Here is a 54,535-nt window from a genome sequence, read left to right as displayed (position 1 = left end):
CCCCTGTGAGAGCAGGACGCCGCCTGGCAAGTTAAGACAACTTAAATCATTAAGTTGTCTCAGAGTGTAGACAAACCCCTCTCACGAAAAAAACGTTTACGAAAACGGGGTTTTTGTCTTTTTGTATTAGCTTATTTAGTTGCTTCCTGACTGAAGCAGCACAATATCTTGATTTCTAATTCGGTATTAAAAATGGCTGTCGACTTTGTCGACAGCCTGAGACAACTTAAATCATTAAGTTGTCTTTTTTGTATATAAAAAAGCAAATAAATTGCAATGACCAATCAATTTCCTTTATAATTATCGTCAAATATAGTCAAAGTCAAGGTGGGGAACAGAATGAGAAACGTTTCTGATATTATTGAACAGTATTTGAAACAAGTACTCGAACATAGCGGAAGCGAAATCGTTGAAATTAAAAGAAACGAAATTGCAGAAAAGTTCCAGTGTGTTCCTTCTCAAATCAATTATGTCATTAATACCCGATTCACCATAGAACGAGGTTATCTTGTTGAAAGTAAACGTGGTGGCGGTGGATATATTCGTATTATAAAAGTGACAGTGAGAGAGCAAAGTGATTTAATTGATCAACTTTTGGCGCTAGTCGGAACACGATTGTCTCAATCTAATGGAGAAGATTTTATTTATCGTCTTCTAGAAGAGAAGGTAATTTCTACACGTGAGGCGAAATTAATGATAAGCGTTATGAGCCGCTCGGTGTTGTACATTGAATTACCGGATCGTGATGAGCTGCGAGCACGCATGATGAAATCATTTCTTTTATCTCTTAAATTCCAGTAGGATGGTGAATAATTTGATCTGTCAAGAGTGTCAAGAACGACCAGCAGCGCTTCATTTTACGAAAACAGTAAATGGAGAAAAAACAGAAGTCTATTTTTGTGAAAAGTGTGCCCATGAAAAGGGAGAATATTTATTTGGTGGACATCCGGCACTTTCTCTTAACAATTTACTTAGTGGATTGTTTAATTCAGAATCTCTTTTTTCATCTAATACTACGCCACATGCGGAAGATGAACATTGCGAGAAATGCCATATGACGTTTCAACAATTTTTACAAACAGGCAAGTTTGGTTGTACACATTGTTATACAGCGTTTGATTCCAAGCTTACACCTATTTTAAAACGCCTTCATGGTGGTAATACTAGACATCAAGGGAAAATACCAAAGAGAATGGGCGGTGCGCTTCATTTGCAGAAAGAATTGCAATTGCTGCGTGAACAGCTTAATGAAATGATTGCTAATGAGCATTTTGAGAGAGCGGCAGAAGTTCGTGATCAAATAAGAGATGTAGAGCATAAGTTGTCAGACGAAGGGGGCGGGTCGTAATATGTCATTAGAACGCTTTATTAATCAGCAGACGAGTTCTTGGATGAGTGGGGCGGGTCCGTATTCCGACGTCGTACTTAGTACACGTGTAAGGCTTGCCCGTAATTTTAGTGATGTATGCTTTCCAACCGTTTTTCAGTTAGATGATGGAAAACAGATTGTGGAGCAAATAAATACAGCTACTTCAGAAAAATTGCCTCTTGCATTACTCAAGATGGAGGACCTTTCGCCGCTTCAAAAAAGAGTATTGGTTGAGAAGCATTTAATTAGTCCTCTTTTAGCAGAATCTTCATTGTACGGTGCAGCGCTCATTTCAGAGCAGGAAGACATCAGTATTATGATAAACGAGGAAGATCATCTTCGGATTCAGTGCCTTTCATCTGGTCTGCAGCTACAGGAGACACTGAATGAAGCAAATCGTATTGATGATATGATTGAAGAAAGTGTTCAATACGCATTTGATGAAAAACGAGGTTATTTAACAGCCTGTCCGACAAACGCTGGAACAGGTCTTCGAGCATCGGTAATGATTCATTTGCCGGGACTTGTGCTGACTCGACAAATGAACCGGATTATCCCGGCGATCAGCCAGCTTGGTTTAGTGGTTAGAGGAATTTATGGGGAAGGCAGCGAAGCTTTAGGAAACATCTTTCAAATTTCAAATCAGTTAACACTAGGCAAATCGGAAGCGGATATTATTAACGATTTAGGCAGTGTTGTACATGAGTTGATGACGAGAGAGCAATCAGCACGTGATGCGTTGGTGAAGACTTCTCATATTCAACTTGAAGATCGTATATTCAGAGCATTTGGTGTTTTATCGAACTGCCGCATGATTGAAACGAATGAAGCATTTCAATGTTTATCAGATGTTAGGTTAGGTATCGATATAGGGTATATTGAACATATATCTAAAAGTATTTTAAATGAATTAATGATATTAATGCAGCCCGGTTTTTTACAGCAATATGCGGGTGGACCGCTGCGAGCAGAAGAGCGCGATGTCAGGCGGGCAACACTCATTCGAGAACGTTTAACGATGGAAGTAACTAATTAATATAAGGGGGAAATGAATATGATGTTTGGTCGTTTTACGGAGAGAGCTCAGAAAGTATTGGCACTGGCACAGGAAGAAGCCATCCGGCTGGGTCACAGCAACATTGGTACGGAACATATTTTGCTAGGTCTCGTTCGTGAAGGAGAAGGCATTGCTGCGAAAGCCCTTTATGGTTTAGGTCTTAGTGCTGAAAAAATTCAGGAAGAAGTAGAAGAGTTAATCGGAAAAGGCGACGGAGCTTCGAAAACCGTTCATTATACGCCGCGTGCGAAAAAAGTAATTGAGCTATCAATGGATGAAGCACGTAAATTAGGCCATTCTTACGTAGGTACAGAGCATATTTTGCTTGGTTTGATCCGTGAAGGAGAGGGTGTAGCCGCACGTGTACTTGGAAACCTTGGTGTGAGCTTAAATAAGGCACGCCAGCAAGTACTTCAATTACTCGGAAGCAGTGAGGCTGGTGGAACACAGGGCGGTCAGGCATCGAATGTAAGCACTCCAACACTTGATGGTTTGGCACGAGATTTAACCGTTATTGCTCGTGAGGGAAGCCTTGATCCAGTCATTGGGCGAGGCAAAGAAATTCAACGCGTCATTGAAGTGCTGAGCCGCCGAACGAAAAATAATCCGGTCTTGATCGGTGAACCAGGCGTTGGTAAAACAGCGATTGCAGAGGGTCTTGCTCAGCAAATCATTAATAATGAAGTGCCAGAAACGCTGCGTGGTAAACGTGTGATGACACTTGACATGGGAACGGTTGTTGCCGGAACAAAATATCGTGGGGAATTTGAAGATCGTTTGAAAAAAGTAATGGATGAAATCCGTCAGGCGGGCAATATTATTTTGTTCATTGATGAGCTGCATACATTAATTGGTGCAGGTGGTGCAGAAGGTGCAATTGATGCATCAAACATTTTGAAACCATCTCTAGCACGCGGAGAGCTACAGTGTATTGGTGCAACAACGCTTGATGAATACCGGAAGTATATCGAGAAAGATGCAGCACTTGAGCGCCGATTCCAGCCGATTCAAGTAGACGAGCCGACACTTGATGAATCTATTCAAATTTTAAATGGATTACGTGACCGCTATGAAGCGCATCATCGTGTTGCGATTCTGGATGAAGCGATTGAAGCAGCTGTGAAAATGTCAGATCGGTACATTTCTGACCGTTTCTTACCGGACAAAGCAATTGATTTAATTGATGAAGCAGGTTCAAAGGTACGTCTTCGTTCCTTTACGACACCTCCTAACTTGAAAGAGCTCGAGGTAAAACTTGAGGCACTCAAAAATGAAAAGGATTCGGCTGTTCAAGGTCAGGAATTTGAAAAAGCTGCTTCTTTACGCGATGCAGAGCAAAAATTGCGTGAAGAGCTCGAGCAGACAAAAAACAGTTGGAAAGAAAAACAGGGAACGGAAAACAGTGAAGTAACGATGGAAGATATCGCAATGGTCGTATCGAGCTGGACAGGGATTCCTGTTTCTAAACTGGCGCAGACAGAAACAGATCGTTTGTTGAATTTGGAAGACATTCTTCATTCTCGTTTGATTGGTCAGGAAGAAGCGGTCACGTCGATTTCGAAAGCCGTTCGCCGTGCGCGTGCAGGTTTGAAAGATCCGAAGCGCCCGATTGGTTCGTTTATTTTTCTCGGTCCGACAGGTGTCGGGAAAACAGAACTTGCTAAAGCTCTTGCTGAATCGATGTTTGGCGATGAAGATGCAATGATCCGTATTGATATGTCAGAATACATGGAGAAGCATTCGACGTCGCGCCTTGTTGGCTCGCCTCCAGGTTATGTAGGATATGAAGAGGGCGGTCAGTTAACCGAGAAAATTCGCCGTAAACCGTATTCAGTTATCTTGCTTGATGAAATTGAAAAAGCACATCCGGATGTGTTTAATATTTTACTTCAAGTTCTTGAAGATGGCCGCTTAACTGATTCAAAAGGTCGCACAGTTGATTTCCGTAATACGGTCATTATTATGACATCTAACGTTGGCGCACAGTCATTGCAAAAAAATAAATACGTCGGTTTTAACATTCAAGATACAGCACAAGATTTTAAAGATATGAAAGGGAAAGTGATGGATGAATTGAAACGGGCTTTCCGTCCCGAGTTCCTAAACCGTATCGATGAGATTATTGTTTTCCACGCACTTGAAAAGAAACATTTGAAAGAAATTGTGACATTGATGGCAAATCAATTGACGAAGCGACTGAAAGAGCAGGATATTATTGTTGAATTGACAGAGAAGGCAAAAGAAAAAATTGCTGATGAAGGGTATGATCCAGATTATGGTGCACGCCCGTTGCGCCGCGCCCTACAAAAACAAGTAGAAGACCGGCTTTCAGAGGAGTTACTAAAAGGCAATGTCTTAACAGGCCAGCAAGTGACAGTTGATGTTGATGAAAAAGGCGAGTTTATGGTTCGCACAGCAGCTGGATCCTTGTCGTAAATTTTATGCAGCGGGTCTATGTAGACCCGCTGTTTTTCATTTGAAAGGAGAACATGATTTTGGCTAAAAAGAAAACAAAATTCGTTTGTGGTTCATGTGGCTATGAATCTGCAAAATGGATGGGGAAATGCCCTGGGTGTGGTGAGTGGAATCAGATGGTGGAGGAAACGGCCATTACCGGGACGCCGAAACGGACATTTATGCACACAGAGACAATGATGGCTAAACCATCACGTCTCATTGATGTGGAGACTGCACAAGAGCCTCGCGTTGAAACAGGGTTAAAAGAATTTAACCGTGTGCTCGGGGGTGGTGTCGTTCCAGGTTCACTTGTCTTAATTGGCGGTGATCCAGGTATAGGAAAATCGACGCTTCTTTTGCAAGTATCCTCTCAACTTTCATCAAAAGGAAGCAGTGTATTGTATATCTCAGGGGAAGAGTCTGTGAAACAGACGAAAATGCGGGCATCTCGAATGAATATAAATAATGAAAGTCTTTATATATATGCAGAAACCAACTTACAGCTTATTCATTCAGCGATTGAAGAAATGAAGCCGGAGTTTGTCATTATCGATTCCATTCAAACGATTCATCATCCAGAAGTGACATCGGCACCCGGAAGCGTCTCCCAAGTGCGTGAATGTACAGCTGAGCTGATGCGAATTGCAAAAATGAACGGCATTGCCATTTTTATCGTCGGTCACGTGACGAAAGAAGGCTCGATTGCCGGACCCCGTTTACTTGAGCATATGGTGGATACGGTGTTGTATTTTGAAGGAGAACGTCATCATACATACCGTATTTTGCGCGCGGTAAAAAACCGGTTTGGTTCCACGAATGAGATGGGTATTTTTGAAATGAAAGAGATCGGTCTAGAAGAAGTCGCAAATCCATCGGAAATTTTTCTCGAAGAACGAACGCAGGGGACATCTGGTTCTACGGTCGTCGCATCAATGGAAGGGACAAGACCGGTACTTGTTGAGATACAAGCACTTATTGCCCCAACTGTATTTGGCAATCCGAGGCGAATGGCGACGGGAATGGATCATAATCGGGTAACGCTCATTATGGCTGTTCTGGAAAAGCGGGTCGGACTGTTGTTGCAAAATCAAGATGCGTACTTAAAAGTAGCGGGTGGTGTAAAATTGGATGAGCCGGCGATTGACTTAGCCATTGCTGTCAGTATTGCCTCAAGTTTCCGTGACGAACCGACTGGCGCAGCTGATTGTTTAATCGGTGAGGTTGGGCTGACGGGTGAAGTGCGGCGTGTGTCGCGTATTGAACAGCGTGTAAACGAAGCGGCAAAACTAGGTTTTACGCGCCTTGTCATACCTGCAAATAATATCGGTGGATGGAAAGCTCCAACTGGTTTGGAAATTGTGGGTGTGTCGACTGTTAATGAAGCATTAAAAATCATTTTTGGAAAATAAAAAATGGAACTAAATGCGTTTCAGTTGCGTAATAATAGCGCGGTGCCCAAAACGTGTTTATAATAAAAAGAATAGGGAGGTGAAATAAACATGTTAAAGCGCCTTGTACAGGGTGGATTCATTATTTTAGGTGGTACGCTTGGCGTATTTCTTATTTCGGACTTATTCCATTATTTTCATATTAATTATCCGCTTATTAATAATCCATACATCACTGCATTATTAGGTGCACTGTTTTTTTATTTACTGACGTTTTGGGCAGTGGATTATATTGTGGAATTTATTAAATGGATTGAAGACCGCATCGTTAATGCACCGCTTACGGATATTTTAATGGGCGGTCTCGGTTTAGTACTCGGACTGCTTGTCGCTATTTTAGTCGGTATTCCGCTTGCACAGCTTCAATTGCCAATCGTCAATACTGTTGTACCGATCCTTCTAACAATTGCTCTTGGCTATCTCGGTATTCAATTCGGTTTTAAACGTCGCGATGAATTAACCTCATTTTTTTCATCCAATAAAGGACTAAAGCGAAAAGACATCCAGTCTGAAGAAGTATTGCCTTTACTACCTGCTAAGTCCTTCAAAATTTTGGATACGAGTGTGATTATTGATGGTCGAATTGCTGACATTTGTGACACGGGGTTTCTAGATGGTACGATTGTCATTCCTCAATTCGTTCTCGAAGAATTACAGCATATTGCTGATTCGTCTGATACGCTAAAGAGAACGAAAGGACGTCGCGGGCTTGATATTTTGAACCGGATGCAAAAAGAAATCCCAATTGACGTGGAAATGACTGAAAAGGATTATGAAGACGTTCACGAAGTAGATTCGAAACTCGTTAAACTTGCGAAAGACATTGGCGGTATTGTAGTTACAAATGATTTTAACTTAAACAAAGTTTGTGAATTTCAAAAAGTACCAGTTTTGAATATTAACGATCTTGCAAACGCAGTAAAACCAGTCGTTATTCCCGGGGAAGAAATGCATGTGCTCGTTATTAAAGACGGAAAAGAACAGCGCCAGGGCGTTGCTTATCTCGATGATGGTACGATGATTGTTGTAGAAGACGGCCGCGATTTAATTGGAAAACAAATCGATGTTGTCGTCACAAGCGTATTGCAAACATCAGCCGGACGGATGATTTTTGCAAAACCAAAACACGCATGATGGAAAAAGGAAAGGGTTTGAACGAATGAATTACTTTGTCGTGATTCCAGCTGCCGGAAAAGGAAAACGCATGAGAGCGGACCGCAATAAATTGTTGCTTGAACTCGAAGGAAAGCCTGTGATTATTCATACGCTTGCTGTGTTTGAAGCAGATCCTTCATGCGAAGGAATTGTGTTATCTATTCATCCAGACGAGCGATTCGAATTTGAACAGCTTCTTTTGACGTACAACATACAAAAAGTATATGCATTTGCGACAGGTGGTAAGGAACGCCAGCATAGTGTATACAGTGGCTTAAAAATGCTCCCACCGGAAATAGACATTGTGCTCGTTCACGACGGCGCTAGACCATTTATCACGCCAGAAACGATTGCAAGACTCACCAAAAGTGCAAGCAGTACAGGAGCAGCCATTGCAGCAGTTCAGGTGAAAGATACAATTAAACAAGTGGAAGGCGACACTGTGTCACAGACGGTTGATCGGTCTAATCTATGGTCGGTTCAGACACCGCAGGCATTTCAGACGGCTGTTTTAGTATCCGCTCAGCAAAAAGCGGAAGAAGAGCAGTTTCTAGGCACAGATGAGTCATCGCTTGTCGAACGAACCGGTCACCCGGTTCAAATTGTTGAAAGTGATTATGATAATATTAAATTGACGACACCGGAAGACTTATATTTTGCCCGGGCGATCATTGCGAAAAGAAACGAAAGTCAGGTGTAATTATTTATGTTTCGAATTGGACAAGGATTTGATGTTCATCAGCTAACAGAAGGACGCCCGCTTATTATAGGCGGTATTAAGATTCCATATGAAAAGGGGCTGATCGGTCATTCAGATGCAGACGTGCTTTTGCATACAGTGGCAGATGCGTGCCTTGGCGCCGTAGGAGAGGGCGATATTGGCCGTCATTTTCCAGACACAGATGAAGCATTTAAAGATGCAGATTCAGCGAAGTTGCTTGAACACGTATGGGTGATGGTAAAAGAAAAAGGCTATAAACTCGGTAACATTGACTGTACCATTATTGCAGAAAAGCCAAAAATGGCTCCATACATTGGCGATATGCAGATGCGCATCGCAGAACTGTTAGAAGCGGATGTAAGTCAGGTCAATGTGAAAGCAACGACCACTGAAAAACTTGGATTTCCGGGACGTGGAGAAGGCATTGCATCACAAGCTGCAATCCTTTTAGTAAAAAAATAAGCATAAAACAACATGGGAGGGTACATAATTATGGCAAATGAAGTACGAGTTCGTTATGCGCCAAGTCCAACCGGACATCTTCATATTGGCAACGCACGAACAGCACTTTTTAATTACTTATATGCACGTAACCTGGGCGGAAAATTTATTATCCGCATCGAGGATACAGATCAAAAGCGAAATATTGAAGGCGGCGAAGAAAGTCAGCTTCAATACTTAAAGTGGCTCGGCATCGATTGGGATGAAGGGCCGGATGAAGGTGGCGATTACGGTCCATATCGCCAATCAGAACGTAATGATTTGTACAAAAAATATTACGAGCAGCTTCTAGAAGAAGGAAAAGCATATAAATGCTACTGCACAACGGAAGAACTTGAAGCGGAACGGGAAGCGCAGCAAGAGCGCAATGAAATTGCCGGATATTCTGGGAAATGCCGTAACTTGACGCAAGAAGAGCAGGCGGTACTCGAAGTCGAGGGACGACGTCCAAGCATCCGATTCCTTGTTCTTGAAGGTGAAACGATAGCCTTTGACGATATGGTGAAAGGAAACGTATCATTTGATTCAGACGGCATTGGCGGCGACTTTGTCATCGTCAAGCAAGATGGAACACCAACTTACAATTTTGCCGTTGCCATCGACGATCATTTAATGAAAATGACGCACGTTCTTCGTGGAGATGATCACATTTCAAATACGCCAAAGCAGCTTTTAATTTACAAAGCACTCGGCTTTGAATCACCTGTTTTTGGCCATATGACATTAATAGTCAACGAAAACCGGAAAAAATTGAGCAAGCGTGACGAATCGATCATTCAGTTTATTGAACAATACAAAGAGCTTGGATATTTACCGGAAGCCCTTTTGAATTTTATTACCTTGCTGGGCTGGTCACCGAAAGAGGAAGAAGAGATCTTTACGAAAGAACAAATTATTGAAGGTTTTGATGCGAATCGACTATCGAAATCGCCAGCCTTTTTCGATAAGCAAAAGCTTCTTTGGATGAACAATCAGTATATGAAGGAACAATCGATTGAGCGTGTAGTAGAACTAGCGCGGCCTCATCTTATCAAAGAGGGATTGATTGAAAAGGTGCTTTCTCCAAAACGAGAAGAATGGGTGACAAGTCTAATCGCGTTATATCAAGAAAAAATGAGCTTCGGTGCGGAAATTGTTCAACTGTCGGATATGTTTTTCAAAGAGGACGTTTTATATGAAGGGGAAGCGAAAGAAGTACTTTCTGAAGAGCAGGTTCCAGAAGTACTTCGTTCATTTGCTGAAAGGGTATTAGTCCTTGAACCATTTGAAGCAGATGGTGTGAAAAAAGCAATGAAAGACGTTCAAAAAGAAACAGGCTATAAAGGAAAAAAACTTTTTATGCCGATTCGCGCAGCGGTGACCGGTCAAACACATGGTCCGGATTTACCAAAGGCAATTGAACTGCTTGGAAAAGAAAAAATTTTGAAAAGGCTAAATGCCGTTCTTGATTAAAAGGATGGTCGGTATATAATAGAGTATATATACAAAAAACGTTGAAGAGGAAAAGTATGCAACAGATGCCTTTCAGAGAGAACCGTCACCCGGCTGAGAGCGGTTTAGGCCTTTCTGTTTGCAGAAGTGCCCCTCTGAGTCCGCCGCTGAACATACAAGTAAGCGGAGGCGGGTCTAACCCGTTAACAAGTCAAGTTGGAAAAATAGCTATGCTGTTTTTCAAACAGAGTGGAACCGCGTTTTAATACGTCTCTGTCTTTCAGAGGCGTTTTTTGTATGTCTGAATTTAGTATTTGAGAGGAGGAGCAACATTGTTTAAAGTGCTAAAAGAAGACATTGATATCATATTTGAACAGGATCCTGCTGCACGAAGCTACTTGGAAGTTATTTTAACGTATTCGGGTCTGCATGCAATATGGTCTCATCGTCTTGCACATGGTTTTTATAAGCGTAAATTTTATTTTATTGCACGAGTTATTTCACAAATTAGCCGCTTTTTTACAGGTATTGAAATTCATCCGGGTGCTCGTATTGGGCGTCGACTGTTTATTGATCATGGCATGGGTGTTGTCATCGGTGAAACGTGTGAAATCGGGAACAATGTGACACTCTATCAGGGGGTCACGCTCGGTGGGACTGGAAAAGAAAAAGGGAAACGTCATCCAACGCTGAAGGATGGTGCCTTGGTCGCCACAGGTGCAAAAGTACTCGGTTCGATTACCGTTGGAGAAGATGCGAGAATTGGTGCTGGTTCTGTTGTTTTGAAAGATGTGCCGCAAAATTCGACAGTTGTAGGTATTCCAGGGCGGATTGTTGTTCAAAATGGCCGGAAAGTCGAAAAGGATTTAAATCACCGCAATCTCCCGGATCCAGTGGCAGACCGGCTGAATAGTATAGAAATGGAAATTGTCCGTTTGAAAAAGGAATTGGATGAAACGAAGAAAGGGGATCAGAAGCAATGCCCATAATGATGTATAACACACTTACACGGAAAAAAGAAGAATTTATCCCAATTGATGAGGGAAAAGTGAAAATGTACGTATGTGGTCCGACCGTATACAATTATATTCATATTGGTAACGCCCGCCCGGCCATCGTATTTGATACAGTGCGCCGTCATCTGCAATATCGTGGATACGATGTGAACTATGTTTCTAACTTTACAGACGTAGATGATAAATTAATTCGCGCTGCTAATGAACTTGGTGAAGAAGTGCCGGTTATTGCAGAGCGTTTTATTAACGCATACTTTGAAGATACACAAGCGCTCGGGTGCCAAAAAGCAGATGTTCACCCACGTGTGACTGAAAATATTGAATTAATTGTTGAATTTATCAAACAGCTCGTTGAAAAGGGATTCGCCTATGAATCAGGCGGTGATGTATATTACCGTACCCGTCAATTTAACGGCTATGGAAAGCTGTCTCATCAGTCAATTGATGAGCTGAAAGTCGGCGCCCGTATTGGTGCTGGTGAAAAGAAAGATGATGCACTTGATTTTGTTTTATGGAAAACAGCTAAGAACGGCGAGGTTTCATGGGAAAGTCCGTGGGGAGCGGGACGGCCAGGCTGGCATATTGAATGTTCAGCAATGGCACGTAAATACTTAGGGGATTCAATCGATATTCACGCTGGAGGACAGGACTTAGCCTTCCCGCATCATGAAAATGAAATTGCCCAGTCAGAAGCACTGACTGGCAAACCATTTGCCCGCTACTGGCTTCATAACGGTTATATCAATATCGATAATGAAAAAATGTCAAAATCACTTGGCAATTTCGTACTCGTTCACGACATTATTAAAGTAATTGATCCACAAGTACTGCGTTTTTTCATGCTATCGGTTCATTATCGTCATCCGATTAACTACAATAAAGAATTACTTGACAGTGCAGCCGCTTCACTTGAACGTATAAAAACGGCGTATGAAAATGTAAAGCACCGTAAGCAGTCCAGCACCAATTTGGCAGAAAACAACGATCAATGGCTTGAAAAAATCAATGTCCATCATGCCCGCTTCCTCGCTGAAATGGATGACGACTTTAATACAGCGAACGCGATCTCCATTTTATTTGATTTATCGAAAGATGCGAATGTGTACTTACTTGAGCCACATACATCTACAGCAGTCATCGATTCATTTTTGTCGAAATATGATGATATGCTCTTTGTGCTCGGACTTTCAATTCAAAGCGAGCAACTGCTCGATGAAGAGGTTGAAGACTTGATTGAACAGCGCACTCAGGCGCGAAAAGACCGTGATTTTGCCCGTGCCGATGAAATACGCGACCATCTAAAAGAGTTAAACATTATTTTGGAAGATACAGCGCAGGGCATTCGCTGGAGACGTGGATGATGAAAAATTTGATGGAACCATTCAAGGAGGCGCAGCAGCTAAACGGATTGGCACTTGCATATATGGGTGATGCGGTGTATGAAGTATATATAAGGAAATTTTTGCTGGAATCGGGCCGTGTGAAGCCAAATGATCTTCACCGTGCCTCGACGCGCTATGTCTCTGCCAAAGCACAATCGGCACAGCTTCATCGTTTGCTTGAAAGTGATTTTTTAACAGAAACAGAAGTAAATGTTGCGAAACGAGGCCGTAATGCAAAGTCCGGTCACGTACCGAAAAATACAGATGTACAGACGTACAATCATAGCACCGCGTTTGAAGCGCTAATCGGATTTTTATTTTTAACCGGTCAGCTCGAGCGAATGGAAGAAGTGATTTACAATATTTTAAACGACAGCGATGAAAAAGGGAGTGTAAATGCATGACGCAGGAACAAGAATGGATCGCCGGACGAAACCCTGTACTAGAAGCATTAAGGTCCGGCCGTGATATTAATAAGTTATGGGTGCAAGAAGGATCTCAAAAAGGGTCGATGCAGCAAATTTTAAACAAAGCAAAAGAAGCAGGTATCCCAGTGCAGTTTGTGCCGAAAAGAAAAATTGAACAAGTTGTTCCAGAAAATCATCAAGGTGTAGCAGCTTCTGTTGCAGCATATCAATATGCAGAAATTGACGATTTGTTTGTCAAAGCAAAAGAAAGCGATGAACCACCTTTTTTCCTGCTGCTTGACGAATTAGAAGACCCGCATAATCTGGGCTCGATTATGAGAACAGCTGATGCAGTCGGTGTACACGGTATTATTATTCCAAAACGCCGGTCGGTCGGCTTAACTGCGACAGCGGCGAAAGCATCAACGGGCGCGATTGAGTACATTCCGGTTGTCCGCGTGACGAATTTGGTCCGAACGATGGAAGAGCTGAAAGAGCGGGGAATATGGATTGCAGGAACGGATGCATCCGGTGCGGAAGATTACCGACGGCTTGATGGCACGATGCCGCTCTGTCTCGTCATCGGCAGTGAAGGGCGTGGTGTGAGCCGCCTTGTAAAAGAAAATTGCGATTTTTTAATTCAACTGCCGATGAGCGGACATGTTACATCGCTGAATGCGTCTGTTGCCGCTTCTCTCCTCATGTATGAAGTATACCGGAAGCGTCATCCACTGGGACAATAACGATGGACATCTTACTCGTAGACGGCTATAACATGATCGGTGCTTGGCCGGAACTGCGCCAGTTAAAAGATACGGATTTTGCCGGTGCCCGCGACCGCCTTATTGAATTGATGGCAGAATACCAGGGGGTACATGGCTGCCGTGTTATCGTTGTCTTCGATGCCCATTTTGTCAAAGGGACAGAAAAAAAGTACCGGGATTCAAAAGTGGAAGTTATTTTTACAAGGGAAAATGAAACTGCAGATGAACGAATTGAAAAGTTGGCGATTGAGCTTAACAGTATTCGTGATCAAGTGAGTGTTGCAACGTCCGACTACACGGAGCAGTGGGCTGTATTCGGACAGGGTGCTCTCCGCATATCAGCGCGGGAACTTTTAACAGAGCTGAATATGATGCAAAAATCGATTGAAAAAAATCTGGATAAGATCAGCTATTACAAACCGCAGGCGCGAATACCGCTTAGTGAAGAACAAATAGAAATTTTTGAGAAGTGGCGCCGCGGCGGCAAAATGAGTAATTGACGTACAAAAAAAACGTACTGTATAATACTCCTAACTATGCTTTGCAAGCGGAGGGGGATGTATAAGCTTGAACCGTTCGATAAGTATAAGTATGAAGATGGATTCGCTGAATGATGAGCAGCTAGTAGAACTTGTACACAACGGCAACAGCGATGCCCTCGATTATTTAATTCATAAGTATCGCAACTTTGTTAGAGCAAAAGCGCGCTCTTATTTTTTAATTGGTGCGGATAAAGAAGATATTGTGCAAGAAGGAATGATTGGTTTGTATAAAGCAGTCCGCGATTACAAAGGGGACAAGCTTAGTACATTCAAAGCGTTTGCGGAATTATGTATCACCCGTCAGATTATTACAGCGATTAAAACGGCTACGAGGCAAAAACACATTCCGCTCAATTCTTATATTTCGCTCGATAAGCCTATTTACGATGAAGAATCAGACCGGACGTTAATGGATGTGCTAACTGGGGTTAAGATAACAGATCCGGAAGAATTAATGATTAACCGCGAGCTATTTATCAGCATTGAAGGAAAAGTGAATGAATTGTTAAGCGATCTCGAAAGGCAAGTGCTTGCCTTGTATTTGGATGGCCGTTCGTATCAAGAAATAGCAGAAGAATTAAACCGTCACGTGAAATCGATTGATAACGCATTACAGCGCGTCAAACGGAAATTAGAGCGTTATCTTGAATTTAAAGAGATGACCAATTAATGAAAACTTGACGGAAAATAGCTTTTAATGATACGTTTTAAGCATTGAAATGGTAAGGTGATTAAAATGGCGGAAAAAGTGTCGCTTGAATGTCAAGACTGCGGATCACGCAATTATTCGACGACTGTTACTAACATTGCCAAACGCCTAAAGATAAAAAAATTTTGCGGTGTCTGTAAGAAGCATACTGTTCATAAACAGACGAAGTGACACCGGCGTATTTCATTTTGGAGGTTTTCAGTACATGTCACGCATTACACAATTTTTCCGTAACGTGCGCTCTGAAATGAGCAAGGTCAGCTGGCCGAAAAAGAAAGAATTAACGACGTATACAATCACCGTTATTGCAACCGTTGTATTTCTTGCCCTCTTTTTTACTGTGGTTGATCTAGGTATTTCATGGATCATCCGGCTAATTTAATAAGACGATCAGCTTTCTGGAAAATTAGTTGAATACACATTGTTTTTCCGTGCTATAATGGATTTTGATAAGGATCAAAGGCTAAGTCGCAACGCCTTTGTGACCCGCGCCATGCGGACCTAAAGAAACAAAAACCCGTTGAACGGGTTTTTTCATTTGGTTTAAATGAAAAGGAGGGAAGGACAAAAGTCCCTTTCTATGGAGAAAAATTGGTATGTCGTGCACACATATTCCGGGTATGAGAATAAAGTGAAAGCAAATCTTGAAAAACGTGTTGAGTCTATGGGTATGCAAGATAAAATCTTCCGTGTGATCGTACCAGAAGAAGAACAAACAGATATTAAAAACGGCAAAACGAAAGTGACGAAGCGGAAGGTATTCCCTGGCTATGTACTCGTTGAAATCGTGATGACAGATGATTCATGGTATGTTGTGCGGAACACGCCTGGAGTAACGGGATTTGTCGGATCATCTGGCCACGGTTCTAAGCCGACAGCTCTTCTGCCGGATGAAGTAACGTCGATCCTGAAACAAATGGGTATGGATGAACGCCGCCGGGATGCTGAATTTGAAACTGGTGAAACAGTAGTTGTAAAAGAAGGTCCGTTTGCCGATTTTGAAGGAACAGTTGAAGAGATCGATCAGGATAAAGGAAAGTTAAAAGTACACGTTAATATGTTTGGTCGTGAAACACCGGTTGAACTTGAATTTGATCAAGTAAACAAATTAACCTAAAAAACGGCTTGAAATCTTACGTGAAAAGTGATAATATTTTTTAGGTCAGTATATCTAGTACTGTTAAGACTCATTTTATAATCATCTTTATTTAAATAAAGATAGACAGAGTGGGAGGGGCAAAGCCCCATGTACCACATCACGGACTTAAGGAGGTGTGTCTCGTGGCTAAAAAAGTTATTAAAGTTGTAAAACTGCAAATTCCTGCAGGTAAGGCAAACCCTGCGCCGCCGGTCGGTCCGGCACTCGGTCAAGCTGGTGTTAACATTATGGGATTCTGTAAAGAATTCAATGCACGCACAGCAGATCAAGCAGGATTGATCATTCCGGTTGAAATTTCGGTTTTTGAAGACCGTTCATTTACATTCATCACAAAAACTCCGCCTGCAGCTGTTCTGCTTAAAAAAGCAGCCGGTATTGAATCAGGATCTGGAGAACCGAACCGTAACAAAGTTGCAACGGTTAAACGTGATAAAGTGCGTGAAATTGCTGAAACAAAAATGCCTGACTTAAATGCTGCTAACGTTGAATCAGCTATGCGTATGGTTGAAGGTACTGCCCGCAGCATGGGTATTGTGATTGAAGATTAATTAGTTGTCTGTTTTTGGGGTTGCGATGTGAAGAAGATATCACTTCACACGCAACCTTTATTCGTGGGAGGTAAATCCGTTAAAACCACATAAGGAGGAAATAAATCATGACTAAACATGGTAAGAAATTCCAAGAAGCGGCGAAACTTGTTGACCGCACAAAACAATATTCAGTAGAAGAAGCAATTGAACTTGTAAAGAAAACAAGTACAGTTAAATTTGACGCAACAGTTGAGGCTGCATTCCGTCTAGGTATTGACCCGAAAAAAGCAGATCAGCAAATTCGTGGTGCGCTTGTTCTTCCAAACGGAACAGGTAAAACACAACGCGTTCTCGTATTCGCTAAAGGCGAAAAAGTGAAAGAAGCTGAAGCAGCTGGTGCAGACTATGTTGGCGATAGCGAGTATATTACGAAAATTCAACAAGGCTGGTTCGAGTTTGATGTGATCGTTGCAACACCTGACATGATGGGTGAAGTTGGTAAACTAGGCCGTGTGCTTGGACCAAAAGGTTTAATGCCAAATCCGAAAACAGGTACGGTTACATTTGATCTTGAAAAAGCTCTTCAAGAAATCAAAGCTGGTAAAGTTGAGTATCGTGCTGACAAAGCTGGTAATGTTCATGTTCCGGTTGGTAAAGTATCTTTCGACAATGAAAAATTAGTTGAAAACTTCGCAGCCATCTATGACACAATGATGAAAGTTAAACCATCAGCAGCAAAAGGTGTCTACATGAAAAACGTATCTGTTACATCAACAATGGGTCCTGGCGTAAAAATAGATCCATCATTGGTTGTTCAAACAAAAAACTAAGTTGACAACGAGTGAGTTTTCTGGTAAAGTGAACTCCGTTGTGATTATATATGTACATTTGTACCGTAGACAGCAGGGGCATATTGCTTAAACATCCTGCCGAGGACATGCGAAATAGATAGTGTGACATTCTGTCCGCTTTTCGTGCCTCCATGTCTTCCGGGACATGGAGGTTTTACGTTTCCCGTGACGGTATTAAATTGTGGACAAATTCGTCCGTACAAATTCTACAGGAGGTGTAGCAGATGAGCAGCATTATCGAGAAAAAACAAGCGCTTGTCGGTGAAATTGCTGACAAATTTAAAAACAGCCCATCGACAATCATCGTTGACTACCGCGGTCTTTCCGTGGCACAAGTTACGGAACTTCGTAAGCAACTTCGTGATGCAGGCGTTGAGTTCAAAGTTTACAAAAACTCAATGACTCGACGTGCAGCTGAAGCGGCAAGTATTACAGGTCTTGAAGAGTTCCTTACAGGTCCTAATGCTGTCGCATTCGGTAGCGAAGATGTTGTCGCTCCAGCTAAAATTTTGAATGAATTTGCGAAAGCAAATGAAGCACTTGAAATTAAAGCAGGCGTACTTGAAGGCAACTTTGTTTCAGCTGAAGAAGTTAAAGCACTTGCAGAACTTCCTTCACGCGAAGGTCTTCTTTCTATGGTACTCAGCGTTCTTCAAGCGCCAATCCGCAACTTCGCTCTTGCAGCGAAAGCAGTGGCTGATCAAAAAGAAGAGCAAGGCGCGTAATTGTAAGGCAAGCTGCCTAGCAGCATCGTAAATAAAACTATATTTAAAACACACTAAGGAGGAAATAAAAAATGTCTAAAGAGCAAATCATTGAAGCAATCAAAGAAATGTCCGTTCTTGAATTGAACGACCTTGTAAAAGCAATCGAAGAAGAGTTTGGCGTAACGGCTGCAGCACCAGTTGCAGCAGCGGGTGCTGTTGGTGGCGCAGCTGCGGCTGAGCAAACTGAATTCGATCTTATTCTTGCATCAGCAGGCGATCAAAAAATCAAAGTTATTAAAGCTGTTCGCGAAATCACAGGTCTTGGCCTGAAAGAAGCGAAAGAACTAGTTGATAACACGCCTAAAGCAATCAAAGAAGGCATTGCTAAAGAAGAAGCTGAAGAACTTAAAGCGAAACTTGAAGAAGTTGGCGCTTCTGTAGAAGTGAAGTAATTTTTTGATACAATGATACAAAAGTCCGCTGGAATCAGCGGGCTTTTGTTTATTGAAGGGAGAAATTTCTTTGGCTGACCATTATTTTTCCAAAACCCCTGACAGTCAACATCGCCCTCAGCAGTTTACATATACGCTGCGTGGGAAACAATATATATTTCATACAGATGCAGGTGTTTTTTCGAAATCTGAAGTGGATTTTGGTTCAAGACTGCTTATTGAGACATTTGAATGGCCGAGAATAGCTGGACCGATTCTTGACGCCGGATGTGGATACGGACCAATAGGTATTTCGCTCGCTGCTGAGCAGCCGGACCGTAAGATTCATATGATTGATATAAATGACCGAGCGTTAGCACTTGCCCGTAAAAATGCAGAGCTTAATCATGTTGGAAACGTCAAAATATATGAAAGTGATCGTCTTCAACGTGTGTCGCAAGAAGGGTTTGCAGCTGTGTTAACCAATCCGCCGATTCGTGCGGGTAAACAAACCGTATTCGACATTTTGCAAAATGGTTTTGCAAAACTCGCAGAAAGCGGCGAAATATGGGTAGTCATTCAAAAGAAACAAGGCGCTCCATCTGCCATAAAAGAATTAGAGAGAATAGCTGGTTCTTGTGATACGGTTGCCAAATCAAAGGGCTATTTTATTTTGCGTGCTAAAAAATAATTGACCCAAAAAAAACCGTATGCTATTATTGTAAAATGCCAATATAATAATTGTCCCCGTTTGTCAATGGGAATATTTTTCGCTGGAATGGGAACAATAACAACAAAATAGGGCCATTTGTGATAAAAATGAGGTTTTCTTTGACAAAACCTTTTTCTTTTTGTCTTATTGAGTATAGTAATACTCTGCCTTAAGATGAATTATAGGCAATTATAACGCTTGATTTGAGGGGTGAATCAGTTGACAGGTCAACTAGTTCAGTATGGACGACACCGCCAGCGTAGAAGCTATGCGCGTATTAGTGAAGTATTGGAATTACCGAATTTGATTGAGATTCAAACAGCTTCCTATCAATGGTTTCTTGATGAGGGTCTGCGTGAAATGTTTCAGGACATTTCTCCGATTGAAGATTTCACAGGCAATCTGGCACTGGAATTTATTGATTACAGTCTTGCGGAGCCGAAGTATCCAGTGGATGAATCAAAAGAGCGTGATGTTACGTACTCTGCTCCGCTTCGTGTGAAAGTCCGTCTTTTAAATAAGGAAACGGGTGAAGTAAAAGACCAAGAGGTTTTCATGGGTGATTTCCCGCTTATGACTGAGACAGGAACATTCATTATTAATGGCGCAGAGCGTGTTATCGTTTCTCAGCTTGTCCGCTCTCCGAGTGTGTATTACAACGGGAAGTTGGACAAGAACGGAAAACGAGGATTCACTGCGACTGTTATCCCAAACCGTGGTGCCTGGTTAGAATATGAAACAGATGCGAAAGACATTGTGTATGTCCGTATTGACAGAACGCGTAAATTGCCAATTACAGTATTATTGCGTGCACTCGGGTTTGGTACTGATCAAGAAATCATCGAATTGCTTGGTGATAATGAATATTTGCGCAATACGCTTGAAAAAGATAATACAGAAACGACGGAGAAAGCGCTGATTGAAATTTATGAGCGTCTTCGTCCGGGTGAGCCGCCAACAGTTGAAAACGCGAAAAGCCTTATTGTTTCTCGCTTTTTTGACCCAAAACGGTATGATCTAGCAAGTGTTGGCCGTTATAAAATGAATAAAAAGCTTCATACGAAAAACCGCTTGTTTGGACAGCGCTTGGCTGAAACGCTTGCTGATCCAGAAACAGGTGAAATTATTGCTGAAGCAGGAACGGTTCTAGACCGCCGTACACTTGATAAAATCATTCCCCACCTTGAAAATGGGGCATCATTTAAATCATACAGTCAAACAGGCGGTGTGTTTGAAGACAGTATGACTGTTCAATCAATAAAAGTATATGCACCAAACAGCGAAGAAGAGCAGATTATTAACATTATCGGCAATGGCTTCCCAGAAATGAACGTGAAGAATATTACGCCCGCTGACATTGTTGCATCGATTGGTTATTTCTTCAACCTTCTTTATGGAGTAGGCAATACCGATGATATTGATCACCTCGGTAACCGTCGTCTTCGTTCTGTAGGAGAATTGTTGCAAAATCAATTCCGTATCGGGTTATCTCGTATGGAGCGTGTTGTTCGTGAGCGCATGTCGATTCAAGATACGCAAACGATCACACCGCAGCAATTAATTAATATCCGCCCGGTTATTGCGTCGATTAAAGAATTTTTCGGAAGCTCTCAGCTTTCTCAGTTCATGGATCAGACGAACCCGTTGGCTGAATTAACACATAAACGCCGTCTATCGGCGCTCGGTCCCGGTGGTTTAACACGTGAACGCGCAGGCTTTGAAGTGCGTGACGTTCATTACTCCCACTACGGCCGTATGTGTCCGATTGAAACGCCTGAGGGCCCGAATATCGGGTTGATCAACTCTTTATCTTCATTTGCCAAAGTAAACCGTTTTGGTTTTATCGAAACACCTTACCGCCGCGTTGATCCGGATACGGGCTGCGTGACGGAAAGAATAGATTATTTAACAGCTGATGAAGAAGATAACTATGTTGTGGCACAAGCGAATGTTCCACTTAACGAAGACGGTTCATTTGCTGAAGAGGAAGTAGTTGCACGTTTTCGTGGTGAAAATACCGTTGTTAAACGCGAGCGCGCGGATTACATGGACGTATCGCCGAAGCAAGTTGTATCAGCTGCAACTGCGTGTATCCCGTTCCTTGAGAATGACGACTCCAACCGTGCTCTTATGGGAGCGAACATGCAACGCCAGGCTGTTCCTTTAATGCAGCCGGAAGCACCGATTGTTGGGACAGGTATGGAGTATGTATCCGGTAAAGACTCCGGTGCAGCTGTTATTTGTAAGCATGAAGGGATTGTTGAACGCGTAGAAGCACGCCAAATTTTTGTCCGCCGTATTCAAGAAGTAGATGGACAGGAAGTAAAAGGCGATCTCGACAAATATAAATTGCAAAAATTCATTCGTTCCAATCAGGGGACTTGCTATAACCAGCGTCCGATCGTTGCAGTTGGCAATCATGTGACAAAAGGAGAGATCCTTGCTGATGGCCCATCGATGGAACTTGGTGAACTAGCACTTGGGCGTAACGTTCTTGTTGCTTTCATGACATGGGATGGCTATAACTATGAAGATGCCATTATTATGAGTGAAAGACTCGTAAAAGATGATGTGTATACATCCATTCACATTGAAGAATATGAGTCAGAATCACGCGATACGAAGCTTGGACCGGAAGAAATCACACGAGATATTCCAAATGTTGGGGAAGATGCACTTCGCAACCTTGATGACCGTGGTATTATCCGGATCGGTGCTGAGGTAAAAGATGGTGACTTGCTTGTTGGTAAAGTAACGCCTAAAGGGGTAACAGAACTGACAGCAGAAGAACGTCTTCTACATGCGATTTTTGGTGAAAAAGCACGTGAAGTCCGTGATACATCACTGCGTGTCCCTCATGGCGGCGGTGGTATTGTCCTTGATGTGAAAGTCTTTAACCGTGAAGACGGCGATGAATTACCACCAGGTGTAAATCAGCTTGTGCGTGTATACATTGTTCAGAAACGGAAGATTTCTGAAGGAGATAAAATGGCGGGACGTCATGGTAACAAAGGGGTTATCTCTCGCATTTTGCCAGAAGAAGACATGCCTTACATGCCAGACGGTACGCCAGTTGACATCATGCTTAACCCGCTAGGTGTCCCATCTCGTATGAACATCGGTCAAGTGCTTGAGCTTCATTTAGGCCTAGCAGCCCGATATCTGGGTATTCATGTAGCATCACCAGTGTTTGATGGTGCTTCTGAGGACGATGTGTGGGAGACAATTGAAGAAGCAGGCATGAGCCGTGATGCGAAAACGATACTTTATGATGGCCGTAGCGGTGAGCCATTTGATAACCGTGTATCTGTGGGGATCATGTACATGATCAAACTTGCGCATATGGTTGATGACAAGCTTCATGCTCGTTCAACGGGACCATATTCACTTGTTACACAACAGCCGCTTGGTGGTAAAGCACAGTTCGGCGGACAGCGTTTCGGTGAAATGGAAGTATGGGCGCTTGAAGCATACGGTGCCGCTTATACATTACAAGAAATCTTAACAGTAAAATCGGATGATATCGTCGGTCGTGTGAAAACATATGAAGCAATCGTCAAAGGTGAAAATGTTCCAGAACCAGGCGTGCCTGAATCATTTAAAGTATTAATCAAAGAACTTCAAAGTCTTGGTCTTGATGTGAAAATTATGTCTGGAGATGATCAGGAAATAGAAATGCGTGATCTTGAGGATGAAGATGACGTTCAACAAGCGGATTCATTGAATATCGCTCCTGAAACAGTCAAAACAGAAACGGTTGGAACAAAAGACTAACTTGTTTTATAATTTTGCCCAAAAAGCGCTCTTTTTCAGCGCTTTTTGGGCACTTTCAAGGAAAATGGGTAATAGAAAAGGGAGGTAGACCCCTTGCTGGATGTCAATAATTTCGAGTATATGAAAATTGGTCTTGCTTCACCGGATAAGATTCGTTCATGGTCTTATGGGGAAGTAAAAAAACCAGAAACAATTAACTACCGTACGCTAAAACCAGAAAAAGACGGCTTATTTTGTGAACGGATTTTTGGTCCTACAAAAGACTGGGAATGTCACTGCGGTAAATACAAGCGTGTTCGTTATAAAGGTGTTGTCTGTGACCGATGTGGCGTAGAAGTAACAAAAGCGAAAGTGCGCCGTGAACGAATGGGTCATATTGAGCTTGCAGCGCCAGTTTCACATATTTGGTACTTTAAAGGAATTCCAAGCCGTATGGGTCTTGTTCTTGACATGTCGCCGCGTGCGCTTGAAGAAATTATTTATTTTGCTTCGTATGTTGTAACAGAGTCAGGTGATACAGCTCTTGAAAAGAAGCAGTTGCTTTCTGAAAAAGAGTACCGGGCATATCGTGAAAAATACGGGAAAAAGTTCCAAGCATCTATGGGTGCGGAAGCTATTAAAAAGCTTCTGCAAGATATCGATCTCGATAAAGAAACAGAACAGTTGAAGGAAGAGTTGAAATCGGCACAAGGACAGCGTCGTACACGTGCGATTAAGCGTCTTGAAGTGATTGAAGCATTTCGCCATTCTGGCAATAAACCGGATTGGATGATACTTGATGTTCTACCGGTTATCCCACCGGAACTTCGCCCAATGGTACAACTTGATGGTGGCCGTTTCGCGACATCTGATTTGAATGATTTGTATCGTCGCGTTATCAACCGGAATAACCGTTTGAAGCGTCTATTAGACTTAGGTGCGCCAAGCATTATCGTTCAAAATGAAAAGCGTATGCTTCAGGAAGCAGTTGATGCGCTGATTGATAACGGACGTCGTGGACGCCCTGTCACAGGGCCGGGTAACCGTCCTTTGAAATCTCTTTCTCATATGCTGAAAGGGAAGCAAGGCCGTTTCCGTCAAAACTTACTCGGCAAACGAGTTGACTATTCAGGACGTTCTGTTATCGTTGTTGGGCCAAATTTAAAAATGTATCAGTGCGGACTTCCGAAAGAAATGGCACTTGAATTGTTTAAACCATTTGTAATGAAAGAACTCGTTGAAAGAGGTCTTGCGCATAACATTAAGAGTGCAAAGCGTAAAATTGAACGCGTTCAATCAGACGTATGGGATGTACTTGAAGAAGTCATTAGAGAACATCCAGTACTTTTAAATCGTGCGCCAACTCTTCACCGCCTTGGCATTCAAGCATTTGAACCGACACTTGTTGAAGGTCGTGCAATTCGTCTTCATCCGCTCGTTTGTACAGCTTACAATGCTGACTTCGATGGTGACCAAATGGCTGTTCATGTTCCGCTGTCTGCTGAAGCACAGGCAGAAGCACGTATGCTTATGCTTGCGGCACAGAACATCTTAAACCCGAAAGATGGGAAGCCAGTTGTTACACCGTCTCAGGACATGGTACTCGGCAACTACTACCTAACGCTTGAGCGGAAGGGGGCAGTTGGTGAAGGAGCTATTTTCAAAGATACGAATGAAGCGATCTTAGCTTATCAAAATGGCTATGTTCATCTTCATACGCGTGTAGCTGTAGCAGCGTCATCACTTGAAAATCAAACATTTACAGAAGAACAAAATAAACAACTTCTTGTTACAACTGTTGGGAAATTAATCTTCAACGAGATTTTGCCGGACACATTCCCATACATTAACGAACCGACAAACAGCAACCTTGAAGTGAAAACACCCGAAAAATATTTCATTGCTGCAGGTGTGAATGTACCGGAGCATATTGCTGAACAAGAGATTGTTCCGCCGTTTAAAAAGGGTATTTTGGGTAATATCATTGCTGAAGTGTTCAAACGTTTCAAAATCACTGAAACATCGAAAATGCTTGACCGGATGAAAGACCTTGGTTTTAAACACTCGACAAAAGCGGGTATTACAGTAGGGGTTGCGGACATTGTTGTTTTAGGTGAAAAAGAAGGGATTTTGCATGAAGCACAGGCGAAAGTTGATAACGTCATGAAGCAGTTCCGCCGCGGCTTAATTACCGAGGAAGAACGTTATGATCGTGTTATTTCGATCTGGAGTGCAGCGAAAGATGTTATCCAAGGTAAACTGATGGCCTCTCTAGATATTCGCAATCCAATCTTCATGATGAGTGATTCTGGTGCTCGTGGTAATGCATCTAACTTTACACAGCTAGCTGGTATGCGCGGACTTATGGCCAATCCGGCTGGTCGTATTATCGAACTTCCGATCAAATCGTCATTCCGTGAAGGCTTGACAGTACTTGAATACTTTATTTCAACGCATGGTGCACGTAAAGGTCTTGCTGATACTGCGCTGAAAACAGCCGATTCTGGATATTTGACACGTCGACTTGTTGATGTGGCACAGGATGTTATTGTTCGCGAAGAAGACTGTGGGACAGACCGTGGTCTTGAAATAAGCTCAATTAAAGATGGGACAGAAGTGATTGAAGCGCTTGAAGAACGTCTTGTCGGACGTTATGCTCGTAAAGCTGTTAAACATCCGGAGACGGGTAAAGTGCTTGTTCGTGATAATGAGCAAATCGATGAAGATTTAGCGAAAGTCATTGTGGAGGCAGATGTTGAAAAAGTTTGGATTCGTTCCGCTTTCACATGTAACACACGCCACGGTGTATGTAAAAAATGTTACGGACGTAACTTGGCAACAGGGCAGGAAGTCGAAGTGGGCGAAGCAGTTGGTATTATTGCTGCTCAGTCGATTGGTGAGCCAGGTACACAGCTTACGATGCGTACATTCCATACGGGCGGTGTAGCAGGAGACGATATCACACAAGGTCTTCCTCGTATTCAAGAGATTTTCGAAGCGCGTAACCCGAAAGGGCAAGCGATTATTTCTGAAATTAATGGTACGGTTACTGCGCTTAACGAAGGCAAAGACCGTCAACAAGAAATCGTCGTGCAAGGTGATGTGGAAACACGCACATACACGGCTCCATATACAGCGCGTTTAAAAGTAGCGGTAAATGATTCAATTATTCGCGGTCAAGAGCTAACAGAAGGTTCTATTGATCCGAAAGAATACTTGAAAATTAAAGATGTCACATCTGTTCAGGAATACTTGCTGCGTGAAGTGCAAAAAGTATATCGGATGCAGGGTGTTGAAATCGGCGATAAGCACATAGAAGTAATGGTACGTCAAATGCTTCGCAAAGTACGAGTACTTGAAGCGGGCGATACAGATGTGCTTCCAGGTAGTCTGCTTGAAATTCATCAGTTCCGCGATGCGAACGAGAAAGCACTTCTTGAAGGCGGTATACCGGCAACGGGCCGTCCGATTTTACTCGGTATTACGAAAGCATCTCTTGAAACAGATTCATTCCTATCAGCTGCTTCATTCCAGGAGACAACACGTGTCCTAACGGATGCAGCGATCAAAGGAAAGCGCGACGAATTACTTGGCTTGAAGGAAAACGTCATTATCGGAAAACTCATTCCAGCGGGTACAGGCATGCAGCGTTATCGCCTAACTGAAGCAAATATGAAAAAAGTAGAATCAGTTCCAGCAGAATAAAGAAGTGTTTATCGGTGTCTGCGCACGCAGACACCGATAAAATTTTTTGTTTGAGACAGTTGACACTAAAAAGTGAAAGTGTTAATATGATCAAGGTGTTCCTATAAGACCACACTAAATTAGTCTGGAGATAGGAATAAAACAATCGTTGCCACTATTTGCAAATGATGTTTTTGCAGTTTGCTGCAAGAACTTTGTTTTTACCCAAAAATGAGCCACCTGGAAGTGTGGGCTTAGAAAAAAGGAAGGGAGGATTTTTACATGCCTACTATTAATCAGTTAGTACGTAAGCCTCGTAAATCAAAGATCACTAAATCGAAGTCTCCGGCGCTTAATAAAGGATTTAACAGCTTTAAGAAAGCTCAAACCGATGTACTTTCTCCGCAAAAACGCGGTGTATGTACTCGTGTTGGTACTATGACGCCGAAAAAACCGAACTCAGCGCTTCGTAAATATGCACGTGTGCGTTTGAGCAATGGTATTGAAGTAACAGCTTATATCCCTGGTATTGGCCATAACCTTCAAGAGCATAGTGTTGTTCTTATTCGCGGCGGACGTGTAAAAGATTTACCGGGTGTTCGTTATCACATCGTTCGTGGTGCGCTTGATACAGCCGGTGTTGAAACTCGTCGCCAAGGCCGTTCTAAATACGGTACAAAACGTCCTAAAGCTCCAAAAAATTAATGTAACTTACTTGTAACTTATTTTCCGAAAGGAGGAAAAAATATGCCACGTAAAGGCCCTGTAGCAAAAAGAGACGTATTGGCCGATCCGCTTTACAACTCAAAACTCGTTTCTCGTCTCATCAATAAAATGATGGTTGACGGTAAAAGAGGGAAGTCACAAGCGATTCTTTACGCCGCTTTTGACACAATCCGTGAACGCACGGGTAATGATCCAATGGAAGTATTTGACCAGGCAATGAAAAACATCATGCCAGTACTAGAGGTGAAAGCACGCCGTGTTGGTGGAGCTAACTATCAAGTACCAATTGAAGTTCGCCCAGACCGTCGTACAACTTTAGGACTCCGTTGGTTAGTGAATTATGCTCGTCTTCGCGGTGAAAAAACAATGGAAGAACGCCTTGCAGCGGAAATTATGGACGCAGCAAACAACACTGGTGCTTCTGTTAAAAAACGCGAAGATACGCACAAAATGGCGGAAGCAAATAAAGCATTTGCTCACTACCGCTGGTAAAATAATTAAATTAAACTTTAACCTAATCCAGGAAGGAGAAAGACATAGATGGCAAGAGAGTTCTCCTTAGACAAAACTCGTAACATTGGAATCATGGCTCATATCGATGCTGGTAAAACAACAACGACTGAGCGTATCCTGTATTATACAGGCCGCATCCATAAGATTGGTGAAACGCATGAAGGTGCTTCTCAAATGGACTGGATGGAGCAGGAACAGGAGCGTGGTATTACAATCACGTCTGCTGCCACAACTGCTTCTTGGAAAGATCATCGGGTTAACATCATCGATACACCGGGACACGTAGACTTCACTGTTGAAGTTGAACGTTCTTTACGTGTACTTGATGGTGCCGTAACGGTTCTCGATGCTCAATCCGGCGTTGAGCCACAAACGGAAACAGTATGGCGTCAAGCGACGACTTACGGTGTTCCACGTGTTGTATTCGTCAATAAAATGGACAAAATGGGTGCAGACTTTCTTTACTCAGTCGGTACAATCCATGATCGTCTCATGGCGAATGCACACCCAATTCAACTTCCAATCGGTGCTGAAGATGAGTTCTCCGGCATTATTGATTTGATTGAAATGAAAGCAACAATATATGGCAATGACCTCGGAACTGACATCGAAGTCACTGATATCCCAGCAGATTATCAAGATCAAGCAGAAGAGTACCGTGAGAAGCTAATCGAAGCTGTAGCGGAACTTGATGAAGATTTAATGGAGAAATACCTTGGCGGCGAAGAGTTGACGAATGATGAAATCAAAGCTGCGATCCGTAAGGGTGTTATCAACGTTGAATTCTTCCCTGTTATGGTTGGTTCTGCGTTTAAAAATAAAGGTGTTCAACTTATGTTGGATGCTGTTATCGACTATCTTCCAGCACCAACGGATGTACCGGCAATTAAAGGTACACTTCCAGACAGTGACGAAGAAGTGGAACGTGAATCAAGTGATGAAGCGCCATTCTCGGCACTTGCATTTAAAGTTATGACGGACCCTTATGTTGGTAAATTAACATTCTTCCGCGTATATTCCGGTGTTCTTCAATCTGGTTCTTACGTGCAAAACTCAACAAAAGGAAAGCGTGAGCGTGTAGGACGTATCTTACAAATGCATGCCAATTCCCGTGAAGAGATTTCGCAAGTATACGCAGGCGACATCGCTGCGGCCGTTGGTCTTAAAGATACAACGACTGGCGACACGCTTTGTGAAGAAAAAAATCTTGTTATTCTTGAATCTATGGTGTTCCCTGATCCAGTTATTTCACTTTCTGTTGAGCCGAAAACAAAGGCTGATCAGGATAAAATGACGACAGCACTCCAAAAACTTCAAGAAGAAGATCCAACATTCCATGCACACACGGACCAGGAAACTGGGGAAGTTATTATCGCAGGTATGGGTGAGCTTCACCTAGATATTCTCGTTGACCGTATGCGCCGTGAATTCAAGGTAGAAGCAAATGTTGGTGCACCACAAGTATCTTACCGTGAAACATTCCGTTCAAGCGCACAGGTTGAGGGTAAATTTGCTCGTCAATCCGGTGGACGCGGACAGTTTGGACACGTTTGGATCGAATTCTCTCCTAATGAAGAAGGAGCAGGCTTTGAATTTGAAAATGGCATTGTTGGTGGTTCTGTACCGCGTGAGTATGTCCCAGCTGTTCAAGCAGGTCTTGAAGACGCTATGAAAAATGGTGTTCTTGCCGGCTATCCGTTAATCGATGTTAAAGCCCGTCTTTTTGATGGTTCTTACCATGATGTCGATTCATCTGAGATGGCGTTTAAAATTGCTGCGTCATTGGCGCTTAAAAATGCGATTTCTAAATGTAACCCAGTCATTCTTGAGCCGCTTATGAAAGTTGAAGTTGTTATTCCAGACGAATATCTTGGCGATATCATGGGTGATGTTACATCACGTCGTGGCCGCGTAGAAGGTATGGAAGCACGTGGTAATGCACAAGTCGTTAAAGCATTCGTTCCGCTTGCTGAAATGTTCGGTTATGCAACATCTCTTCGTTCTAACACGCAAGGACGCGGTAACTACTCTATGCAATTCGATCATTATGAAGAAGTGCCTAAGAGTGTGCAAGAAGACATTATCAAAAAAAATAAAGGCCAATAATTGATTTATACTTGCGAATCAAGTATAAATACTATTGTAAGCTTTTCCTTCTTCCAGAAAAGATTTCTTTTCCGGAAGAAGAACTATATAAAACAACTACTAATTTCTATATTTTGAAGGAGGACTTCCTAATGGGAAAAGAAAAATTTGACCGTTCAAAACCGCATGTTAACATCGGTACAATTGGACACGTTGACCATGGTAAAACAACTTTAACAGCTGCGATCACAACAGTTCTTGCAAAAGCTGGCGGTGCAGAAGCACGCGGATATGACCAAATTGACGGTGCTCCAGAAGAGCGTGAGCGTGGAATTACAATTTCAACATCACACGTTGAGTATCAAACTGAAACTCGTCACTACGCACACGTAGATTGCCCAGGACATGCTGACTATGTTAAAAACATGATCACTGGTGCAGCGCAAATGGACGGCGGTATTCTTGTTGTATCAGCTGCTGACGGTCCAATGCCGCAAACTCGTGAGCACATCCTTCTTTCACGTCAAGTAGGTGTACCTTACCTTGTTGTATTCATGAACAAATGTGACATGGTAGATGATGAAGAGCTTCTTGAACTAGTTGAAATGGAAGTTCGTGATCTTCTTTCAGAATATGATTTCCCTGGCGATGATATCCCTGTTATCAAAGGATCTGCACTTAAAGCGCTTGAAGGCGAAGCTGAGTGGGAAGAAAAAATCCATGAGCTTATGACTGCAGTTGACGAGTATATCCCAACTCCAACACGCGACACTGATAAAGATTTCATGATGCCTGTTGAGGATGTTTTCTCAATCACTGGCCGTGGTACAGTAGCAACTGGACGCGTTGAGCGCGGACAAATTAAAGTCGGTGACGTAATCGAAATCATCGGTTTGACTGAAGAACCAAAATCAACAACTGTAACAGGTGTTGAAATGTTCCGTAAGCTTCTTGATTATGCTGAAGCTGGTGACAACATTGGCGCCCTTCTTCGCGGTGTAGCTCGTGAAGAAATCCAACGTGGTCAAGTACTTGCTAAACCAGGTTCAATCACACCACATACAACTTTCAAAGCGGAAGTTTATGTTCTTTCTAAAGAAGAGGGTGGACGTCATACTCCATTCTTCACTAACTACCGCCCGCAGTTCTACTTCCGTACAACGGACGTAACTGGTATCTGTAACCTTCCTGAAGGCGTAGAAATGGTTATGCCTGGTGATAACGTTGAAATGTCTGTAGAATTGATCGCTCCAATCGCGATTGAAGAAGGCACTAAATTCTCAATTCGTGAAGGCGGCCGTACTGTAGGCGCTGGCGTTGTAGCAACAATCGAAAAATAAGTTTTGACCTAACAGTCCGGTCTAGGCCGGACTGTTTTTGATTGTAAAAAAAAATTCTATCATGTGTTGCAATCAATCTGTAAACGATGTATAATAATCAATGTTGGTTTTTGACAGCGTTGATGCGGAAGGTTGCTGACACACCCGGCCGCTTTGCCATGGCGGTGATGTCAGGGAAAAATTTTCGCGGAGTATGTCTATTAGCTAAATAGGCGATAAAGGAGGGAAAATAATGGCAAAACAAAAAATTCGTATTCGTTTGAAAGCATATGATCATCGTATTCTTGATCAATCAGCTGAGAAAATCGTTGAAACGGCTAAACGTTCTGGTGCAAGTGTATCAGGCCCAATCCCGCTTCCGACTGAGAAATCTATCTACACGATCCTTCGTGCGGTTCATAAGTACAAAGATTCTCGTGAACAGTTCGAAATGCGTACTCATAAACGTTTAATCGATATCGTGAACCCGACTCCAAAAACAGTTGATTCATTGATGCGTTTAGACTTGCCGTCAGGCGTTGACATTGAAATTAAACTATAATAAATAAACTAATAATTAACCAGGAGGTGTAACTCATGACAAAAGGAATCTTAGGAAGAAAAATCGGCATGACGCAAGTGTTCGCTGAAAACGGTGACCTTATCCCGGTAACTGTAATCGAAGCAGCACCAAACGTTATCCTTCAAAAGAAAACAGTCGAAAGCGACGGCTACACAGCGGTTCAATTAGGCTTTGAAGACAAGCGTGAAAAGCTTGCTAACAAACCATTGCTTGGACACGTGAAGAAAGCAGGAGAAGGCATCGCACCTAAGCGCTTCATTCGTGAGTTCCGTAACATCAACAACGATCTTGAAATTGGTCAAGAAGTTAAAGTTGATATTTTTGCAGAAGGCGATATCGTCGACGTAACAGGGATTTCTAAAGGGAAAGGCTTCCAGGGTGCTATTAAGCGCCATAACCAATCTCGTGGTCCTATGTCCCATGGTTCGCGTTACCATCGTCGTCCAGGTTCAATGGGACCTGTAGCGCCAAACCGTGTATTTAAAAACAAACTTCTTCCAGGTCGTATGGGTGGAGAGCAAGTAACAGTACAAAACCTGCAAATCGTGAAAGTGGATGCTGAGCGCAACGTTCTTCTTATAAAAGGAAACGTACCAGGATCTAAAAAAGCTTTGATTCAAGTTAAAACTGCTGTTAAAGCAAACTAATTAACTTTTTTAGGAAAGGAGGAAACAGGAATGGCTAAAGTAAAAGTATTAAACCAAACAGGTTCTGAAGTTGGTGACATCGAATTAAATGACGCTGTATTCGGAATCGAACCAAACGAACACGTAGTATTTGAAGCAGTTGTGATGCAAAGAGCGTCGTTACGCCAAGGTAATCACAAAGTTAAAAATCGCTCGGAAGTTCGCGGCGGCGGTCGTAAACCGTGGAAACAAAAAGGAACTGGACGTGCACGTCAAGGTTCTATTCGTTCTCCGCAATGGCGTGGCGGTGGTATTGTATTCGGTCCTAATCCACGCAGCTACAGCTACAAACTACCGAAGAAAGTACGTCGTCTTGCATTGAAATCGGCTTTGTCATCAAAAGTACAAGAGCAAAACATCCTCGTTTTGGAAACATTGTCTTTCGACGCTCCAAAAACAAAAGAGTTTGTGACAGTCTTGAAAAACTTATCTGTTGACTCAAAAGCATTGATCGTAACAGACACAGTAAATGAATTCGTTGCATTGTCTGCACGCAACATCCCTGGTGTGACAGTGGTTGAAGCTGCAGGTATCAATATCCTTGACCTACTTGGACATGATAAACTTATTATGACAAAAGCAGCGGTTGAAAAAGTAGAGGAGGTGCTTGCATAATGGATTCACGCGATGTGATTAAGCGCCCCGTTATTACTGAACAATCTATGGCTGTAATGGCTGAAAAAAAATACACTTTTGATGTGGACGTTCGTGCCAACAAAACGCAAGTGAAGACTGCTATTGAAGAGATCTTCGGCGTTAAAGTTAAAAACGTAAACGTTATGAACTACAAAGGTAAATTCAAGCGTATGGGACGTCATGCTGGCTATACAAATAAACGCCGCAAAGCAATCGTAACATTGACGCAAGATAGCAAAGAAATCGAACTTTTCGAAGCGTAATAAACGCATAAATTAGAAGAGGAGGGACACGAAATGGCGATTAAAAAGTATAAACCGACCACAAATGGTCGTCGTAATATGACAACGTTGGATTATGCTGAAATTACAACAAGCACACCTGAGAAATCATTGCTTGAGCCGTTGAAAAAGAATGGCGGACGTAATAACCAAGGTAAAATCACAGTTCGTCATAGAGGCGGCGGTCATAAGCGTCAATACCGTATTATCGACTTCAAACGTGATAAAGATGGCATTCCAGGACGCGTTGCTACGGTCGAATACGATCCAAACCGTTCAGCGAACATCGCACTCGTGCACTACGTTGATGGAGAAAAACGTTATATCATAGCTCCAAAAGGCATTCAGGTTGGAACTGAAATTATGTCCGGTCCAGAAGCAGATATTAAAACAGGTAATGCACTTCCGCTCGTTAATATCCCGGTCGGTACAGTTATCCACAACATTGAATTGAAACCAGGCAAAGGCGGACAATTAGTTCGTTCAGCAGGTACATCAGCTCAAGTTCTTGGTAAAGAAGGGAAATACGTGCTCGTACGCTTGAACTCAGGTGAAGTGCGCATGATTCTTGCAACGTGCCGTGCAACAATTGGTCAAGTTGGTAACGAGCAGCATGAGCTTGTTAACATTGGTAAAGCAGGACGTTCACGCTGGTTAGGGAAACGCCCTACTGTCCGTGGTTCTGTAATGAATCCAAATGATCATCCACACGGTGGTGGTGAAGGACGCTCGCCAATTGGCCGTAAATCACCAGTTACACCTTGGGGTAAACCAGCTCTTGGTTACAAAACACGTAAAAAAGTTAATAAATCCGATAAATTTATCGTTCGTCGTCGTAAAAAATAACGTCATTGTCCTACGGTTCTACATACGAACCGTAGATCAATCACGAAGGGAGGTACACAAATGGGCCGCAGCTTGAAAAAAGGACCTTTTGTTGATGATCATTTATTCAATAAAGTTGAGAAGTTGAACGAGACTGAAAAGAAACAAGTTATTAAAACTTGGTCACGCCGTTCTACAATTTTCCCAACATTCATCGGACACACAATCGCAGTATACGATGGTCGTAAACACGTGCCTGTATACGTTACTGAAGATATGGTTGGACATAAACTTGGTGAATTCGCGCCAACGCGTACGTATAAAGGACACGTTGCTGACGATAAGAAAACAAGACGTTAATTGAGAGGAGGATATCCCAATGGAAGCTAAAGCTGTCTTAAAAACAGTACGCATTGCTCCTCGTAAGGTACGTCTAGTGATTGACCTGATTCGAGGTAAGCAAGTTGGAGAAGCAGTGGCGATCTTAAAACATACGCCGAAAACATCATCTCCTGTAATTGAAAAATTATTAAACTCTGCGATTGCGAATGCAGAGCATAACTATGATCTTGATGTAAACAATCTCGTTGTAACTCAAGCCTATGTTAACGAAGGACCAACATTGAAACGTTTCCGTCCACGTGCAATGGGACGTGCAAGCGCAATTAACAAACGCACAAGTCACATAACAATCGTTGTGGCAGAAAAAAAGGAGGGATAATTCGTGGGTCAAAAAGTACATCCTCATGGACTGCGCGTCGGGATCATTCGCGACTGGGATTCTAAATGGTACGCTGAAAAAGATTACGCGGATCTTCTTCACGAAGATTTGAAAGTTCGCGGATACATTGAAGAGCGCCTTAAAGATGCTTCTCTATCCCGTGTTGAAATCGAACGTGCTGCGAATCGCGTGAACGTTACTGTTCACACTGCTAAACCAGGTATGGTTATTGGTAAAGGTGGTTCCGAAGTAGAAGCACTTCGCAAAGCTTTGAACGAGTTAACAGGCAAACGTGTTCACATTAACATTGTTGAAGTGAAAAGAGCAGATCTTGACGCTAAACTTGTAGCGGAAAACATTGCTCGTCAACTTGAAAATCGTGTATCATTCCGCCGTGCGCAAAAGCAGGCTATCCAACGGACAATCCGTTCAGGGGCAAAAGGAATTAAAACACAGGTTTCAGGACGTCTTGGCGGAGCAGATATTGCCCGTGCTGAACATTACAGTGAAGGAACAGTTCCACTTCATACGCTTCGTGCTGATATTGACTATGCGCACGCTGAAGCAGATACAACATACGGCAAGCTTGGTGTGAAAGTATGGATCTATCGTGGAGAGATTCTTCCGACGAAGAAGAAAACTCAGGAAGGAGGCAAATAATATGTTGTTGCCAAAACGCGTGAAATATCGTCGTGTACATCGCGGCAAAATGCGCGGTCAAGCGAAAGGCGGAACAGAAGTGGCATTTGGTGAATATGGTCTTCAAGCTGTTGAAGCTTCATGGATCACAAATCGTCAAATCGAATCTGCCCGTATTGCGATGACTCGTTACATGAAACGTGGCGGTAAAGTGTGGATCAAAATTTTCCCACACAAACCATATACGAAAAAACCTCTTGAAGTACGGATGGGTTCCGGTAAAGGGGCACCTGAAGGATGGGTAGCGGTTGTTAAACCAGGCAAGATCATGTTTGAAATTGCCGGCGTTTCTGAAGAAGTAGCACGTGAAGCACTTCGTTTGGCAGCACATAAGCTTCCAGTGAAATGCAAAATCGTAAAACGTGAAGAAATTGGTGGTGAATCAAATGAAAGCTAATGAAATCCGTGAACTTACCACTGCTGAAATTGAACAACAAGTAAAGTCGCTCAAAGAAGAACTTTTCAACCTTCGCTTTCAATTGGCGACGGGACAGCTTGAGAATACTGCTCGTATTCGTGAAGTACGTAAAGCGATCGCCCGCATGAAAACCGTGATTCGTCAGCGGGAAATTGATAACCGATAATTGAAAGGAGGTTTGCACGATGAGCGAACGCAATCAGCGTAAAGTTTACACAGGCCGCGTTGTATCCGACAAAATGGATAAAACAGTAACGGTTGTTGTTGAAACATATAAGACACACTCACTTTACGGCAAACGCGTAAAGTATTCTAAAAAGTTTAAAGCTCATGATGAGAACAACGAAGCAAAAATCGGTGACGTAGTACGCATCATGGAAACTCGCCCGCTTTCTGCAACAAAACGTTTCCGCCTTCTAGAAGTAGTGGAAAAAGCAGTCATCATCTAATTAATGTTCGGATAAATGTTAAAGTCCGAAAGGAGGTAACCTAAATGATCCAGCAAGAATCACGTTTAAAAGTAGCTGACAATTCTGGTGCACGTGAAGTATTGACGATCAAAGTTCTCGGTGGTTCTGGCCGTAAAACTGCTAACGTCGGTGATGTAATCGTGTGTACAGTAAAACAAGCAACACCAGGTGGCGTTGTCAAAAAAGGTGAAGTGGTAAAAGCGGTTATCGTTCGCACGAAACGCGGTGTACGCCGTAATGACGGTTCTTACATTCGCTTCGACGAAAACGCATGTGTTATCATTCGTGATGATAAGAGCCCGCGTGGCACACGTATTTTCGGCCCGGTTGCCCGCGAACTTCGCGACAGCAATTTCATGAAGATTGTTTCCCTTGCTCCTGAAGTAATCTAATTGAACTGAACAAATAAAAGGTCAATCAAGGAGGTGCGCAACATGCACGTGAAAAAAGGCGATAAAGTCATGGTAATCACAGGTAAAGATAAAGGCAAAACAGGAGTTATCCTTGCTTCTTTCCCTAAAAAAGACCGTGTCCTTGTTGAAGGAATTAACATCGTGAAAAAACACGCGAAACCTTCACAACTGAATCCGCAAGGCGGCATTCTTAGCCAAGAGGCACCTATTCACGTATCCAATGTAATGCTATTGGATCCGAAAACGAATGAACCTACTCGCGTAGGGTACAAAGATGTGGACGGCAAGAAAGTCCGCGTAGCTAAAAAATCCGGTGAAACTTTAGATAAATAATAGTGCCAAAGAAGGGAGGTATTCTAAGTGAACCGCCTTAAAGAAAAATATCAAAAAGAAATTACACCTGCTCTTGTGAGCAAGTTCAATTATAACTCTGTAATGCAAGTGCCTAAAGTTGAAAAAATCGTTGTAAACATGGGTGTTGGTGAAGCTGTTCAAAATGCAAAAATATTGGACACAGCAGTTGAAGAACTTCAACAAATCACTGGTCAAAAGCCAATGGTTACTCGTGCAAAAAACTCAATCGCGGGATTCCGTCTTCGTGAAGGTATGCCAATCGGTGCGAAAGTAACTCTTCGCGGCGAGCGCATGTACGAATTCCTTGATAAACTTGTTTCTGTTTCACTTCCACGTGTACGTGACTTCCGCGGCGTTTCTAAAAAAGCGTTCGATGGTCGTGGCAACTACACACTAGGTGTTAAAGAACAGTTGATTTTCCCTGAGATTGATTACGATAAAGTATCAAAAGTACGTGGCATGGATATCGTCATTGTTACTACTGCTAACACAGACGAAGAAGCTCGTGAATTGTTAACACAAATTGGAATGCCGTTCCAAAAGTAATCGCTATATAAGGGAGGCGAAAACGTGGCTAAAAAATCAATGATTGCGAAACAAAAACGCACGCAAAAGTTTAAGGTACAAGAGTATACACGTTGCGAACGCTGCGGGCGTCCACACTCTGTATTACGCAAATTTAAACTTTGCCGTATTTGTTTCCGTGAACTAGCTTATAAAGGTCAAATTCCTGGCGTTAAAAAAGCCAGCTGGTAATACACTGATTCCGGAAGGAGGTAAAAACAAATGGTTATGACAGATCCAATTGCTGACTTGCTAACTCGCATTCGTAATGCGAACATGGTTCGTCACGAAAAACTGGAAGTACCTGCTTCCAATATCAAACGTGAAATTGCTAATATTCTTAAACGTGAAGGTTTTGTCCGTGATGTTGAATTCATCGAAGATGACAAACAAGGTGTTATCCGTATTTTCTTGAAATATAGCGGCAATGAGCGTGTAATCACAGGCTTGAAACGTATTTCTAAACCAGGCCTTCGTGTATATGCGAAAGCTGATGAGGTACCGCGTGTTCTTAATGGACTTGGTATTGCGATTATTTCTACATCAACGGGTGTAGTTACTGATAAAGAAGCCCGCGCTAAACAAGTAGGCGGCGAAGTACTCGCTTACGTTTGGTAATAATTTTTTAACGAATGGAGGTGCGAAACTATGTCACGCGTAGGAAAAAAACCAATCGAATTGCCAGAAGGCGTTACGATTACGAATAACAACAATGAACTTACTGTCAAGGGTCCTAAAGGAGAATTGATTCGCCAGTTCAACAAAGATTTGACGATTGGAGTAGATGGCAGCACTGTTACAGTAAGCCGTCCTTCAGACTCAAAAGAACACCGTACAATTCACGGAACCACTCGTGCTCTTCTATCTAACATGATTGAGGGTGTATCAAAAGGATTCGAACGAAACCTTGAGTTGGTTGGTGTCGGTTACCGTGCCCAGAAACAAGGAACAAAACTTGTTTTGAATGTAGGTTACTCTCACCCAGTGGAATTCGAACCGGAAAACGGTATCGAAATCGAAGTACCTGTTAATACAAAGATTAGCATTAAAGGTATCGATAAAGAACGCGTTGGCGCAATTGCTGCTAACATCCGCCAAGTTCGTCCTCCTGAACCGTACAAAGGTAAAGGTATTCGCTATGAAGGCGAACATGTACGACGTAAAGAAGGTAAAACAGGTAAATAATGCCGCGTAGGCAACGGAAAGGAGTGACCTCGGGATGATTACAAAACCTGATAAAAATAAAACGCGTAAAAGACGCCACGCTCGTGTTCGTGCGAAAATTGCTGGAACAGAGGCGCGTCCACGCTTGAACGTTTTCCGTTCTAATAAGCATCTATACGCTCAATTGATTGATGATGCAAATGGTGTTACACTTGCAAGTGCTTCAACTATTGAAAAAGATTTCGGTCTTGAATCAACAAGCAACCAGGAAGCTGCTGCGAAAGTAGGCGAATTGCTGGCTAAACGCGCAACTGAAAAAGGCGTTGCTTCTGTTGTATTCGATCGTGGGGGCTACCTTTATCATGGCCGCGTTAAAGCTTTGGCTGACGCAGCACGTGAAAATGGCCTTGAATTCTAAATAAAAGGAGGGACATATTTAATGCGTCGCATTGATCCAAACAAACTTGAACTTGAAGAACGCGTAGTAACGGTTAACCGTGTGGCGAAAGTCGTGAAAGGCGGACGCCGTTTCCGCTTCACAGCACTCGTTGTCGTTGGCGATAAAAATGGTAATGTAGGCTTTGGAACAGGTAAAGCGCAAGAAGTTCCAGATGCTATTCGTAAAGCAATTGAAGATGCGAAGAAAAATCTTGTATCTGTACCGATGGTTGGCACAACGTTGCCACATCAAGTAATCGGTCATTTTGGTGCGGGTGAAGTTTTATTAAAACCTGCTTCTGAAGGTACGGGAGTTATCGCAGGCGGACCTGTCCGTGCGGTGCTTGAACTTGCTGGTGTTGGTGATATCCTTTCCAAATCACTCGGTTCAAACACGCCAATCAACATGGTTCGTGCTACAATCGAAGGGTTGAAAGAACTCAAAACAGCTGAAGAAGTTGCAAGACTTCGCGGCAAGTCTGTAGAAGAACTGTTAGGATAAGGAGGGAATCACAATGGCTGAAAAATTACAAATTACCCTCACTCGCAGCCTGATCGGACGTACGCAAGATCAGCGCGAAACTGTTAAGGCACTTGGTCTTCGCAAAATGCATCAGACGGTTGAGCAAAATGACAACACGGCAATTCGCGGTATGATCAACAAAGTGTCTCATCTTGTGACTGTTACAGAAAAATAATTTTATTTTATAGAACAAGGAGGTGCACAAGCATGAAACTTCATGAATTGAAACCAGCTCAAGGTTCTCGCAAAGAACGGAATCGTGTTGGACGCGGAACTGGTTCCGGTAACGGAAAAACGTCCGGTAAAGGTCATAAAGGTCAAAACGCACGTTCTGGTGGCGGTGTACGTCTAGGATTTGAAGGCGGACAGACTCCTTTATTCCGTCGTCTCCCTAAACGAGGATTTACGAATGTGAATCGTAAAGATTATGCAGTCGTAAATATTGATACTTTAAATCGTTTTGAAGAAGGTACAGAAGTTACACCTGAACTTCTTATCGAAAGCGGCATTGTGAAAAACGAAAAAGCAGGAATCAAAATTCTTGCGAATGGCAATGTAGAGAAAAAGCTGACTGTTAAAGCTCACAAATTCTCTGCTGCTGCAAAAGAAGCAATTGAAGCGGTTGGCGGTAAGACAGAGGTGGTCTAATGTTTCGCACAATCTCCAATTTTATGCGTGTGGGTGATATAAGGAATAAAATTATATTTACCCTACTTATGTTAATCGTATTCCGTATCGGCACTTTCGTTCCAGTACCGTTTGTGAACGCAGATGTTCTCCGTAGCCAGGAGCAGGCGGGATTGATTGGATTTCTGAATACATTCGGTGGAGGAGCTTTACAAAACTTCTCAATTCTTGCAATGGGAATTATGCCGTATATTACAGCATCTATCATCGTGCAGCTTTTGCAAATGGACGTTGTGCCAAAGTTTACTGAATGGTCCAAGCAAGGTGATGCAGGACGGCGTAAATTGACTCAGTTTACGCGTTATTTCACAATTGTTCTCGGATTCATTCAAGGTATTGGTATGTCATACGGATTTAACCGTTTGTATGGCGGGATGCTTGTCGAAAATAACAGCCTGTCTGGATTTTTGTTGATTGCACTCGTGTTAACGGCAGGGACGGCTTTTCTTATGTGGCTAGGTGAGCAAATTACCGCTAAAGGAGTCGGCAATGGAATTTCGATTATCATTTTCGCAGGGATTGTTGCGGCAATTCCAAGTGCGGTAAATCAAATTTATGCACAGCAAATTGAAGGAGCAGGCGATCAGCTTTTCCTACGTATTGTTGTTCTGCTTTTGATTTTGCTTGCAGTATTGGCAATTGTTGTCGGAGTTATTTTCTTCCAGCAGGCGCTGCGGAAAATTCCAATTCAATATGCAAAACGTGTTGGAGCAGGCGGCATGGCACCTATGGGGAGCCAGTCGACTCATCTTCCATTGAAAGTAAATGCTGCCGGAGTTATCCCGGTTATCTTTGCGATCTCATTCTTGATTACACCCCAAACGATTGGTTCGTTTTTTGGATCAAATGATGTGACGACAACGATACAAAACATCTTTGATTACACGAAACCGATTGGGATGACCATTTATGTCGCATTGATTATTGCGTTTACGTATTTCTATGCTTTCATTCAAGTAAACCCTGAACAAGTTGCTGATAACTTGAAAAAGCAGGGTGGATATATTCCAGGCATTCGACCTGGAAAGAACACACAAGATTATTTGACAAACGTGCTTTACCGACTGACATTTGTCGGTGCAATATTCCTTTCAGCCGTTGCTGTGCTGCCAGTTTTCTTTATTCAATTCGCGGGTCTTCCACCAGCGGCGCAAATCGGCGGTACTAGTCTTTTGATCGTCGTCGGTGTGGCACTTGAAACAATGAAGCAGCTTGAAGCACAACTTGTAAAGCGTCATTACAAAGGCTTTATGAAGTAAGCATGGGTGAGGTGTGACTTCACTCTAATCGGACTGAGGGGGAATATCAATGAATCTCGTGTTAATGGGATTGCCAGGTGCTGGTAAAGGTACTCAGGCAGAAAAAATTGTTGAAAAGTACGGTGTTCCGCACATTTCAACAGGTGACATGTTCCGCGCTGCGATGAAAGATGAAACGGAACTAGGCCTAAAAGCAAAATCATTTATGGATAAAGGGGAGCTCGTTCCGGATGAAGTAACGATCGGAATTGTGAACGAGCGTCTTGCGCAATCTGATTGTGCAAAAGGATTCCTTCTTGATGGATTCCCACGTACAGTCGCTCAAGCAGAAGCGCTTGAAGATATTCTTGCAAACCTTGACCGTAAAATTGATTACGTCATTAATATCAGTGTTGATAAAGACATCTTAATGGGACGCTTAACAGGCCGCCGCATATGCAAAAGCTGCGGTGCAACGTATCATCTGGAATTTAATCCGCCATCTGAGGAAGATAAGTGCGATCGCTGCGGCGGCGAACTTTATCAACGTGCAGATGACAATGCAGAAACGGTTCAAAACCGTCTTGACGTTAATTTAAAGCAAACAGAACCATTGCTTGCTTTTTATCGCGAAAAAGGATATTTGAAGAACATTAACGGTCAGCAAAATATCAATGTTGTCTTTGAAAACATTGATCAATTACTTGAAGGCCTACGTAAATAATGATCATTTGTAAAACCCCTCGAGAACTGGAGATTATGAAAGAAGCGGGGCATATTGTTGCGCAAACACATCAGGAATTGCAAAAATATATCTCCCCTGGTATAAGTACGATGGAACTGGATGCCATTGCTGAAGCGTGCATTAGGCGTTACGGTGCAACACCTTCTTTTAAAGGCTACAATGGATTTCCTGGCAGCATATGCGCTTCAGTAAATGCAGAGCTTGTACACGGGATCCCAAGTGATCGTCGTTTGAAAGAAGGCGACATCATCAGTATTGATATCGGTGCTTACTACAAGGGTTATCATGGCGACTCGGCCTGGACATACGCTGTCGGCCGGATTGTACCTGAAACGGAGAAACTTCTCGAAGTAACAGAGGAATCGCTTTACGTGGGGCTGGGTGAAGCGAAATCGGGTGAACATCTTTCAAACATCTCCCATGCGATTCAAACGTATGTGGAATCGAATGGCTTTTCAATCGTTCGTGAGTATGTTGGGCATGGTGTCGGGCAAAACCTTCATGAGGCTCCGCAAATTCCTCATTACGGTCCGCCGGGAAAAGGTCCAGTGTTAAAACCCGGAATGGTGCTCGCGATCGAACCGATGGTTAATGCCGGTCGTCGTTATGTAAAGACACTTGAGGATAATTGGACTGTCATTACGCAGGATGGAAAAATGTGTGCTCATTTTGAACATACAATTGCGATAACCGAAACAGGCTTCGACATTTTGACGCAAGTTTGATGGCAAAAGCCACTCGGGATGAAAAGTGAAGGGAGATGAAAAAAATGGCGAAAGACGATGTAATTGAAATTGAAGGTACTGTCACTGAAACTTTGCCAAACGCCATGTTTAAGGTAGAATTGGAAAATGGACATACGATTTTAGCTCACGTTTCGGGCAAAATTCGTATGCACTTTATCCGTATCCTGCCTGGCGATAAAGTAACAGTAGAACTTTCACCGTATGATTTAACACGCGGACGGATCACGTACCGTTACAAATAACATTTATGGCGCTCCGGACTATGAAGGAGGTTGGAGAAATGAAAGTAAGACCATCAGTAAAGCCAATCTGTGAGAAATGTAAAGTTATTCGCAGACGTGGCAAAGTTATGGTTATTTGTGAAAACCCTAAGCATAAACAAAAACAAGGCTAATATTAAAGGAGGTGCACATTATATGGCACGTGTAGCAGGTGTTGATATTCCACGCGATAAGCGTGTAGTTATCTCATTAACTTATATTTTTGGTGTAGGCAGACCGACTTCTAAGCAAGTTCTTGCTGAAGCAGGTGTTTCTGAAGATACGCGCGTTCGTGATTTGACGGAAGATGAATTAAATAAAATCCGTGAAGTTATTGACCGCTTGAAAGTAGAGGGTGACCTTCGTCGTGAAGTATCTCTTAACATTAAACGTTTGATGGAAATCGGTTCATTCCGTGGTATCCGTCACCGTCGCGGACTTCCAGTACGTGGACAAAATACAAAAAACAACGCGCGTACTCGTAAAGGACCGCGTAAAACTGTAGCTAACAAGAAAAAATAATTGGTAAAGGAGGTCAATTTTCGACATGGCTCGTAAACAACAATCTCGTAAGCGTCGTGTGAAAAAGAATATTGAATCTGGTATTGCACACATCCGCTCAACATTCAATAACACAATTGTAACAATTACTGATGTTCATGGTAACGCTCTAGCATGGTCAAGTGCAGGTGCTTTAGGATTTAGAGGATCACGTAAATCAACTCCGTTTGCTGCTCAAATGGCTGCTGAAACAGCTGCTAAAGCATCAATCGAACACGGTATGAAAACTCTTGAAGTAACAGTTAAAGGTCCTGGTTCTGGTCGTGAAGCAGCAATTCGTGCTCTTCAAGCAGCAGGTCTTGAAGTAACAGCTATTAAAGACGTAACGCCGGTTCCACATAATGGCTGTCGTCCTCCAAAACGTCGCCGTGTTTAATCTTCCTGTATAAAGGATAGCTATTCCGGTTATAATGGAAAATTGACTGTTTTGATTCAGGAATTGACCAATTGTTATGCAAAATCGGGAATGGTAAACATGGAGAATTTCGGCTTGCCGGAATTTTGACGTATTTGAGGAGGGAAAATGGAATGATCGAAATTGAAAAGCCAAAAATTGAAACGGTTGAGATCAGCGATGATGCTACATTTGGAAAGTTCGTCGTGGAACCACTTGAACGCGGATATGGTACAACTTTAGGTAACTCTTTACGTCGTATCTTATTATCCTCACTTCCGGGTGCCGCGGTCACTGCCATTCATATTGATGGAGTGCTTCACGAATTCTCAACAATTGAGGGCGTCGTAGAAGATGTAACATCGATCATTTTGAATATCAAAAAACTAGCGTTGAAGATTTATTCCGATGAGGAAAAAACGCTTGAAATCGATGTGCAGGGTCAAGGAACCGTAACGGCTGCCGACATTACCCACGACAGCGATGTGGAAATTTTAAATCCGGATTTGCATATTGCGACATTGGGTGAAAATGCCAATTTCCGTATGCGATTGACGGCACAGCGCGGCAGAGGGTACAACCGAGCCGATCACAATAAAAAAGAAGATCATCCAATCGGCGTCATTGCGATCGACTCCATCTATACACCTGTTTCCCGCGTGAATTTCCAAGTGGAAAATACTCGTGTTGGACAGCTTGCCAACTTTGATAAATTGTCACTGGACGTATGGACAGATGGCAGTATCGGACCGAAAGAAGCGATTTCTTTAGGGGCAAAAATTTTAACAGAACATCTTAATATTTTCGTAGGATTGACTGATGAAGCACAGCATGCGGAAATCATGGTGGAAAAAGAAGAAGATCAGAAAGAAAAAGTACTTGAGATGACGATCGAAGAACTTGATCTTTCCGTACGTTCTTATAACTGCCTGAAACGCGCAGGTATTAATACTGTTCAAGAACTTGCGAACAAGAGTGAAGACGATATGATGAAAGTCCGTAATCTTGGCCGTAAATCGCTTGAAGAAGTAAAAGCGAAATTGGATGAGCTTGGTCTCAGCTTGCGAAAAGAAGATTAATTTAAGACATCAATAAAGGAGGGTATCTTCATGGGTTACAGAAAGCTAGGACGTACAAGCGCTCAGCGCAAAGCGATGCTCCGCGATCTTACAACAGATCTCATCATTAGTGAACGCATCGAAACGACTGAAACACGCGCGAAAGAATTGCGTTCAGTTGTTGAAAAAATGATTACACTAGGTAAACGTGGTGACTTGCATGCCCGCCGTCAGGCTGCTGCATATCTTCGTCACGAAGTCGCTTCTACTGTTGAAGTAGAGAAAAATGGCAAAACAAAAGAGCAGCCGGTATATGCTCTTCAAAAATTATTTGATGATGTTGCACCGCGCTATACAGAGCGTCAAGGTGGCTACACTCGTATTATGAAGGTTGGTCCACGCCGCGGCGATGGCGCACCAATGGTCATTATTGAGCTTGTTTAATAGCCAATAAGATCGCGAAATGGGCAAAACAAAACAAACATTGCTTTGTTTTGTCTTTTTTATATACGTATGGAGTTGTTTGCTCTCATTCAACAAGCTTAGAGTGTTACGATGGGCGTATCACAGGTACCATGTGCGTCCCGTCTAGCTCATGTACCCCCAACCAAGGCCGCAAGCAGCGGCAAGAATGTTTATTCTTTGGTTCGGGGTGCGGGCTTTTTTTGTTTGCAAGAACAGGGAGGCACGGCATGAATACAATAGCCATTTCAATCAAAGGGGTTTCTTATCAATATCCCGAACAGGAATCAATTGCTTTAAATAATGTCTCACTGGATGTATATAAAGGAGAATGGCTGGCGATTGTGGGTCATAATGGTTCCGGTAAGTCAACGCTCGCTAAGATGTTGAATGGACTCCATTATCCATCTGAAGGTACAGTTATGATTGGTGGGTATGCACTCAATGAAGAAAATGTTTGGGCTATTCGTGAAAAATTAGGGATGGTTTTTCAAAATCCAGATAATCAATTTGTTGGAACAACGGTGCAAGATGATGTGGCTTTTGGGTTAGAAAATAACGGTGTTGAACATGGTGTAATGGAGGAGCGTGTTTACGCCTCTCTTGAAAAAGTTGGCATGACTGCTTTTCTGAATCAAGAGCCACACCATCTTTCAGGTGGACAGAAACAACGCGTGGCGATAGCAGGTGTGATTGCTTTACGCCCGGACATCATTTTATTAGATGAAGCAACATCGATGCTTGACCCACTTGGACGTGAAGAAGTGATGGATACTGTTCGTGAATTGAACGAAAAAGAAGGACTGACGGTTATTTCGATTACGCATGACCTCGAGGAAGCAGCAAAAGCAGATCGGGTAATCGTCTTGAATGAGGGCAGGCTTTATACAGAGGGAACACCACAAAATATTTTTCAATTGGACAGAGAACTTTTGAATCTCGGTCTCGGTGTACCATTTGCTGTTCAAATGAGTCAACTGCTGACAGATGCAGGCCTGCATCTGTCACAGCGTCATTTTAATGAAGAAGAGCTGGTGAGTGAACTATGGACATTAAACTTCGAGAGGTAGAATACCGATATGCGGCCGGTACACCGTTTGAACGCCCAGCAATTACTGATGTGTCCTTTCACATCCCCTCAGGCCAGTATGTTGCCATTATCGGTCATACAGGCTCAGGCAAATCGACTGTTCTTCAGCATTTAAATGTGCTTCTCAAGCCGTTAAAAGGAGAAATTGAGATTGGAAGCCATACAATTGCAGCAGGACGGAAAGAAAAGAATTTAAAAGAGATCCGCCGCCGTGTGGGCATCGTGTTTCAATTTCCAGAACATCAGTTATTTGAAGAAACAGTTGAAAAGGATATTTGCTTCGGTCCGATGAATTTTGGTGTAGCAGAAAATGATGCGAAGAACCGTGCACTTGAGGCAGTGCGGCTTGTCGGTCTGCCGGAAGATGTACTGAAGAAATCACCGTTTGATTTGTCCGGCGGGCAAATGAGGCGTGTTGCGATTGCCGGTGTGCTGGCGATGAAACCGGACGTCCTTGTACTTGATGAACCGACAGCAGGACTTGATCCGAGCGGTCGGCAGGACATTATGAACATGTTCACGGGATTGCAGAAGACGAACGGGCTGACGTGTGTACTAGTTACTCACAGTATGGAAGATGCAGCACGGTATGCGGATAAAATCGTTATTATGTATAAAGGAAGTGTTCATCGTATCGGTACTCCGCGTGACATTTTTCGCGATACAGATAGTTTAACGAGTGTAGGTCTTAATGTACCGGAAACAGTTCGATTTCAGCAGTCTTTTGAAAAAAGGCTTGGGCGGCCGCTTGACAAAGTCTGTTTAACGCCTGAAGAACTGGCTGCAGAAATAGGCAAACTACGCGGTGAAATATCATGATGGAGAAAATTATTTTTGGCCGCTATTTGCCATCGGATTCTGTTGTGCACCAGATGGATCCGCGTGCGAAGCTGTTATTTATTTTTGCATTTGTCGGAATCGTTTTTTTAGCGAATAACGTTATGACGTACGCACTGATCGGTGCATTTACCTTTTTAATCGTCTTTTTATCAAAAGTGAAACTGCGCTTTTTAATTGGGGGCCTTAAGCCGGTACTTCTCCTCGTCCTGTTTACATTCTTTTTGCACGTTTTTTTTACAAAAGAAGGGGATATTCTTACACAATTCGGCTTGTTGACGATTTATAAAGGCGGCGTTATAAAAGGGATTTTTATTTCTTTGCGGTTTTTACTGCTTATTTTAGTGACATCACTTCTTACACTGACGACGCCGCCTATATCGGTAACAGACGGAATTGAGTCTTTATTTGGTCCACTTAAAAAGATAAAAGTACCAGTGCACGAACTGGCGCTCATGATGTCCATTTCTCTTCGATTTATTCCGACATTGCTGGATGAAACAGATAAAATCATGAAAGCACAGAGGGCACGAGGGGCCGACTTTTCGAGCGGATCGATTTCGAACCGGGTTAAAGCAATTATACCTCTTTTAATACCATTGTTTGTAAGTGCCTTTAAACGCGCAGAGGAGCTTGCAGTAGCGATGGAAGCACGTGGCTACAAAGGCGGCGAAGGACGGACGAAATACCGGATCTTGCGGTGGAGCATGCGTGATACGATGGCGATGGTGTTTCTAGTTGTCCTATCTGCTGCTTTATTCATATTAAGGAGTTACTAGGAGAGATCAAGTTGAAAAGGATCAAATGTGAACTCATGTATGATGGTTCGCGCTTTTCAGGTTATCAGTCGCAGCTGAACGGCCGGACCGTGCAGCAGGAGCTTGAAAAGGCCTTATACGTTATCCACAAAAAGACATCCGTTAAAACGCATGCATCTGGTCGTACGGACGCTGGTGTGCACGCACTCGGGCAGATCGTTCATTTTGACACGTCCATCCAGATGCCAGCCGAAAGATGGGCAAGAGCGCTTAATGGGGAACTTCCTGCTGATATTTCGGTGAAGGGGACAGAAGAAGTGCCGGATTCATTTCATGCGCGCTATTCCGTTAAAGGGAAGGAATACCGTTACCGTATTTACAGGACTCCGTTCCGGGATCCATTTAAGAAAGCCTACGCCCACCATTACCCGTACCAGCTTGATGTGGGGCGGATGAAGGAAGCGGCTCTTTATTTAATTGGTGAACATGACTTTACATCGTTTTGTTCGGCGAAAACTGATAAAGAAAACAAAGTTCGGACGATAACAGATATTACATTTATTGAACAGGACAATGACCTTGAAGTGAGATTCGTTGGTAATGGATTTTTATACAATATGGTTCGAATTATAGCAGGAACATTAATAAAAGCAGGAAACGGGCGCATTGAGCCTGCTGAAATGGCTTTTATTTTGGCAGATCGGGACCGTAAGCGTGCAGGCCAAACAGCACCGGCAGAGGGGTTATATTTGTGGAAAGTTTTTTATTGAAACGCATGGCAACTAAACCGAGTGTTGCATTTTTTCTTGACAATAAAATAAAGACAATATATTATAACATATGGTATGTTATTTGACCCCACGATAAGCCCCGGAAGTTTATTCGTGATATAAATACATTGAACCGTAAAAACATTAACAAATCAGGAGGGTAAACAATGCGTACGACTTATATGGCTAAAGCAAGCGAAATCGAGCGTAAATGGTTCGTGATCGATGCTGAAGGCAAAACATTGGGCCGCCTATCAAGCGAAGTAGCATCTATTTTGCGCGGCAAACATAAACCAACTTTTACACCGCACGTTGATACTGGTGATAACGTCATCATCCTCAACGCTTCTAAAATTGAATTGACTGGTAACAAACTTCAAGGGAAAATTTACTACCGTCACAGCATGTATCCAGGTGGTTTGAAAACACGTACAGCACAAGATATGCGTGATAAAAACCCTGAAAGAATGCTTGAGCTTGCTATTAAAGGCATGCTTCCAAAAGGTTCTTTAGGCCGTCAAATGTTCAAAAAACTTCACGTATACGCTGGAGCAGAACATAAGCATGAAGCACAACAACCGGAAGTTTACGAACTTCGCGGATAATAAATATTAAAAGGAGGAAATGACATTGTCACAAGTTCAATACTTAGGCACAGGACGCCGTAAAAGTTCAGTAGCCCGTGTACGTCTCGTACCAGGCGAAGGTAAAATTCTAATCAATGGCCGTACTGCTGAAGATTATATTCCATTTGAAGCGTTGCGCACTGTAATCAATCAGCCGCTTGTTGCGACTGAAACAGGAAGCAGCTATGATGTACATGTAAATGTAAACGGAGGCGGCTACACAGGGCAAGCGGGAGCGATCCGTCACGGTATCGCCCGTGCTCTTTTGCAAGTCGATCCAGAATATCGCCCAACACTTAAACGTGCAGGTTACCTTACACGTGATGCACGTGCGAAGGAACGTAAAAAATACGGTCTTAAAGGTGCACGTCGCGCGCCACAGTTCTCAAAACGTTAATTTTATGTTAACAAAAATCCTTTCTCCAATCTGGAGAAAGGATTTTTTTCATTTACAGGAAATTTCGTTCATATACTGTTTGTGACAGGAGGGACTATTTATGAAGCGGGTTGCTGTTGTAATTCTTCTGATTGCCATCGTCGCCTTTTTTTATCAAGATATTAAACCTGTTTTTAATACGTGGAAGTTGCCGCTTACGGGTCTGACAATTATGATCGATCCCGGGCATGGGGGGATAGATGGAGGTGCGGGAGACGTTGGCGCACTGGAGAAAGACATCGCATTATCCGTTTCAGAAAAGCTGAGGGATTATTTAAATGGACAGGGAGCAGTCGTGTTAATGACAAGAGAAGAAGATAAAGATCTAGCAGGAGAAGAAACGAAGAGCGTTCGTACAAGGAAAACAGAAGATTTGCAGCAAAGAAGTCGGCTCATTAATGAGTCGCAAGCTGACTTATTTATTAGTATTCATTTAAATGCCATTCCATCGGAAAGATGGCGCGGATCTCAAACATTTTATGCTTCTCACCTACCTGAGAATAAAAAAATAGCTACATCCATTCAGCGCGAGCTGACAGTTAATCTTGAAAATACAGATCGGAAGCCGGCAGAAATTGGACATGTGTATATTTTAAAAGAAGCAACTATACCAGGAGCACTTGTCGAAATCGGTTTTTTATCAAATCGAGAAGAGCGTCTCCTTCTGTTAAATGAGGAGTATCAAGATAAAACAGCAGCTTCTGTATCACGTGGTATATTGCGTTATTTTGAAAGCCAGTAACCGTTATCCATCCTTCATTTATATGATTATGGTATACTGAATAAAGTGAATAATACAAGTGAAGGATGGTGCTCCCTATGCTGACAGAAGCACGAGTACGCGACATTGTGAATGCCCTTGAAGACCCTTTTTTACATAAAACTCTTGCGGAAACAGGTGGCATTGAAGAGATTACAATCAAAGAAGAGCAAAATCATGTAAGCGTGAAGATTGCCATCGCCCAAACGGGAACGCCTGAACAATTGCAGTTGCAAATGCGAATTGTAAATTCGTTAAAAGAAGCAGGTGTTGAAACAGTCGGTCTTCGTTTTACGGAACTTTCTGAAGAGAAAATAGCTCAATTTCGTGGTGTAGATGCCGGCGGAAAGGATGAAGGATTGCTTTCTCCAGATAGTGAGACTGTCTTTTTAGCCATTGCGAGTGGTAAAGGCGGCGTTGGAAAATCAACTGTATCGGTCAACTTAGCGATCTCACTTGCCCGTCTTGGCAAAAAAGTAGGGCTTGTTGATGCGGATATTTACGGATTCAGTGTACCGGATATGATGGGGATCACAACACGTCCGATCGTTCGTGGTGAAAAAATAATCCCCGTTGATCGATTCGGCGTGAAGGTCATTTCAATGGGCTTTTTCGTTGATGATAATGCACCGGTCATTTGGCGTGGTCCGATGCTTGGTAAAATGTTGAACAACTTTTTCAAAGAAGTAGAGTGGGGCGACCTTGACTATTTATTGCTTGATTTGCCGCCAGGAACAGGGGATGTCGCACTCGACGTTCATACAATGCTTCCACATTGTAAAGAAGTCATCGTGTCGACGCCGCATCCGACTGCCGCATTCGTTGCAGCTCGTGCAGGTGCAATGGCCCTACAAACCGAACATGAATTAGTAGGTGTTATTGAAAATATGGCTTATTTTGAAAGCAAATCGACGGGTGAAAAAGAGTACATTTTCGGTAAAGGCGGCGGTGACAAGCTAGCTGATGAATTACGAACGGAGATACTTGGCCGTCTGCCGCTTCAGCAGCCAGACTGGGATGAAGAAGATTTTGCTCCATCCGTTTATGCAGAAGATCACCCGCTTGGCGCAATTTATCAAGAAATTGCGGCAAAACTTGATACGAAACTATCTTCAAAGTAAACAGCTTCCGGGTCACGGCCCGGAAGCTGTTTGTGTAAAAAGACAAAATTTGTCCACGTCTCTTAACCTTTCTTTTTCACTAGTGTATTGTTACAATCGAAAGAGAAGAATAATACAGGGGGATTCATGAGTGGGTATACGAAACTGGATACGATTTTTTATACATACATTGCTGATCGGCGGAGCGGTTGCCGGTATTGTAGGCTTTATCATTCGCTGGAGTGAATTTTCACCCCTTTTCGCAAATGGTGAATGGAAAGAAGTGCTGTCTGTTCTTGCTTGGCTGATCGGTGTTGGTTTTACATTTAGTGTTATTAGCCAGATGGGGTTCTTTGCCTACTTGACAATCCATCAGTTTGGACTAGGATTATTTCGAACATACTGGAATTTTATCCAGATCGCACTAATCATTGTCGTGCTGTTCGACCTTGTTTATTTCCGGTTCGAAGCATTCGGCAGCGATGGGGAAGCAATCAGTGCTTATTTAATTTTAGCAGCTGTTTTATTCATTGCCGGTCTCCTAGTTGCATGGCTAAAGGGGAAAGGGAAAAATAAGAATGTCTTCGTTGCAGCGTTGTTCTTTATGATCGTCGTTACAACACTTGAGTGGCTTCCTGTTTTGCAGGCAAATGAAGAAAGCTGGCTTTACTTAATGCTCTTTACACTATTACCGTGTAATGCATTTCAGCTCTTAATGCTACCGAAATACAATCAAAAAGTCTCAAAAGCCAAATAATCGGCCTTTGAGACTTTTTTTATGGAATATACTGAATTTTCGTATCACCACCAATCATTTCAGACAAGCTGATTAATTTTTCTTTTTTGGATAAAATAGAGATCCATTTCTCCACTGCAAGCTGGTCCTCGTCAGTGTTTATTAAAATAATATCTCCTTTATCTGATTCTTTTATAAAAGAATCAGCGGATTGGCTGCGTAAATCAATACTCCATTGTACGGGTAAATAACCATGGGCAGCCGCAACGTGTAAAAGATTCTTATGTTCCTTGCCGTCTGCTGCCCGTAAAAAGACAATGTCTTTTTGTCCATGCGAAGCAAGTATTTTTTTTACAGCAGCAATTTCTTGAATGATCTTGTCCTCATTAGAAGAATCGGTAACAAGAACACCTATATCAAATGCTCTGTCGACGAGTAATTTTGATGCTTTTGGATGGTGTTTAAGCCAAGAGGAAGTAACAAAAAAAGAAGCAGTTGTTTCATTTTTGATCAAAGCATGAACTAATTTCCCAATGTTTTTTTCTTGTTGATCTACATTTACTGTTAAAGAAATACCGCTCTGACCGGCGTAAATATTGTTTGTTGCTCCATCCATTGAGATGACAGGATGTTCGTTGTTAGGCTGCGAAAATAAGAAAAAAAGGCAGGCTGACATAAGAAAAAAAGCAACCCATTTTAATTGTTTGGCACGTATAAATAGGAATGGTGTCATTGTCAAAGCCCCCGATTTAAAAGGATTAAATAAAGTATATGAATGAAAAATAAAAAAATACGAAAAAACGATTGACCTTTTGTAAAGAAATATGTTAAATTAAATCTTGCCGTTACGAAGATGTAAAGTTGCTGAAAAATATTATTAAAAAGGTATTGACGCGAAAACGGTGAAATGTTAATATATAAAAGTCGCTGTCGAACAGCGAAATTGAACATTGAAAACTGAACAAAATCAATAAAAACGTCAACGTTTTAGTTTTAAATCTTATCAGGCAGATGCTTGTCATTTGCAGATAAACAAATGAGCAAGTCAAACACTTTTTGGAGAGTTT

69 protein-coding genes and 2 other annotated features are annotated in these 54,535 nt (G+C 42.6%); of the genes, 68 read left to right on the top strand and 1 reads right to left on the bottom strand.

Translation table 11 applies throughout. The features are described 5' to 3' along the window. The first annotated feature begins 339 nt into the window (after nt 1-339). The 68 genes from BLL40_RS12945 to BLL40_RS12605 all read left to right on the top strand — a co-directional run bounded on the left by BLL40_RS12945 (nt 340) and on the right by BLL40_RS12605 (nt 53,489). On the top strand, nt 340-801 hold the full coding sequence (locus tag BLL40_RS12945) for a CtsR family transcriptional regulator (RefSeq protein WP_073712310.1): 462 nt from the start codon (nt 340-342) through the stop codon (nt 799-801). A gap of 13 nt (nt 802-814) precedes the next feature. Beyond that, entirely contained in the window at nt 815-1,348 is a 534-nt protein-coding gene (gene mcsA, locus BLL40_RS12940; RefSeq protein WP_073712309.1) for a protein-arginine kinase activator protein McsA, read from the top strand. Nucleotide 1,349: 1 nt separating this feature from the next. Beyond that, on the top strand, nt 1,350-2,405 hold the full coding sequence (gene mcsB, locus BLL40_RS12935) for a protein-arginine kinase McsB (RefSeq protein WP_073712308.1): 1,056 nt from the start codon (nt 1,350-1,352) through the stop codon (nt 2,403-2,405). Nucleotides 2,406-2,423: 18 nt separating this feature from the next. Next, on the top strand, nt 2,424-4,862 hold the full coding sequence (clpC, locus tag BLL40_RS12930; RefSeq protein WP_073712307.1) for an ATP-dependent protease ATP-binding subunit ClpC: 2,439 nt from the start codon (nt 2,424-2,426) through the stop codon (nt 4,860-4,862). Between the two features lie 59 nt (nt 4,863-4,921). Beyond that, nucleotides 4,922-6,292 (top strand): DNA repair protein RadA, encoded by a 1,371-nt coding sequence (gene radA, locus BLL40_RS12925; RefSeq protein ID WP_073712306.1) that lies wholly within the window; start codon nt 4,922-4,924, stop codon nt 6,290-6,292. Nucleotides 6,293-6,382: 90 nt separating this feature from the next. Next, nucleotides 6,383-7,465, top strand: coding sequence for a PIN/TRAM domain-containing protein (locus tag BLL40_RS12920; protein ID WP_073712305.1), 1,083 nt, complete (start codon nt 6,383-6,385; stop codon nt 7,463-7,465). A 25-nt stretch (nt 7,466-7,490) separates the two neighbouring features. After that, entirely contained in the window at nt 7,491-8,186 is a 696-nt protein-coding gene (gene ispD, locus BLL40_RS12915; protein WP_073712311.1) for a 2-C-methyl-D-erythritol 4-phosphate cytidylyltransferase, read from the top strand. 6 nt (nt 8,187-8,192) lie between these two features. Beyond that, nucleotides 8,193-8,669, top strand: a complete 477-nt coding sequence (gene ispF / locus BLL40_RS12910) for a 2-C-methyl-D-erythritol 2,4-cyclodiphosphate synthase (RefSeq protein ID WP_073712304.1) — start codon at nt 8,193-8,195, stop codon at nt 8,667-8,669. A 30-nt stretch (nt 8,670-8,699) separates the two neighbouring features. Beyond that, nucleotides 8,700-10,160, top strand: a complete 1,461-nt coding sequence (gltX, locus tag BLL40_RS12905) for a glutamate--tRNA ligase (RefSeq protein WP_073712303.1) — start codon at nt 8,700-8,702, stop codon at nt 10,158-10,160. A gap of 32 nt (nt 10,161-10,192) precedes the next feature. Further along, nucleotides 10,193-10,417: a binding site (T-box leader), on the top strand. A 54-nt stretch (nt 10,418-10,471) separates the two neighbouring features. Beyond that, nucleotides 10,472-11,128 carry a serine O-acetyltransferase gene (gene cysE, locus BLL40_RS12895; RefSeq protein ID WP_073712301.1) on the top strand — a complete coding sequence of 219 codons (657 nt, stop codon included), beginning with the start codon at nt 10,472-10,474 and terminating at the stop codon, nt 11,126-11,128. Continuing rightward, complete coding sequence (cysS, locus tag BLL40_RS12890) at nt 11,119-12,516, top strand: cysteine--tRNA ligase (RefSeq protein ID WP_073712300.1); 1,398 nt, start codon at nt 11,119-11,121, stop codon at nt 12,514-12,516. The genes cysE and cysS overlap by 10 nt, the downstream gene beginning before the upstream one ends. Then, entirely contained in the window at nt 12,516-12,941 is a 426-nt protein-coding gene (locus BLL40_RS12885) for a Mini-ribonuclease 3 (RefSeq protein WP_083566516.1), read from the top strand. Before cysS ends, BLL40_RS12885 begins: the two co-directional genes overlap by 1 nt. Then, complete coding sequence (gene rlmB, locus BLL40_RS12880; RefSeq protein ID WP_073712298.1) at nt 12,938-13,687, top strand: 23S rRNA (guanosine(2251)-2'-O)-methyltransferase RlmB; 750 nt, start codon at nt 12,938-12,940, stop codon at nt 13,685-13,687. The genes BLL40_RS12885 and rlmB overlap by 4 nt, the downstream gene beginning before the upstream one ends. A 2-nt stretch (nt 13,688-13,689) precedes the next feature. Beyond that, nucleotides 13,690-14,208, top strand: coding sequence for an NYN domain-containing protein (locus BLL40_RS12875; protein WP_073712297.1), 519 nt, complete (start codon nt 13,690-13,692; stop codon nt 14,206-14,208). Nucleotides 14,209-14,299: 91 nt separating this feature from the next. Beyond that, nucleotides 14,300-14,920 carry an RNA polymerase sporulation sigma factor SigH gene (gene sigH / locus BLL40_RS12870; protein ID WP_095532852.1) on the top strand — a complete coding sequence of 207 codons (621 nt, stop codon included), beginning with the start codon at nt 14,300-14,302 and terminating at the stop codon, nt 14,918-14,920. A gap of 66 nt (nt 14,921-14,986) precedes the next feature. Then, nucleotides 14,987-15,130, top strand: coding sequence for a 50S ribosomal protein L33 (rpmG, locus tag BLL40_RS12865; RefSeq protein WP_073712295.1), 144 nt, complete (start codon nt 14,987-14,989; stop codon nt 15,128-15,130). Between the two features lie 34 nt (nt 15,131-15,164). Next, nucleotides 15,165-15,341 carry a preprotein translocase subunit SecE gene (gene secE, locus BLL40_RS12860; RefSeq protein ID WP_073712294.1) on the top strand — a complete coding sequence of 59 codons (177 nt, stop codon included), beginning with the start codon at nt 15,165-15,167 and terminating at the stop codon, nt 15,339-15,341. Nucleotides 15,342-15,539: 198 nt separating this feature from the next. Then, nucleotides 15,540-16,076, top strand: a complete 537-nt coding sequence (gene nusG, locus BLL40_RS12855; protein WP_073712293.1) for a transcription termination/antitermination protein NusG — start codon at nt 15,540-15,542, stop codon at nt 16,074-16,076. A gap of 164 nt (nt 16,077-16,240) precedes the next feature. Continuing rightward, on the top strand, nt 16,241-16,666 hold the full coding sequence (gene rplK, locus BLL40_RS12850; RefSeq protein ID WP_018395143.1) for a 50S ribosomal protein L11: 426 nt from the start codon (nt 16,241-16,243) through the stop codon (nt 16,664-16,666). Nucleotides 16,667-16,773: 107 nt separating this feature from the next. Beyond that, nucleotides 16,774-17,478 carry a 50S ribosomal protein L1 gene (gene rplA / locus BLL40_RS12845; protein ID WP_073712292.1) on the top strand — a complete coding sequence of 235 codons (705 nt, stop codon included), beginning with the start codon at nt 16,774-16,776 and terminating at the stop codon, nt 17,476-17,478. A 45-nt stretch (nt 17,479-17,523) separates the two neighbouring features. Further along, nucleotides 17,524-17,666, top strand: a sequence feature (ribosomal protein L10 leader region). A gap of 57 nt (nt 17,667-17,723) precedes the next feature. Further along, nucleotides 17,724-18,224: a 50S ribosomal protein L10 gene (gene rplJ, locus BLL40_RS12840; protein WP_073712291.1), complete on the top strand. Its 501-nt coding sequence runs from the start codon at nt 17,724-17,726 to the stop codon at nt 18,222-18,224. Nucleotides 18,225-18,295: 71 nt separating this feature from the next. Then, on the top strand, nt 18,296-18,658 hold the full coding sequence (gene rplL / locus BLL40_RS12835) for a 50S ribosomal protein L7/L12 (RefSeq protein WP_073712290.1): 363 nt from the start codon (nt 18,296-18,298) through the stop codon (nt 18,656-18,658). A 70-nt stretch (nt 18,659-18,728) separates the two neighbouring features. Next, nucleotides 18,729-19,328, top strand: a complete 600-nt coding sequence (locus BLL40_RS12830) for a class I SAM-dependent methyltransferase (RefSeq protein WP_073712289.1) — start codon at nt 18,729-18,731, stop codon at nt 19,326-19,328. 240 nt (nt 19,329-19,568) lie between these two features. After that, a complete protein-coding gene (gene rpoB / locus BLL40_RS12825; RefSeq protein WP_073712288.1) occupies nt 19,569-23,123 on the top strand; it encodes a DNA-directed RNA polymerase subunit beta in 3,555 nt (1,184 codons plus the stop codon). A gap of 93 nt (nt 23,124-23,216) precedes the next feature. Further along, complete coding sequence (gene rpoC, locus BLL40_RS12820; protein ID WP_073712287.1) at nt 23,217-26,807, top strand: DNA-directed RNA polymerase subunit beta'; 3,591 nt, start codon at nt 23,217-23,219, stop codon at nt 26,805-26,807. A gap of 261 nt (nt 26,808-27,068) precedes the next feature. Continuing rightward, nucleotides 27,069-27,491 carry a 30S ribosomal protein S12 gene (gene rpsL / locus BLL40_RS12815; RefSeq protein WP_018395150.1) on the top strand — a complete coding sequence of 141 codons (423 nt, stop codon included), beginning with the start codon at nt 27,069-27,071 and terminating at the stop codon, nt 27,489-27,491. Between the two features lie 42 nt (nt 27,492-27,533). After that, on the top strand, nt 27,534-28,004 hold the full coding sequence (rpsG, locus tag BLL40_RS12810) for a 30S ribosomal protein S7 (RefSeq protein WP_018395151.1): 471 nt from the start codon (nt 27,534-27,536) through the stop codon (nt 28,002-28,004). Nucleotides 28,005-28,052: 48 nt separating this feature from the next. Beyond that, nucleotides 28,053-30,131, top strand: coding sequence for an elongation factor G (gene fusA, locus BLL40_RS12805; RefSeq protein ID WP_073712286.1), 2,079 nt, complete (start codon nt 28,053-28,055; stop codon nt 30,129-30,131). A gap of 131 nt (nt 30,132-30,262) precedes the next feature. Continuing rightward, nucleotides 30,263-31,450 carry an elongation factor Tu gene (gene tuf / locus BLL40_RS12800; protein WP_073712285.1) on the top strand — a complete coding sequence of 396 codons (1,188 nt, stop codon included), beginning with the start codon at nt 30,263-30,265 and terminating at the stop codon, nt 31,448-31,450. A 232-nt stretch (nt 31,451-31,682) separates the two neighbouring features. Beyond that, nucleotides 31,683-31,991 carry a 30S ribosomal protein S10 gene (gene rpsJ / locus BLL40_RS12795; RefSeq protein ID WP_018395154.1) on the top strand — a complete coding sequence of 103 codons (309 nt, stop codon included), beginning with the start codon at nt 31,683-31,685 and terminating at the stop codon, nt 31,989-31,991. Nucleotides 31,992-32,026: 35 nt separating this feature from the next. Next, on the top strand, nt 32,027-32,659 hold the full coding sequence (rplC, locus tag BLL40_RS12790; RefSeq protein WP_073712284.1) for a 50S ribosomal protein L3: 633 nt from the start codon (nt 32,027-32,029) through the stop codon (nt 32,657-32,659). 30 nt (nt 32,660-32,689) lie between these two features. Further along, a complete protein-coding gene (rplD, locus tag BLL40_RS12785) occupies nt 32,690-33,313 on the top strand; it encodes a 50S ribosomal protein L4 (RefSeq protein ID WP_073712283.1) in 624 nt (207 codons plus the stop codon). Next, nucleotides 33,313-33,597 carry a 50S ribosomal protein L23 gene (gene rplW, locus BLL40_RS12780; protein ID WP_073712282.1) on the top strand — a complete coding sequence of 95 codons (285 nt, stop codon included), beginning with the start codon at nt 33,313-33,315 and terminating at the stop codon, nt 33,595-33,597. Before rplD ends, rplW begins: the two co-directional genes overlap by 1 nt. Before the next feature lie 33 nt (nt 33,598-33,630). After that, nucleotides 33,631-34,461, top strand: a complete 831-nt coding sequence (gene rplB, locus BLL40_RS12775) for a 50S ribosomal protein L2 (protein WP_073712281.1) — start codon at nt 33,631-33,633, stop codon at nt 34,459-34,461. Between the two features lie 60 nt (nt 34,462-34,521). Further along, the gene (rpsS, locus tag BLL40_RS12770; RefSeq protein ID WP_018395159.1) at nt 34,522-34,800 is read left to right on the top strand and encodes a 30S ribosomal protein S19; all 279 of its coding nucleotides are present in this window, start codon (nt 34,522-34,524) and stop codon (nt 34,798-34,800) included. 19 nt (nt 34,801-34,819) lie between these two features. After that, nucleotides 34,820-35,161: a 50S ribosomal protein L22 gene (gene rplV / locus BLL40_RS12765; protein ID WP_073712280.1), complete on the top strand. Its 342-nt coding sequence runs from the start codon at nt 34,820-34,822 to the stop codon at nt 35,159-35,161. A gap of 3 nt (nt 35,162-35,164) precedes the next feature. Beyond that, nucleotides 35,165-35,821 carry a 30S ribosomal protein S3 gene (gene rpsC, locus BLL40_RS12760; protein ID WP_018395161.1) on the top strand — a complete coding sequence of 219 codons (657 nt, stop codon included), beginning with the start codon at nt 35,165-35,167 and terminating at the stop codon, nt 35,819-35,821. A gap of 1 nt (nt 35,822) precedes the next feature. Further along, nucleotides 35,823-36,257 (top strand): 50S ribosomal protein L16, encoded by a 435-nt coding sequence (gene rplP, locus BLL40_RS12755; RefSeq protein ID WP_018395162.1) that lies wholly within the window; start codon nt 35,823-35,825, stop codon nt 36,255-36,257. Further along, the gene (rpmC, locus tag BLL40_RS12750) at nt 36,247-36,444 is read left to right on the top strand and encodes a 50S ribosomal protein L29 (RefSeq protein WP_045851860.1); all 198 of its coding nucleotides are present in this window, start codon (nt 36,247-36,249) and stop codon (nt 36,442-36,444) included. Before rplP ends, rpmC begins: the two co-directional genes overlap by 11 nt. A 19-nt stretch (nt 36,445-36,463) precedes the next feature. Further along, nucleotides 36,464-36,727: a 30S ribosomal protein S17 gene (rpsQ, locus tag BLL40_RS12745; RefSeq protein ID WP_018395164.1), complete on the top strand. Its 264-nt coding sequence runs from the start codon at nt 36,464-36,466 to the stop codon at nt 36,725-36,727. Between the two features lie 44 nt (nt 36,728-36,771). Beyond that, nucleotides 36,772-37,140: a 50S ribosomal protein L14 gene (rplN, locus tag BLL40_RS12740; protein WP_018395165.1), complete on the top strand. Its 369-nt coding sequence runs from the start codon at nt 36,772-36,774 to the stop codon at nt 37,138-37,140. Nucleotides 37,141-37,182: 42 nt separating this feature from the next. Further along, on the top strand, nt 37,183-37,494 hold the full coding sequence (gene rplX, locus BLL40_RS12735; RefSeq protein WP_018395166.1) for a 50S ribosomal protein L24: 312 nt from the start codon (nt 37,183-37,185) through the stop codon (nt 37,492-37,494). Between the two features lie 27 nt (nt 37,495-37,521). After that, nucleotides 37,522-38,061 (top strand): 50S ribosomal protein L5, encoded by a 540-nt coding sequence (gene rplE / locus BLL40_RS12730; RefSeq protein ID WP_018395167.1) that lies wholly within the window; start codon nt 37,522-37,524, stop codon nt 38,059-38,061. A 24-nt stretch (nt 38,062-38,085) separates the two neighbouring features. Beyond that, entirely contained in the window at nt 38,086-38,271 is a 186-nt protein-coding gene (gene rpsN, locus BLL40_RS12725) for a 30S ribosomal protein S14 (protein ID WP_010285078.1), read from the top strand. A gap of 30 nt (nt 38,272-38,301) precedes the next feature. Then, nucleotides 38,302-38,697: a 30S ribosomal protein S8 gene (rpsH, locus tag BLL40_RS12720; protein WP_018395168.1), complete on the top strand. Its 396-nt coding sequence runs from the start codon at nt 38,302-38,304 to the stop codon at nt 38,695-38,697. Nucleotides 38,698-38,727: 30 nt separating this feature from the next. After that, nucleotides 38,728-39,264: a 50S ribosomal protein L6 gene (gene rplF, locus BLL40_RS12715; protein ID WP_073712279.1), complete on the top strand. Its 537-nt coding sequence runs from the start codon at nt 38,728-38,730 to the stop codon at nt 39,262-39,264. A 34-nt stretch (nt 39,265-39,298) separates the two neighbouring features. Continuing rightward, complete coding sequence (rplR, locus tag BLL40_RS12710) at nt 39,299-39,661, top strand: 50S ribosomal protein L18 (RefSeq protein WP_018395170.1); 363 nt, start codon at nt 39,299-39,301, stop codon at nt 39,659-39,661. 21 nt (nt 39,662-39,682) lie between these two features. Next, the gene (rpsE, locus tag BLL40_RS12705; RefSeq protein WP_073712278.1) at nt 39,683-40,183 is read left to right on the top strand and encodes a 30S ribosomal protein S5; all 501 of its coding nucleotides are present in this window, start codon (nt 39,683-39,685) and stop codon (nt 40,181-40,183) included. A 13-nt stretch (nt 40,184-40,196) separates the two neighbouring features. Beyond that, a complete protein-coding gene (rpmD, locus tag BLL40_RS12700) occupies nt 40,197-40,379 on the top strand; it encodes a 50S ribosomal protein L30 (RefSeq protein WP_018395172.1) in 183 nt (60 codons plus the stop codon). A gap of 32 nt (nt 40,380-40,411) precedes the next feature. Next, nucleotides 40,412-40,852, top strand: a complete 441-nt coding sequence (rplO, locus tag BLL40_RS12695) for a 50S ribosomal protein L15 (protein ID WP_073712277.1) — start codon at nt 40,412-40,414, stop codon at nt 40,850-40,852. Further along, nucleotides 40,852-42,150: a preprotein translocase subunit SecY gene (gene secY, locus BLL40_RS12690; RefSeq protein WP_073712276.1), complete on the top strand. Its 1,299-nt coding sequence runs from the start codon at nt 40,852-40,854 to the stop codon at nt 42,148-42,150. Before rplO ends, secY begins: the two co-directional genes overlap by 1 nt. A 49-nt stretch (nt 42,151-42,199) precedes the next feature. Next, nucleotides 42,200-42,853, top strand: a complete 654-nt coding sequence (locus BLL40_RS12685) for an adenylate kinase (protein WP_073712275.1) — start codon at nt 42,200-42,202, stop codon at nt 42,851-42,853. After that, nucleotides 42,853-43,599 carry a type I methionyl aminopeptidase gene (gene map / locus BLL40_RS12680; protein ID WP_073712274.1) on the top strand — a complete coding sequence of 249 codons (747 nt, stop codon included), beginning with the start codon at nt 42,853-42,855 and terminating at the stop codon, nt 43,597-43,599. The genes BLL40_RS12685 and map overlap by 1 nt, the downstream gene beginning before the upstream one ends. Nucleotides 43,600-43,643: 44 nt before the next feature. Next, nucleotides 43,644-43,862, top strand: a complete 219-nt coding sequence (gene infA / locus BLL40_RS12675; RefSeq protein ID WP_018395177.1) for a translation initiation factor IF-1 — start codon at nt 43,644-43,646, stop codon at nt 43,860-43,862. 38 nt (nt 43,863-43,900) lie between these two features. After that, nucleotides 43,901-44,014, top strand: coding sequence for a 50S ribosomal protein L36 (gene rpmJ, locus BLL40_RS12670; protein ID WP_000868344.1), 114 nt, complete (start codon nt 43,901-43,903; stop codon nt 44,012-44,014). A 22-nt stretch (nt 44,015-44,036) separates the two neighbouring features. Then, nucleotides 44,037-44,402: a 30S ribosomal protein S13 gene (gene rpsM, locus BLL40_RS12665; protein ID WP_018395178.1), complete on the top strand. Its 366-nt coding sequence runs from the start codon at nt 44,037-44,039 to the stop codon at nt 44,400-44,402. A 25-nt stretch (nt 44,403-44,427) separates the two neighbouring features. Further along, entirely contained in the window at nt 44,428-44,817 is a 390-nt protein-coding gene (rpsK, locus tag BLL40_RS12660; RefSeq protein WP_018395179.1) for a 30S ribosomal protein S11, read from the top strand. A gap of 152 nt (nt 44,818-44,969) precedes the next feature. After that, nucleotides 44,970-45,914 (top strand): DNA-directed RNA polymerase subunit alpha, encoded by a 945-nt coding sequence (locus tag BLL40_RS12655; protein ID WP_018395180.1) that lies wholly within the window; start codon nt 44,970-44,972, stop codon nt 45,912-45,914. A 30-nt stretch (nt 45,915-45,944) separates the two neighbouring features. Then, nucleotides 45,945-46,337: a 50S ribosomal protein L17 gene (gene rplQ / locus BLL40_RS12650; protein ID WP_018395181.1), complete on the top strand. Its 393-nt coding sequence runs from the start codon at nt 45,945-45,947 to the stop codon at nt 46,335-46,337. A gap of 248 nt (nt 46,338-46,585) precedes the next feature. Beyond that, nucleotides 46,586-47,425 (top strand): energy-coupling factor ABC transporter ATP-binding protein, encoded by an 840-nt coding sequence (locus BLL40_RS12645; protein WP_073712273.1) that lies wholly within the window; start codon nt 46,586-46,588, stop codon nt 47,423-47,425. Next, complete coding sequence (locus BLL40_RS12640; protein ID WP_073712272.1) at nt 47,401-48,264, top strand: energy-coupling factor ABC transporter ATP-binding protein; 864 nt, start codon at nt 47,401-47,403, stop codon at nt 48,262-48,264. The genes BLL40_RS12645 and BLL40_RS12640 overlap by 25 nt, the downstream gene beginning before the upstream one ends. Next, the gene (locus tag BLL40_RS12635) at nt 48,261-49,061 is read left to right on the top strand and encodes an energy-coupling factor transporter transmembrane component T family protein (RefSeq protein WP_073712271.1); all 801 of its coding nucleotides are present in this window, start codon (nt 48,261-48,263) and stop codon (nt 49,059-49,061) included. The genes BLL40_RS12640 and BLL40_RS12635 overlap by 4 nt, the downstream gene beginning before the upstream one ends. An 11-nt stretch (nt 49,062-49,072) precedes the next feature. Continuing rightward, a complete protein-coding gene (gene truA, locus BLL40_RS12630; RefSeq protein WP_073712270.1) occupies nt 49,073-49,810 on the top strand; it encodes a tRNA pseudouridine(38-40) synthase TruA in 738 nt (245 codons plus the stop codon). Between the two features lie 167 nt (nt 49,811-49,977). Further along, nucleotides 49,978-50,415 (top strand): 50S ribosomal protein L13, encoded by a 438-nt coding sequence (gene rplM, locus BLL40_RS12625; protein WP_018395186.1) that lies wholly within the window; start codon nt 49,978-49,980, stop codon nt 50,413-50,415. A 25-nt stretch (nt 50,416-50,440) separates the two neighbouring features. After that, the gene (gene rpsI, locus BLL40_RS12620; protein ID WP_073712269.1) at nt 50,441-50,833 is read left to right on the top strand and encodes a 30S ribosomal protein S9; all 393 of its coding nucleotides are present in this window, start codon (nt 50,441-50,443) and stop codon (nt 50,831-50,833) included. Nucleotides 50,834-50,933: 100 nt separating this feature from the next. Beyond that, the gene (cwlD, locus tag BLL40_RS12615; RefSeq protein WP_073712268.1) at nt 50,934-51,614 is read left to right on the top strand and encodes an N-acetylmuramoyl-L-alanine amidase CwlD; all 681 of its coding nucleotides are present in this window, start codon (nt 50,934-50,936) and stop codon (nt 51,612-51,614) included. Nucleotides 51,615-51,691: 77 nt separating this feature from the next. Then, entirely contained in the window at nt 51,692-52,753 is a 1,062-nt protein-coding gene (locus BLL40_RS12610; protein ID WP_073712267.1) for an Mrp/NBP35 family ATP-binding protein, read from the top strand. A 130-nt stretch (nt 52,754-52,883) separates the two neighbouring features. Next, on the top strand, nt 52,884-53,489 hold the full coding sequence (locus BLL40_RS12605) for a KinB-signaling pathway activation protein (RefSeq protein WP_073712266.1): 606 nt from the start codon (nt 52,884-52,886) through the stop codon (nt 53,487-53,489). Between the two features lie 19 nt (nt 53,490-53,508). On the opposite strand, the gene BLL40_RS12600 is transcribed toward BLL40_RS12605, so the two are convergent. Further along, the gene (locus BLL40_RS12600) at nt 53,509-54,201 is read right to left on the bottom strand and encodes a polysaccharide deacetylase family protein (protein WP_073712265.1); all 693 of its coding nucleotides are present in this window, start codon (nt 54,199-54,201) and stop codon (nt 53,509-53,511) included. Nucleotides 54,202-54,535 lie beyond the last annotated feature (334 nt).

Origin of the sequence: Domibacillus mangrovi, assembly GCF_001906925.1 — a bacterium.
GTDB classification, from domain to species: domain Bacteria; phylum Bacillota; class Bacilli; order Bacillales; family Domibacillaceae; genus Domibacillus; species Domibacillus mangrovi.
Note: the sequence above shows the minus strand (reverse complement) of the source record. Positions and strands in the feature narration are given on the sequence as shown.

Excerpts from the sequence above, each read along its gene's own strand:
- BLL40_RS12945 (WP_073712310.1), top strand. The coding sequence starts at position 340 with ATGAGAAACGTTTCTGATATTATTGAACAGTATTTGAAACAAGTACTC.
- mcsB (WP_073712308.1), top strand. The coding sequence starts at position 1,350 with ATGTCATTAGAACGCTTTATTAATCAGCAGACGAGTTCTTGGATGAGT.
- clpC (WP_073712307.1), top strand. The coding sequence starts at position 2,424 with ATGATGTTTGGTCGTTTTACGGAGAGAGCTCAGAAAGTATTGGCACTG.
- BLL40_RS12920 (WP_073712305.1), top strand. The coding sequence starts at position 6,383 with ATGTTAAAGCGCCTTGTACAGGGTGGATTCATTATTTTAGGTGGTACG.
- ispD (WP_073712311.1), top strand. The coding sequence starts at position 7,491 with ATGAATTACTTTGTCGTGATTCCAGCTGCCGGAAAAGGAAAACGCATG.
- ispF (WP_073712304.1), top strand. The coding sequence starts at position 8,193 with ATGTTTCGAATTGGACAAGGATTTGATGTTCATCAGCTAACAGAAGGA.
- gltX (WP_073712303.1), top strand. The coding sequence starts at position 8,700 with ATGGCAAATGAAGTACGAGTTCGTTATGCGCCAAGTCCAACCGGACAT.
- cysS (WP_073712300.1), top strand. The coding sequence starts at position 11,119 with ATGCCCATAATGATGTATAACACACTTACACGGAAAAAAGAAGAATTT.
- BLL40_RS12885 (WP_083566516.1), top strand. The coding sequence starts at position 12,516 with ATGAAAAATTTGATGGAACCATTCAAGGAGGCGCAGCAGCTAAACGGA.
- rlmB (WP_073712298.1), top strand. The coding sequence starts at position 12,938 with ATGACGCAGGAACAAGAATGGATCGCCGGACGAAACCCTGTACTAGAA.
- BLL40_RS12875 (WP_073712297.1), top strand. The coding sequence starts at position 13,690 with ATGGACATCTTACTCGTAGACGGCTATAACATGATCGGTGCTTGGCCG.
- sigH (WP_095532852.1), top strand. The coding sequence starts at position 14,300 with ATGAAGATGGATTCGCTGAATGATGAGCAGCTAGTAGAACTTGTACAC.
- rpmG (WP_073712295.1), top strand. The coding sequence starts at position 14,987 with ATGGCGGAAAAAGTGTCGCTTGAATGTCAAGACTGCGGATCACGCAAT.
- secE (WP_073712294.1), top strand. The coding sequence starts at position 15,165 with ATGTCACGCATTACACAATTTTTCCGTAACGTGCGCTCTGAAATGAGC.
- nusG (WP_073712293.1), top strand. The coding sequence starts at position 15,540 with ATGGAGAAAAATTGGTATGTCGTGCACACATATTCCGGGTATGAGAAT.
- rplA (WP_073712292.1), top strand. The coding sequence starts at position 16,774 with ATGACTAAACATGGTAAGAAATTCCAAGAAGCGGCGAAACTTGTTGAC.
- rplJ (WP_073712291.1), top strand. The coding sequence starts at position 17,724 with ATGAGCAGCATTATCGAGAAAAAACAAGCGCTTGTCGGTGAAATTGCT.
- rplL (WP_073712290.1), top strand. The coding sequence starts at position 18,296 with ATGTCTAAAGAGCAAATCATTGAAGCAATCAAAGAAATGTCCGTTCTT.
- rpsL (WP_018395150.1), top strand. The coding sequence starts at position 27,069 with ATGCCTACTATTAATCAGTTAGTACGTAAGCCTCGTAAATCAAAGATC.
- rpsG (WP_018395151.1), top strand. The coding sequence starts at position 27,534 with ATGCCACGTAAAGGCCCTGTAGCAAAAAGAGACGTATTGGCCGATCCG.
- fusA (WP_073712286.1), top strand. The coding sequence starts at position 28,053 with ATGGCAAGAGAGTTCTCCTTAGACAAAACTCGTAACATTGGAATCATG.
- tuf (WP_073712285.1), top strand. The coding sequence starts at position 30,263 with ATGGGAAAAGAAAAATTTGACCGTTCAAAACCGCATGTTAACATCGGT.
- rpsJ (WP_018395154.1), top strand. The coding sequence starts at position 31,683 with ATGGCAAAACAAAAAATTCGTATTCGTTTGAAAGCATATGATCATCGT.
- rplC (WP_073712284.1), top strand. The coding sequence starts at position 32,027 with ATGACAAAAGGAATCTTAGGAAGAAAAATCGGCATGACGCAAGTGTTC.
- rplD (WP_073712283.1), top strand. The coding sequence starts at position 32,690 with ATGGCTAAAGTAAAAGTATTAAACCAAACAGGTTCTGAAGTTGGTGAC.
- rplW (WP_073712282.1), top strand. The coding sequence starts at position 33,313 with ATGGATTCACGCGATGTGATTAAGCGCCCCGTTATTACTGAACAATCT.
- rplB (WP_073712281.1), top strand. The coding sequence starts at position 33,631 with ATGGCGATTAAAAAGTATAAACCGACCACAAATGGTCGTCGTAATATG.
- rpsS (WP_018395159.1), top strand. The coding sequence starts at position 34,522 with ATGGGCCGCAGCTTGAAAAAAGGACCTTTTGTTGATGATCATTTATTC.
- rplV (WP_073712280.1), top strand. The coding sequence starts at position 34,820 with ATGGAAGCTAAAGCTGTCTTAAAAACAGTACGCATTGCTCCTCGTAAG.
- rplP (WP_018395162.1), top strand. The coding sequence starts at position 35,823 with ATGTTGTTGCCAAAACGCGTGAAATATCGTCGTGTACATCGCGGCAAA.
- rpmC (WP_045851860.1), top strand. The coding sequence starts at position 36,247 with ATGAAAGCTAATGAAATCCGTGAACTTACCACTGCTGAAATTGAACAA.
- rpsQ (WP_018395164.1), top strand. The coding sequence starts at position 36,464 with ATGAGCGAACGCAATCAGCGTAAAGTTTACACAGGCCGCGTTGTATCC.
- rplN (WP_018395165.1), top strand. The coding sequence starts at position 36,772 with ATGATCCAGCAAGAATCACGTTTAAAAGTAGCTGACAATTCTGGTGCA.
- rplX (WP_018395166.1), top strand. The coding sequence starts at position 37,183 with ATGCACGTGAAAAAAGGCGATAAAGTCATGGTAATCACAGGTAAAGAT.
- rpsH (WP_018395168.1), top strand. The coding sequence starts at position 38,302 with ATGGTTATGACAGATCCAATTGCTGACTTGCTAACTCGCATTCGTAAT.
- rplF (WP_073712279.1), top strand. The coding sequence starts at position 38,728 with ATGTCACGCGTAGGAAAAAAACCAATCGAATTGCCAGAAGGCGTTACG.
- rplR (WP_018395170.1), top strand. The coding sequence starts at position 39,299 with ATGATTACAAAACCTGATAAAAATAAAACGCGTAAAAGACGCCACGCT.
- rpsE (WP_073712278.1), top strand. The coding sequence starts at position 39,683 with ATGCGTCGCATTGATCCAAACAAACTTGAACTTGAAGAACGCGTAGTA.
- rpmD (WP_018395172.1), top strand. The coding sequence starts at position 40,197 with ATGGCTGAAAAATTACAAATTACCCTCACTCGCAGCCTGATCGGACGT.
- rplO (WP_073712277.1), top strand. The coding sequence starts at position 40,412 with ATGAAACTTCATGAATTGAAACCAGCTCAAGGTTCTCGCAAAGAACGG.
- secY (WP_073712276.1), top strand. The coding sequence starts at position 40,852 with ATGTTTCGCACAATCTCCAATTTTATGCGTGTGGGTGATATAAGGAAT.
- BLL40_RS12685 (WP_073712275.1), top strand. The coding sequence starts at position 42,200 with ATGAATCTCGTGTTAATGGGATTGCCAGGTGCTGGTAAAGGTACTCAG.
- map (WP_073712274.1), top strand. The coding sequence starts at position 42,853 with ATGATCATTTGTAAAACCCCTCGAGAACTGGAGATTATGAAAGAAGCG.
- infA (WP_018395177.1), top strand. The coding sequence starts at position 43,644 with ATGGCGAAAGACGATGTAATTGAAATTGAAGGTACTGTCACTGAAACT.
- rpmJ (WP_000868344.1), top strand. The coding sequence starts at position 43,901 with ATGAAAGTAAGACCATCAGTAAAGCCAATCTGTGAGAAATGTAAAGTT.
- rpsM (WP_018395178.1), top strand. The coding sequence starts at position 44,037 with ATGGCACGTGTAGCAGGTGTTGATATTCCACGCGATAAGCGTGTAGTT.
- rpsK (WP_018395179.1), top strand. The coding sequence starts at position 44,428 with ATGGCTCGTAAACAACAATCTCGTAAGCGTCGTGTGAAAAAGAATATT.
- BLL40_RS12655 (WP_018395180.1), top strand. The coding sequence starts at position 44,970 with ATGATCGAAATTGAAAAGCCAAAAATTGAAACGGTTGAGATCAGCGAT.
- rplQ (WP_018395181.1), top strand. The coding sequence starts at position 45,945 with ATGGGTTACAGAAAGCTAGGACGTACAAGCGCTCAGCGCAAAGCGATG.
- BLL40_RS12645 (WP_073712273.1), top strand. The coding sequence starts at position 46,586 with ATGAATACAATAGCCATTTCAATCAAAGGGGTTTCTTATCAATATCCC.
- BLL40_RS12640 (WP_073712272.1), top strand. The coding sequence starts at position 47,401 with ATGGACATTAAACTTCGAGAGGTAGAATACCGATATGCGGCCGGTACA.
- BLL40_RS12635 (WP_073712271.1), top strand. The coding sequence starts at position 48,261 with ATGATGGAGAAAATTATTTTTGGCCGCTATTTGCCATCGGATTCTGTT.
- rplM (WP_018395186.1), top strand. The coding sequence starts at position 49,978 with ATGCGTACGACTTATATGGCTAAAGCAAGCGAAATCGAGCGTAAATGG.
- cwlD (WP_073712268.1), top strand. The coding sequence starts at position 50,934 with ATGAAGCGGGTTGCTGTTGTAATTCTTCTGATTGCCATCGTCGCCTTT.
- BLL40_RS12610 (WP_073712267.1), top strand. The coding sequence starts at position 51,692 with ATGCTGACAGAAGCACGAGTACGCGACATTGTGAATGCCCTTGAAGAC.
- BLL40_RS12600 (WP_073712265.1), bottom strand. The coding sequence starts at position 54,201 with ATGACACCATTCCTATTTATACGTGCCAAACAATTAAAATGGGTTGCT.